Genomic DNA, 55,961 nt, shown 5'->3' with positions numbered 1-55,961 from the left:
CTCCGGCAGGCGCAGCGCCACCGACAGCGCGTGCGCGTCCAGCCCCTCGGCGCGGGCCAGCGTCACCGCGGCCGGGCCGATGGCTTTCAGGCTCTCCGCGTCGCAGCCCACGAAGGTCGTCCGCTTCATGAAGTCGAGCACGTTCAGGCCCGACGAGAAGCGCGCCGTGCGCGAGGTCGGCAGCACGTGGTTCGGCCCGGCGACGTAGTCGCCGATGGCCTCCGGCGTGTGGCGGCCGAGGAAGATGGCGCCGGCGTTGCGGATCGTCGCGGCCAGCGCGTCGGGGTCCTCCACCGCCAGTTCCAGGTGTTCCGGCGCCAGACGGTCGACCAGGGCTGGCGCGTCGGCCGTCAGGTCGCGTACCAGGATCACCGCGCCATGCTCGCGCCAGCTCTCGCCGGCGATGGCGGTGCGCGGCAGCGTCTCCAGGTGCCTGTCCACCGCCGCGCAGACGGCGTCGGCGAAGGCCGCGTCGTCGGTGATGAGGATCGACTGCGCCGAGGTGTCGTGCTCCGCCTGGGACAGCAGGTCCATGGCGACCCAGGCCGGGTCGTTGTGCCGGTCGGCGACCACCAGGATCTCCGACGGGCCGGCGATGGAGTCGATGCCGACCACGCCGTACACCTGCCGCTTGGCCGCCGCCACGAAGGCGTTGCCGGGGCCGACGATCTTGTCCACCGGGGCGATGGTCGCGGTGCCGTAGGCCAAGGCGCCCACCGCCTGGGCGCCGCCCACCCGATAGATCTCGGTCACGCCCGCGCGGCGCGCCGCGGCGAGCACCAGCGGGTTCAGTCGGCCGTCCGGCGTCGGCACCACCATGGCGATGCGCTCGACGCCCGCCACCTTGGCCGGCATGGCGTTCATCAGCACCGAGGACGGGTACGCCGCCGTGCCGCCCGGCACGTACAGCCCGACCGCGCCCACCGGCGTCCAGCGCGCGCCCAGGCGCACCCCGGCGGCATCCTTGTAGTCCAGCGCTTCGGGCTTCTGGTTGCGGTGGAAGGCCTCGATGCGCTCCGCTGCGGTGTCGAGGGCGGCCAGCGTGTCGGCGCCGCACTGCGCCAGCGCCGCCTCGATCTCGTGCGCGCGGACGCGCAGCGTGTCGGCGGTCAGGGTCTGGCGGTCGAAGCGGTTGGTGTACTCGATCAGCGCCGCGTCGCCGCGGGCGCGGACGTCCTCCAGAATGCCGTGCACGATGGCCTGCACGTCTTCCGCCGCCTCGCGCTTGGCGTGCAGCAGGCCCTTGAAGCCGTCCTCGAAGCGGGGATCCGTGGCATCAAGCCTTGCGGGCATCGACGGCCTCCCGGAACTTGTCCATCCACATGGTGATCTCTTCGGGCCGGGTCTTCACGGCGGCGCGGTTGACGATCAGGCGCGAGGTGACGTCGGCGATGTGCTCGACTTCCTTCAGCCCGTTCGCCTTCAGGGTCGAGCCGGTGGAGACCAGGTCGACGATGCGTCGGCACAGTCCCAGCGTCGGCGCCAGTTCCATAGCGCCGTTCAGCTTCACGCACTCCGCCTGCACGCCGCGGGCGGCGAAGTGGCGCTTGGTGACCTCCGGGTACTTGGTGGCGACGCGCACGTGGCTCCAGCGCGAGGGGTCGTCGGTCTCGCTCAGCGCCACCGGCTCGGCCACCGACAGCCGGCACGCGCCGATGCCAAGATCGAGCGGCGCGTAGATCTCCGGATAGTCGAACTCCATCAGCACGTCGTTGCCGGCCACGCCGAGATGCGCCGCGCCGAAGGCGACGAAGGTCGCCACGTCGAACGAGCGCACCCGGATGATGCTGAGATTCGGCACGTTGGTGGCGAAGCGCAGGAGACGGCTGTCCTCGTTGTCGAACTCCGGCTCGGGCACGATGCCGGCATGGGTCAACAGCGGGCGCAACTCCTTCAGGATGCGCCCCTTGGGCAGGGCCAGAACCAGTGCATCATCAGGCGCCGCGGCCTGCGGCGGGGTAACGGCGGACAACGGAACTCTCCTCGGCATATCCGATCGCCGATAGATAGCCACATTCCGCGCCGCCGTCACCTCTTTGCGTGTCCTGCGCGCAGGGGATACCGTTCGCCCAGGGCCGCCCGTCAGACCGGCGAAGCGTATTTACGCATCCGTATTGTTTATAGCGGAATTTCACACAACGCATTCCACAAATCGCTTGACCTATTCCCCGCAAAGGGAGTAGGAAAGTCTCCGGACGCCCACCGTGGGCGCCCCGCGGCAATTTGAAGTCAGCAGCTTGCGCCGCGTCACCAAACGCTAAAGCGCCACGATGCCGGTCGTGGATCCAAGAGGAGAGACCGGAATGACCATGGCCCGCACCGCCGTCCTCCCCGCCCTGCGAACCCTCTGTCGCCGAATGTGTCGCCGCGGCTGACGCCGCCCGCTTTCGCCCACAGACACGGGTCTACCGCGCGCCACGAGCGCGCCCCAGGGGAGTTCTGCACCATGTCCCAGCCGCACGCCTACGCCATCGAAGTCCACGGCCGTTCCGCCGGCATCGTCGTCGCCGAGAACCGCGGATTCACCTTCTTCGCCTCCGACTGGGCCTTCAAGGACCTCGACCGCCGCCGCTTCCGCCACGTCGGCCAGGCCGAACGCGCCGCCGAGCTGCTGCTGCGCGCCCGCCGCGCCTCCTGACTGTAAAATCCAAGGGAACCAAGCACAATGAAGACCCTGCTGACCGCGGCCGTGCTGGCCGCCGGCCTGATCTCGTCCTCCGCTCTCGCCGCCCCGCTGAAGCTCGGCGTTTCCGCCGGCCCGTACGGCGAGATCCTCGACTTCACCGCCAAGCTCGCCGCCAAGGAGGGCCTGGAGGCCAAGGTGATCGAGTTCACCGACTGGAACATGCCGAACGCCGCGCTCCAGGCCGGCGACATCGACGCCAACAACTTCCAGCACCAGCCCTTCCTGGACAACCAGATCAAGCAGCGCGGCTACGACATCGTCTCCGTCGCCAAGAGCGTCGTCGTGCCGATGGGCCTCTACTCCAAGAAGGCCAAGGCGGTCGCGGAGGTGAAGAACGGCGCCACCATCTCCATCCCCAACGACCCGACCAACGCGGCGCGCGCGCTGGTGCTGCTGTCCGACGTCGGGCTGATCACGCTGAAGAGCACCGGCCCGACCACCAGCCTCATCGACATCGCCACCAACCCGAAGAACCTCAAGTTCGCCGAGCTGGACGCCGCGCAGCTGCCGCGCTCGCTGGACGACGTGGACGCCTCGGTCATCACGCTGAACTACGCGGTGCTGGCCGGGCTCGACCCGAAGGCGGCGCTGAAGCTGGAGGACGACCAGTCCAAGTGGCATCTGGTGTGGGCCGTGCGCAAGGACCGGCAGGACGATCCGGCGATCAAGCGGTTTATCGAGCTGTACCGCTCGCCCGAGGTGCGCCAGTTCATCCTGACGCGCTTCAATGGCACAATCGTCCCGACCTGGTAAGCCAGACCGGCGCGGTGCTGGCACCAGATCCTCGCGCAAAGCACTGGTATCACCACCGCGCCGCCTCTAGAAAAGCCCACTCGTTCGCGGGCCAGAGAGCACCGGCATGATCACGCTAGAGCACATCGAGAAGACCTACCCGGCCCGCGGCGGCGGCGGCGCCGTCACCGCGCTGGCCGACACCAGCCTGACCATCGAGAAGGGCGAGATCTTCGGAGTCATCGGCCGCTCGGGCGCCGGCAAGAGCACGCTGCTGCGCACCATCAACCTGTTGGAGACGCCCACCCGGGGCAAGGTGTGGGTGGACGGCGTCGAGATGACGGCGCTGAAGCCGGCGCAGCTGCGCGAGGCGCGGCACTCCATCGGCATGATCTTCCAGCACTTCAACCTGCTGTCCTCGCGCACCGTGTACGACAACGTGGCGCTGCCGCTGGAGCTGGCCGGGGTGCCGAAGGCGCAGATCAGGGAGGCGGTGGAGCCGCTGCTCGACCTCGTCGGCCTGTCCGACAAGCGCGACCGCTACCCGGCGGAGCTGTCGGGCGGCCAGAAGCAGCGCGTCGGCATCGCCCGCGCGCTGGCCTCCAAGCCCAAGGTACTGCTGTCGGACGAGGCGACCTCGGCCCTGGATCCGGAGACCACCGAGCAGATCTTGCACCTGCTGGCCGACATCAACCGCCGCCTCGGCCTGACCATCGTGCTGATCACGCACGAGATCGGGGTGATCAAGGAAATCTGCCACAAGGTGGCGGTGCTGGACGACGGGCGGGTGATCGAGAGCGGGCCGGTGTTCGACATCTTCGCGCACCCGCAGAGCGAGGTGACGCGCAGCTTCGTCGATCCGGTCATCAACCGCGGCCTGCCGGACAGCCTGAAGGACCGCCTGATACCGCAACCGGCGGCGGAGAGCAACCCCGTCCTGCGCATCACCTTCACCGGCGAGCGCGCGACCTCCCCGGTCATCAGCCTGCTGAGCCGCAAGTTCAACATCGACCTGAACATCTGGCACGGCCAGATCGACGAGATCCAGGGCGCGCCGTTCGGCACGCTGGTGGTCGAGGTCGTCGGGCCGCCGAACGCCATCGAGGCGGCGGTCAGCCTGCTCAAAGTCAACAATCTCGGAGTCGAGGTGCTCGGCCATGCTGTCCCCGGAAATCATCGCGTTGCTGTTTAAGGCGACGCTCGACACGCTGCACATGGTGGCGGTGTCGGGGTTGCTGGGCACGCTGATCGGCCTGCCCATCGGCGTGGCCCTGGCCGTCACCGGCAAGGGCGAGCTGCTGCAGAGCCTGACCTTCAACCGCGTCTTCGGCGCGGTGGTGAACGTCACGCGTTCGACGCCCTTCATCATCCTGGTGGTGGCGATCATCCCGTTCACCCGGCTGATCGCCGGCACCTCCATCGGCACCTCAGCGGCCATCGTGCCGCTGACCGTCGCCGCCATCCCCTTCATCGCCCGCATCGTCGAGGGCTCGGTGCGCGAGGTCGACCGCGGCCTGATCGAGGCGGCCCAGGCCATGGGCGCCACGCCGTTCCAGATCATCCGCAAGGTCCTGCTGCCCGAGGCGCTGTCGTCGATCACGCTGGGCCTGACGCTGGCGGCGGTGAGCCTGATCGGCTATTCGGCCATGGTCGGCGCGGTGGGCGGCGGCGGGCTGGGCGATCTGGGCATCCGCTACGGCTACCAGCGCTTCCTGCCGGAGGTGATGCTGGCGGTGGTCGTGGTACTGGTGGTGCTGGTGCAGATCGTCCAGTCGGCCGGCGACCTGCTGGCCCGCCGCTTCAACAAGCGGAACCTGAAAGCCTGATTCCCACCCGTTCTTTCACCGTCATCCCCGCGAAGGCGGGGATCCATGCTCCGCAGCGCGTCCCCTCATCGGGAACATGGATCCCCGCCTTCGCGGGGATGACGGCCGAAGAAGGGGCGGGACCAACAAGAAACTGTAAACGCAAGGAGTGAGAGACATGTTGCGCACCCGCCTGCTCGCCGCCGTGTTCGGCGCCGCGGCCCTCGTGGCCGGTTCGGCGTCGGCCGAAACCATCAAGGTCGGCGTCTCCGCCGGCCCGCACGCCCAGATCCTGGAGCAGGTGAAGCCCATCGCCGCCAAGCAGGGGCTGGAGATCCAGATCATCGAGTTCACCGACTACGTGATCCCGAACCAGGCGCTGTCGCAGGGCGACCTGCAGGCCAACTCGTTCCAGCACGAGCCGTACCTGGACAACCAGGTGAAGGATCGCGGCTACGAGATCGTCAATGTCGGCAAGACGGTGGTCTTCCCGATGGGCATCTACTCGAAGAAGGTGAAGGCGCTGGGCGAGCTGAAGGACGGCGCCAAGATCGCCGTGCCGAACGACCCGACCAACGGCGGCCGCGCCCTGCTGTTGCTGCAGGCGCAGGGGCTGATCAAGCTGCGCGACGGCGCCGGGCTGAAGGCCTCTCCGGTGGACGTCAAGGAGAACCCGAAGAAGCTCCAGCTCCTCGAGTTGGACGCGGCGCAGCTGCCGCGCTCACTGGACGACGTGGACGCCGCGGCGGTGAACACCAACTACGCCATCGAGGCCGGCCTGGATCCCAACAAGGACACCATCGCCAAGGAAAGCGCCGAGAGCCCCTACACCAACATCATCGCCGTGCGGAAGGCAGACAAGGACAAGCCGTGGGTCGCCACGCTGGTCAACTCCTACCACACGCCCGAGGTGAAGCAGTTCGTCCTCGACAAGTTCAAGGGCGCCGTGGTCGCGGGGTGGTGAGAGCGTAATAGTCCCTCCCCCAGCCCCGCTGGGGGAGGTTAGGAGGGGGCAGCGGCCTTTTGGAACGGCCGCCCCTCCCTTCCCGCTTCGCGGGCCCCTTCCCTCCCCCGCCGGAGGCAGGGGAGGGTGTCATCACTCCGCCACCATCGCCGGCGGGCTCGGGGCGGCGTTGACCGGGGCGGCGAGCTGGGCGTCCACCACGGCGATCGCCGTCATGTTGAGCAGCCCGCGCACGGTGATCGACGGCGTCACGATGTGCACCGGGCGCGCGGCGCCCAGCAGCATCGGCCCGACGTTCTGCGCGTCGCCCAGGATCTTCAGCATGTTGAAGGCGATGTTGGCGGCGTCCAGCGTCGGCATCACCAGCAGGTTCGCCTCGCCCTTCAGCCGCGAGTCGGGCAACACACCCTTGCGGATCGCCTCCGACAGCGCAGCGTCGGCGTGCATCTCGCCGTCCACCTCCAGGTCCGGCATCTCGCGCTCGATCAGCTGGTAGGCCAGCCGCATCTTGCGCGCGCTCGGCGTGTCGGCGCTGCCGAAGTTGGAGTGCGAGAGCAGCGCCACCTTCGGCTCGATGCCGAAGCGCCGCACCTCCTCCGCCGCCAGCCGCGCGATCTCCGCCACCTGCTCGGCGCTGGGGTCGGGGTTCACGTAGGTGTCGCAGAGGAAGTAGGTGCCCTTGGTCAGGATCAGCAGGTTCATGGTCGCGCCGACGTTCACGCCCTTGCGCAGGCCGATCACGTCCATGATGTGCTGGTAGTACTCGTTGTAGCGCCCCGACGTGCCGCAGATCAGCGCGTCCGCCTCGCCGCGCTTGACCATCAGCGCGCCGAACACCGCCGGCTGGGTGCGCACCACGTTCATGGCGTGCGCCGGCGACACGCCGCGCCGGCCCATCATCTTCCGGTAGATCTCGGCGTAGTTGTGGTAGCGCAGGTCGCGGAGGACCTCGATGACCTCGACGTTCACGCCCGGCTTCAGGCGCAGGCCCAGTTCCTTGATGCTGCGCTCGATCGCCTCGAGCCGGCCGAGCAGGACCGGCTGCGCGATGCCCTCGTCCACCGCGCTCTGCGCGGCGCGCAGCACGCGCTGGTCCTCGCCTTCGGCGTAGACGACGCGCTTGGGCGCCTGCTTGGCGCGGTCCATCATCGGCTTCATGACGAGGCCGGAGCGGAACACGTACTGGCCCAGCTGGTCACGGTAGGCGCGGAAGTCGGCGATGGGGCGCGTCGCCACGCCGGTTTCCATGGCGGCCCTGGCGACCGCCGAGGAGATCTCGATGATCAGGCGCGGGTCGAACGGCTTGGGCAGGATGTAGTCGGGGCCGAAGCGCAGCTCCTCGCCGAGGTAGGCGGCGGCCACCACGTCCGACGGCTCGGCCTGCGCCAGCCCGGCCATGGCGTGGGTGGCGGCGATCTTCATCTCCTCGTTGATGGTCGTCGCGCCGACGTCGAGCGCGCCGCGGAAGATGAAGGGGAAGCAGAGGACGTTGTTGACCTGGTTCGGGAAGTCCGAGCGCCCGGTGGCGATGATGGCGTCCGGCCGCGCTTGGCGCGCGAGGTCCGGCATGATCTCCGGCTCGGGGTTGGCCAGCGCCATGATGACCGGCTTGTCGGCCATGCGCTTGAGCATATCCGGCGTCAGCACCCGCGGGCCGGACAGACCGAGGAACAGGTCGGCGCCGTCGATCACCTCGTCCAGCGTGCGCTTGTCGGTCTCCTGCGCGTAGGCGTCCTTGAAGGGGTTCATCTCCTCGTTGCGGCCCTTGTGCACCAGGCCGACCTTATCGACAAGCCAGACGTTCTCGCGCTTCAGGCCCAGGCTGACCATCAGGTCCAGGCATGCGATGCCGGCGGCGCCGCCGCCGGTGGAGACCACCTTGATCTTGGAGATGTCCTTGCCGACCAGCTTCAGGCCGTTCAGCACGGCCGCCCCCACCACGATGGCGGTGCCGTGCTGGTCGTCGTGGAAGACCGGGATCTTCATGCGCTCGCGGCAGCGGCGCTCCACCTCGAAGCAGGCGGGGGCGGCGATGTCCTCGAGGTTGATGGCGCCGAAGGTCGGCTCCATCCGGCAGATGGTGTCGACCAGCCCGTCGACGTCCAGCTCATTCAGCTCGATGTCGAAGCAGTCGATGCCCGCGAACTTCTTGAAGAGGACGGCCTTGCCCTCCATCACCGGCTTGGCCGCCATCGGGCCGATGTTGCCCAGGCCCAGCACCGCGGTGCCGTTGGTCACCACCGCCACGAGATTGGCGCGGGTGGTCAGCTCAGCCGACAGCGATGGGTCGCCGTGGATCGCCATGCACGCGGCGGCCACGCCCGGCGAATAGGCCAGCGCCAGGTCGCGCTGGTTCGCCATCGCCTTGGTGGCGACAATCTCCAGCTTACCCGGCTTCGGCTTGCGGTGGTATTCGAGCGCCAAGGAATCGAGGTCGCTGGACATTCTGGGCTCCCAGTTAACTTGTTTTCAGTTAATCTTTGCGTGCGTCTGACCGGACCCGGTTATACCGCATCCTCCCGGACGCACAAGGTAGCGTCTGCGGCGCGGGCGGTAAAGGAAACAGGGGCGGCTCTCGCCGCCCCTGTCCCGTTTCAACAACCCGATCCAGCGATGGTGCCGCCATCAGATCTTGGCGATGGCCGGCTCGCGGAAGAAGTGCTGGTACTCGGCCACGGCCTTGCTCTCGTCGAACTCGCCTTCCATCTTGGCGACCACGACGGTGGCGACGCCGTTGCCGATCAGGTTGGTGATGGCGCGGGCCTCGGACATGAAGCGGTCCACGCCCAGCAGCAGGGCCAGCCCCTCGATCGGCAGCACGCCGGTGGCCGACAGGGTGGCCGCCAGGGTGACGAAGCCGCCGCCGGTGACCGCGGCCGCACCCTTCGAGGTCAGCATCAGGACCAGCAGGATGTAGAGCTGCTGCCACACCGTCAGATCGACGTTGAACGCCTGGGCGATGAAGATCGCCGCCATCGACAGGTAGATCGAGGTGCCGTCCAGGTTGAACGAGTAGCCGGTCGGGATGACGAGGCCCACCACGTGCTTGGAGCAGCCGAACTTCTGCATCTTCTCCATCATGCGCGGCAGCACCGATTCCGACGACGAGGTGCCGAGCACGATCAGCAGCTCCTGCTTGATGAAGCGCAGGAAGCGCAACAGGCTGAAGCCGTACATGCGGGCGATGGAGCCCAGCACGACGAACACGAAGACCGCCATGGTGATGTAGACCGACGCCATCAGCTGGCCCAGCGCGAACAGCGAGCCGACGCCGTACTTGCCGATGGTGAAGGACATGGCGCCGAACGCACCCAGCGGGGCGACGCGCATCAGGATGCCGATGACGCCGAACAGCGCGTGGGCGACCTTGTCGAAGATGTCCTCGACCAGCTTGCCCTTCTGGCCCATGGCGGCCAGCGCCACGCCGAAGATCACCGCGAAGAACAGGATCTGCAGCATCTCGCCCTTGGCGAACGCCTCGACGACGTTCTCCGGCACGATGTTCAGGAAGAAGTCGACCGAGCTCTGCGACTTCGCCGCGGTGGCGTACTTGGCGACCGCGTCGACCTTCAGCTGGCCCGGCTGGATGTTCATGCCGCCGCCCGGACGCACCAGGTTGACGACGATCAGGCCGATGCCCAGCGCGAAGGTGGTGACGATCTCGAAGTACAGGATCGCCTTGCCGCCGACCTTGCCGACCTTCTTCATGTCGCCGATCGACGAGATGCCGGTCACCACGGTCAGGAACACGATCGGGCCGATGACCATCTTGATCATCTTGATGAAGACGTCGCCCAACGGCTTCATCTCCACCGCCACCGACGGGTAGAAGTGGCCGAGCAGGATGCCGATGGTGATGGCCGTCAGGACCTGGACGGTCAGGTTCGTGTAGAACGGCTTCTTCTGAGCCGGGTGGCCGGAGTGCGGCATGCGTGGTCTCCTTGGCGTTTCCCTAGGTCGCGTCGCGGCTGAGTGCGGCGCCTCTTGGTCTGCCCTCCTCTTAGGCAAGCCGCGTGCCAGACGCGTACCTGTTGACTCCCCTGGATTTCCCGGTTCCCGAGGGGCGGAAATCCGCACAAACCTGCACGGACGGGTGTGCGGATTTCCGCACACGCATGCCGGTCGTTTCTGCAACGCAGCAAAAGATGGAAGATGATGAACTTCGCAGCGCAACGACGCGACATTCCGTAAGCCGGGCCGCAAGACTCGGAAATCCCGTAGAGCGCCCGAAAAAGAGACCTTGCCGACACAGCCCGCCCGGCGCAGAACCCTTGGGATGACCACGCCCGTCAAAGTCCCATGAACCCGCCCGGCCGCATGCGCCTCCTGGCGCTGCTCGTCCTCATCCTCGGCGCGCCCCTGGCCGCGGCGGTGGCGGCGGCGTGGGGCGAGCAGGTCGCCCGCCAGAGCCTGCGCGAGGAGGGGCACGCCCAGCTCGCCCTGTTCAGCGCCAACCTGCGCACCGAGCTGGAAAAGCACCGCGCCGTGCCCTTCGTCATGGTGCACGACCGCGGCGTCGTCGAGTTGCTGGCCGACCCGCAGCCCGACGCGCGGATCGCCATGAACCGCAAGCTGGAGGCCATCGCCGACGCGCTGCCGGCCTCGGCGCTGTACCTGATGGACGCCCAGGGCAACACGCTGGCGTCGAGCAACTGGAACCGCCCCGACAGCTTCGTCGGCCAGAACTTCGCCTTCCGCCCCTATTTCCAGAACGCCATCGCCCGCGGCGAGGGGCACCATTTCGCGCTGGGCACCACCTCGCTGGTGCCGGGCTATTACACCGCCCACCGGGTGGTGGCGGAAAACCGCACACTGGGTGTGCTCGTCCTCAAGGTGGCCTTCAACGCCCTGGAGGCCGGCTGGCGCGAGGCGACGCCACGCGTCGCCGTCACCGACCGCGACGGGCTGGTCTTCATCACCAACGTCGATTCCTGGCGCTTCCACAGCCTGCCGGCCGAGCATCCCGACGCCCCCGGCACCATGCCCGGCATCGACCCCCTGCCCTGGCGGCTCGACCCGCACGGCGGCGAGGTGGTGACGGTGGAGGAGAACCGGCAGCGCCGCTCCTACCTGACGGCCTCCATGGCATTGCCCGACGGCGACTGGACGCTGCACCTGCTGACCAAGCTCGAGCCCGCCTACGCCCGCGCCCGGCAGGCGGCGCTGCTGGCGGCCGGCGCGGTGGCGCTGCTGGTGATGGGCGGCCTGCTGATCGCCCAGCGCCGCCACGCCATGCAGGAGCGCCTCGCCATCCAGGAGGAGGCGCGCGCCGAGCTGGAGCGCCGCGTCGCCGACGCCACCGCCGAGCTGCGCGCCCGCGAGAACGAGCTGGTGCAGGCGGCGAAGCTGGCGGCGCTCGGCCAGATGTCGGCGGGCATCGCGCACGAGATCAACCAGCCCCTGGCCGCCATCCGCACCTTCACCGACAACGCCACCGTGCTGCTGGAGCGCGGCAAGGCCGAGATGGTGCGCGACAACCTTTTGGAGATCGCCAGCCTGACCGACCGCATGGCCGCCATCACCCGCCACCTCAAGGGCTTCGCCCGCCGCGCGTCCGGCCGGCAGAGCGCGGTGGACGTGGTCTCCGCCGTGCACCAGGCGCTGGCGCTGCTGGAGGCGCGGCGGCGGCGCGACGACGTCACCGTGGCCCTCGACCTGCCCGGCGAGCCGGTGTGGGTGAACGGCGAGGACGTGCGCCTGCAGCAGGTGCTGGTCAACCTGTTCACCAACGCCGGCGATGCCATGCGCGGCCGGCCGGAGCGGACCCTCCACCTGAGCCTGCGGACGGACGACGGCTGCGCCGTGCTGACGGTGCGCGACACCGGCGCCGGCATCGCCCCCGACGACCTCGGCCGCATGTTCGTGCCGTTCTTCACCACCAAGGAGGCCGGCGAAGGGCTGGGCCTCGGCCTGTCGATCTCGCACGGCATCGTCCGCGACTTCGGCGGCACCATCACCGCGGCGAACCATCCCGACGGCGGCGCCTGTTTCACCCTGACCCTCAAGCGCACGGAGGCCCCCGCATGACCGAGAGCGGCGCGGTGCTGTTCATCGACGACGAGCGGCCGATCCGCATGGCCGGCTGCCAGGCGCTTGACCTCGCCGGCTTCGAGGTGACGCCGTGCGAGAGCGCCGAGCAGGGCCTGCGGCACGTCACCCGCGACTGGCCGGGCTGCGTCATCAGCGACGTGCGCATGCCGCGCATGGATGGCATGGAGCTGCTGCAGAAGATCCACGGCATCGACCCGGATATTCCGGTGATCCTGATCACCGGGCATGGCGACGTGCCGATGGCGGTGCAGGCGATGCGCGACGGCGCCTACGACTTCGTCGAGAAGCCCTTCGCCACCGACCGTCTGGTCGAGATCGCCCGGCGCGCCGCCGACCGCCGCCGCCTCGTGCTGGAGAACCGGCGGCTGCGCGCCGAGCTGTCGGAGAAGTCCGGCGAGGCCTATCCCATCATCGGCCGCACGCCGGGGATCGAGCGGCTGCGCACCACCATCACCGCGGTGGCCGGCACCAGCGCCGACGTGCTGGTGCTGGGCGAGACCGGCACCGGCAAGGAGCTGGTCGCCCGCAACCTGCACGCCCAGAGCCCGCGCGCGAAGAATCCGTTCGTGGCGCTGAACTGCGGCGCCATGCCGGAGTCCATCATCGAGAGCGAGCTGTTCGGCCACGAGCCCGGCGCCTTCACCGGCGCCCTCAAACGCCGGGTGGGGCGCATCGAGCACGCCAGCAAGGGCACGCTGTTCCTCGACGAGATCGAGAGCATGCCGATGTCGCTCCAGGTGCGGATGCTGCGCGTGCTGCAGGAGCGGGTGGTGGAGCCTCTGGGCGGCAACGACATCGTGCCGGTCGACCTGCGCGTGGTCGCCGCCACCAAGGTGGACCTGCGCAAGGCCGCCGACGAGCGGACCTTCCGCGAGGATCTGTATTACCGCCTGAACGTGGTGGTGATCACCATCCCGCCGCTGCGCGACCGCCGCGACGACATCCCGCTGCTGTTCCAGCACTTCGTCATGCAGGCCGCCCAGCGCTACGGCCGCGAGGCGCCGCACCTGACGGCGGCGCAGACGCACCGCCTGATGACGCACGACTGGCCCGGCAACGTCCGCGAGCTGCGCAACGCCGCCGACCGCTTCGTCCTGGGCATCGACGAGGCGCTGGCGGCCTCGGCCCCGGCGGCGGGCGGCGCCCTGTCGCTGGCCGAGCAGGTCGACCTGTTCGAGAAGAGCGTCATCGAAACCGAGCTGGCCCGCCACAAGGGCAGCATCAAGGCGACCGTGGAGGCGCTGGGGATTCCGCGGAAGACCTTCTACGACAAGCTGAAACGCTATGGGCTGAGCCGCGAGGACTTCGTGGAGTAGCGGGAAGGGTCTTTACCCCCCACTGTTCCGCGCGCTGGTTTGCCACACCTGTACCGCCGGGTGTATCCTGCCACCCGCTCGCCTGAGCCCCTGTGCCCCGTCGACACCATTCTGTTGCAAGCGGATATTCCCTGAGCGAGTTGGTCATGAATAACAAGGTGCACCTGATAGCCGCGGTCGCGGCGGCATTGCTCGTAGCCATTACGGTCCTGGATGTCGGCAAGGGCGCCTTGGAAGGCGGCATGGCTGTGGTGGAATTCCTGCGAGATAGCAGCATTATTGACCTGTCGGGAACACCAGGCGGAAACACCATCGTATTGGTGGCTATCGTTTTATTCATCGCCATCATGGCAATAATCCTCGTTCGCCTCGTGAAGGGCAGTGGGAAAGACAACGAACTGCCGTCCGGGCGTGCTGACGCGGCCGGCGACATGACCGACGTCCGCCGCCGCTACCTGCAACACATGAAGCGCGAGGTCGAGAACAGGCTCAACGCCTCGATTCATCACGCGCTTCTGCTCAGCCTCAACATGGACGAACGCTCCGACGTCACGAATCCCTGGCACTACCCGGAAAGCATGAGCGGGAGCGGCCACGCATTCTCAACTTTTCAGGAGGCCTACGAACATTTTGATCGCCGACTCCTTCTCTTCGGGGCGCCGGGATCCGGCAAAAGCACGACTCTGCTGATTTTTGCCCGCGACCTGATCGCGCGGGCGCTGGCCGACGATTCCGCCCCTGTGCCGATCTTGGAAAGCCTGTCGCGCTTTCAGAGCGTCCTCATCCAGGAAAAGGCCGGGCGATTCCACACCAACCGGGCTCCGAAAGAAAACAGGGGCAAGTTGCAACAGGACGAGACACCAAAGGAAGATCCGGCAACCGACCTCACGATCCAGAACCGAATCGCATTCCTGGTGGGATCCCTCCGGGTTCCGGCCCTCTCGCCCGCCGTAGTCGACAGTTGGATCGAAAGAGGCTCGGTGGTTCTCCTGCTCGACGGCTTGGACGAGATCAGCGACCGTTTCCTTCCGATGTTCGCTGAGTATCTAAACAATACGCTGCTGGCCCGGCACTCACAGCTTCCAACCGTCGTGGCGTCCCGGCTCATCGAGTACCAGCCGCTGGAGCACGGCAACGACACGAAGTTGCGGCTCACCGGCGCGGTGACCTTGCAGCCGTTGCGCGACGAACAGGTCACCGCGTATCTGGTCAAGGCGGGCGCCGACGCGTTGAGCGAAGGACTGGCCGACGACAAGGCGCTGACCGAACTGGCGCGAAACCCATTGACCCTGAGCATGATGGCGCTGGCCTACCGCGGCATGGAGCGCTCCGAGATCGGCAAGGAATTGCCACTGCATGAGCGGCGCCTCAGCCTGTTCGACAACTTCATCGACCGCATGATGCAGCGCGAGGCCTTCCGGAAGGCCAACCGCCATTGGAACCCGAACTCACGGGAGACACTGGCGACGCACTACTCCCGGGACGAGGTCAACCACTACCTTGCCAACCTCGCCATCGCGCTGAGCGAACGGGCTCAGGTTCGGTTCTCCGGACGCAAGATCGGGGGTTTCTTCCTCACCCCGAAACACACCTCGAGCAGCGCTCCAAACGAAATCTTCTTGCCGGCGGCTCTGCTGCTCGCCACCGCCCTGGGCGTGGCCGCGAGTGGAATCCAAGCCATTGCGGGAGGGCTGGACGGCAGCATCCTCTACCCCCCTCCAATTGCGGTGCTCTGTGCCCTCAGCATATATGCCGCAGACGAGGATAACCTCCCCTGGCTTCCACCTTGGGCTTCTCAAACTGCGCTCTACGCCATCCGCGGAGCGCTGATCATAGGCGCCCTTGCCGTGATCGGCACCGTTGGCAACGCTGCGGCCCGACTGTTCGGCAGCCCTTCCGATGTCGCAGCACTGTCTGCGCTAGCAACGGCATCGTTGCTGACGATGGCCTTCATGCCTAAAGACATGCCGAATGACGTGCCTCGGCGTCTACGGCGTATGTACGCCGTGGCCCGATGGATTCGCTGCGTCGCCCTACCAGTTGTTGGCGCCAGTGTGGCCGCGGCTCTTTTCCCCGACCACGGATGGCTGGCGGCGGCGGCGGCGGGGTGCCTCATTACCCTGGCTCAGGTGGCGCTCGAAGCTCCAGACGAGCGTCTCATTGCCGGCTTGGTGTGTAGCGCGGCGTTCGGCTTGGGCGCCTTCATCGGTTGGTTGATGGATTGGTACTTCGGACCGTTTCCGCCGCTCTACGATACCGCGATGCTCGCCATGCTGCTCGGAGCGCTGGCAATCATTGGCGACGTAGGACTGTTCGCCGCTGGCGCAGCTGTCGCTGTTGCCACCCTCACAGCCAGCGCCGCCGCAGCAATGGCGGCAGCATGGGTCGTTCTGCTTTTCGTATTATCCGTTCGACGGAACAGCACTCATAGCAAGCAAGCAAGCCTCAACACCGCAGCAAAGCTATGGCTTAAAATCCGTCGCACCATACCTTGGCAAACACAACTATTTTTTGATTATTCTTGCCACACACTTTTATTGCGAAAAATCGAGGATGACTATGAATTCATACATATTATTTTGAGAAATCATTTCGCCGTTCGAGAACTGACAGCAACCCTAAGCACAAGCCATGGTAGTGAACGTATAAATATTATGCAAAAATTGGCACTGCAGGGTGTTGCCTCCTTCGACACCATCGTGGAATTAACCCGTAACGAGGATCCGAAACTGCGCGCCCAAGCGGTTTCTCTTCTGGTGAAAATTCCATCACCAGACCGCCCCAAAATGCTGTTGCACGTCTTACGCTCGGAGCCGGATAGCAAGATCAGGATTCTCATAGCCGACGCATTTGATCGACTTGAATACAAAGAAAGACACAAACTTTCCATGGAATTCCTAAATGACAACGCAGCAAAAATTCGCGCAGCCGGCCTTATTCAACTTAATAAGATAGGAATGTATTGCGGAGATGAAATTATAATCAGACTTTTCGAAGACAGTGATGATTATTTATTTGATATTGCGTTAACTCACTTTGCGAACGCAAGATTTGGTAATACTTTATTTGCTCCACAAAAAGATATATCTACGCCAATTAAAGAAAAATTCGGGAGAAAAATATTTGCTGCAATAAATAGAATGATTAATTCTAAAGAAATTGATGACAAATTGTCCGCAATAAAAATTGCGAACGACCTTTTTCCGGAGAGATTGCCCGATTTGCTGGAGATATGTTTCCGGGATACCGCCGAAAAAGTCAGAAGAGCGACCACGTATGCTTACATAAACATTTCGCCTGACATAAGCGTCCCGGCCGTCATTCAGGCCTGCAACGACACGAACGCCCACGTTCGAATGGCGGCTGTCTCCACGATGCAGAGCATTATAAAGAAACTTATCTTAAAGACACACAATCATGATAGCGATCACCAGGCACTCACCCGCGCCTTACAAACATCGCTCACTGAGCGCCTAAAGGATCAAGACCCGATGGTGCGCGCTGATGCACTCAAAAGCTTGCAGCACCTTCCAGACATCGATCAGAACGCCGTCTTGTGCGACGCCTTGTCCGATGCGGATCAGCGTGTTCGCGCCTCGGCGCTTGAAGAGGTCGGCACACGCTCCCTGCACGTGTTCTTCCAGAAAGCCTATGAGTTGATGGGCGACAAGCACTGTTGGAAGCAAGCTGCCGACGCTGTGGCAGCGACAGTTACACCCGACAAGATCGATGGGTTGATCGAGGCTCTGAAGACAACGAGATCCCGTTGGCGGCAGTGCGCCCTTGCTCACGCGCTCGGCCAACTCAAAGCGGAGCAGGCCGTTCCCACACTGGAACGTTTGACAATGCGGCAGTGCCGTTGGCGGCGCCTCCTCCTGTTTCTGGCGCTCGGAGCCGATGCCGTCGGCAACAATGCAACCGATACGCGGCTGCAGCTGTACATGGAGGCGCTCTCTAAAATTGGCAAAGAATCGTCATTTGCAACTTTTGCAACATTGCTCAAACACCCATCGGCAAGTGTCCGGGGAACTGCCGTCAAAGCGCTGGAAAACTTCAAACACGAAAGAGCAGGCGAGCTGCTGGAGGACGCCACGCGGGACGAGGACGACGGCGTATCCCGCAGTGCCCGCCTTGCACTCCAAACATTCAACATGACGGCGAAACGGTAACCACGGACCGGACGCAGCAGATGTTGGAAAGGACCTTACCGCCCCCCGCTCACGTTCAGCACCGCCCCGGTCACGTACGACGCGGCGTCCGACAGCAGCCACAGGATCGCCTCCGCCGTCTCCTCCGCCGTGCCCGGCCGGCCGATGGGCGGCGAGGTGGCGAACTTGTCGAGCCGGCTGCCCACCCCCGGAATCATCTGGATGTCGGTGTCGATCAGCCCCGGCCGCACGGCGTTGACCCGGACGCCTTCCTTGGCCACCTCGCGCGCCAGGCCGATGGTCAGGCTGTCGATGGCCCCTTTGCTCGCCGCGTAGGTGACGAACTCGCCCGGCGAGCCCAGTTCGGCCGCCATGGAACCGAGGTTGACGATCGCCCCGCCCGTCCCTCCGTGCCGGGTGGACAGCCGTTTCACCGCTTCGCGGCAGCACAGGATGCTGCCCATCACGTTGATCTCCACCGTGCGCCGCAGCCCGTCCACGTCCGCCTCGTCCAGCCGGCCGTACGGCCCGACGATGCCGGCGCTGTTGACCAGCGCTGCCAGCGGCCCCAGCCGTTCCGCCGCCTCGAACAGGGCGCACACGTCCGCCTCGGCGGCCACGTCGCCCTGGAATGCTTCGGCCACGCCGCCGGCGTCGTGGATGGCGCGGACGGTGGCCTCGGCCGCCGCAGCGTTGGACGCGTAGTTCACCGCCACCGCGTACCCGCGCTGCGCCCCCAACCGCGCCACCGCGGCGCCGATGCCGCGGCTGCCGCCCGTCACGATCAGCGTCGCCATGCCCCGTCCCTCCCTTGGCCTTGCTTATGCGTCCTCCAGAGCATAGGCGAAGATGGCGATCCCCTGAACCCCGCCTTCCGACACATGGTAGGTGCTGCGCTCGACCCGCTCGAACCAGCCGTAGACGTCCTGCTGGAGGATCTTCGCCACGTCGGCCGGCGCGCCCGCCGCGCGCAGCGCCTTCAGCGTCATCGGCCCCCCGGCGTGCAGCAGCCGGGCGCAGCGCAACGCGTCCTGCCGGTACGCCGTCACGATGGGCACGCGGGTCGAGCCGCCGCGGTTCGGGTCGCCGGCCCGCCGCGCGTGCTCGCCGAGCAGCCGGGTGGCGCGCTTCCTGTCCTTGCGCGGGGTGTAGGGCACGGGGTCGAGCAGCACCTCCACCCGGTGCCGCTCGCTGCGCGCCGGATCGACGATCAGCAGCCCGAGGCCGAGGCGGCGGCACAGCTTCTTCACGTTGGAATCATACGGCGACGGGCCGGAGGCGCGGCGGCCCGGCTGCGGCACGGCGAGATAGACGGCGTCCGTTACCGCCAGCCGGTCCACGCCCTGCAACAGCAGTTCCAGCGTGAAGCGCTTCTTCAGTTCGACGATCACCGGCGGCTCCTCGCCGCGCACGGCCACGAGGTCGCAGCTGTGGATCTCCGCCTTCACCACATAGCCCTGGCCCTCCAGGAAGGCCTTCACCGGGGCGTACAACTCGGTTTCCGCGGCGATCGGCACGTCAGAGCGCCTTGCGCAGCCAGATCAGGCGATGGCCCGGCGGGTAGTCCTCGATCTCGCCACATGGTTCGTAGCCGTGCCCGGCGTAGAAGCCCGGCGCCTGGAAGCTGTAGGTGTTGAGCCGCGACCAGCGGCAGCCGCGGCGCCGCGCTTCGTCCTCCGCCGCGCGCAGCAGGCGCGAGCCGAGGCCGGAGCGGCGCTGTTCCTCGGCCACCCAAAGGTAATCGACGTACAGCCACTGCCACTGGGTGAAGCCGGTGATGCCGCCGGCCAGCGCGCCGTCCGGCGCGTGCGCGGCGACCATCAGGGACTGCCGGTCGAAGGCGCCGGCGTGCACCTCGTTGTACGCACGCAGGCCATCGAACAGCTGGTCGGCCACGGCGGGATCGATCTGGTCGGCGACGGTGAGGGGCAGGCTGTCGGAAGGCATTCGGACTGGAGGCCTTGTCACGTCTGGAAAGCGGCAGAAGTCTAGAGGGAGGAAGCAGGAGCCACAACGGCAGACCGCCGGGCAAACCCAAAAGGAAGGCCCCACTTTCAGCAAGGCTGTCCGAGCAACATATTGATCATGCGGGCGCTTCAAGACGGTCCGCCCTGCGCATCCGGGCGTGGACGCGAAGCTCCACGCCCGCCGTCACGGCGAGGTGGGTGATGCACGCGTTCTTCCTGCTTACGGGCAGCGGCCCTCTGGTCATCCTGTCCTCCTACGAGTCGGTCGAGGACCGCCAACTCCTCAGGAAACTGGCGACCAAGGGGATCGACAAGTTCCTTGCCTACGAGTTGCCGCTGTCCCTGGTGAAGCAGCGGTACGCCCGGCATTTCGACGCCGTGTGCCAGGACCTGCAGCAGACGGACGACCTGCGGGTGCTGGACTACAACGGCCAGCGGGCCATGCATCTGTTCCACTTCCGCGAAATGGGAACGCCGATCGCCCACGAACCCGAAACGACCCATTGAGCTTAAAAAGAAAGGCGCCTCGCGGCGCCTTCCAGGGGTCCAGGGGGCTCTCGCCCCCTGGCGCAGAGTGCTGAGGGCGCGCAGCCCTCAGCCCTTATCTCACGCGGCCAGCTTCTGCTTGCGCAGGATGCCGATGATCTCGGCCGCCGCCTTCGGGATGTTGGTGCCCGGCCCGTAGATGGCCGACACGCCGGACTTGTAGAGGTAATCGTAGTCCTGCGGCGGGATGACGCCGCCGCACACCACCAGGATGTCGCCGGCGCCCTGCTTGCGCAGCTCCTCGATCAGCTGCGGCACCAGCGTCTTGTGGCCGGCGGCCTGCGACGACACGCCGATGACGTGCACGTCGTTCTCGATGGCCTGACGGGCGGCCTCCTCCGGGGTCTGGAACAGCGGTCCGATGTCCACGTCGAAGCCGATGTCGGCGAAGGAGGTGGCGATCACCTTGGCGCCGCGGTCGTGGCCGTCCTGGCCCATCTTGACGACCAGGATGCGCGGACGGCGGCCCTCCTCGGCGGCGAAGGCGTCGATGTCGTCCTGGATCGCCTTGAAGGCGGCGTCGCCCTCGTAGGCGGCGCCATAGACGCCGGACACCGAGCGGATGTGGGCGACGTGGCGGGTAAACACCGTTTCCAGCGCGTCGGAGATCTCGCCCACCGTGGCGCGGGCGCGGGTCGCCTTGACGGCAAGGTCGAGCAGGTTGCCGGACTTCTCCGCGGCGGCCTTGGTCAGGGCCTCCAGCGCGGCGCGGCAGGCGGCCTCGTCGCGGGTGGAGCGCACCGTCTGGAGGCGGGCGATCTGCGCCTCGCGCACCGCGGTGTTGTCGATGTCGAGGACGTCCACGCCCTCCGGGTTCTCCGGACGGTACTTGTTGACGCCGACGATCACCTCCTCGCCGCGGTCGATGCGGGCCTGACGGCGGGCGGCGGCCTCCTCGATCAGCAGCTTGGGCATGCCGGACTCGACGGCCTTGGTCATGCCGCCCATTTCCTCAACCTTGTTGATGAGGTCGAGCGCCGCGTCGGCGAGGCTGTGCGTCAGGTTCTCGATGTAGTAGGAGCCGCCCAGCGGATCGACGACGTTGGTGACGCCGGTCTCCTCGGCGATGATCAGCTGCGTGTTGCGGGCGATGCGGGCGGAGAACTTGGTCGGCAGGCCCAGCGCCTCGTCGAAGGCGTTGGTGTGCAGCGACTGCGTGCCGCCCAGCACCGCCGCCAACGCCTCGATGGCGGTGCGGATGACGTTGTTGTAGGGGTCCTGCTCGGTCAGCGAGACGCCCGAGGTCTGGCAGTGCGTGCGCAGCGCCAGCGAGCGGGCGTCCTTGGGCTGGAACTTCTCCTGCATCAGGCGCGCCCACAGCAGGCGGGCGGCGCGCAGCTTGGCGATCTCCATGAAGAAGTTCATGCCGATCGAGAAGAAGAACGACAGGCGCGGCGCGAACTTGTCCACGGGCAGGCCCTTGGACATGGCGGCGCGCACGTACTCCAGGCCGTCGGCGATGGTGAAGGCCAGCTCCTGCACCGCGGTCGCCCCGGCCTCCTGCATGTGGTAGCCGGAGATCGAGATCGAGTTGAACTTCGGCATGTTGAGCGCCGTGTACTCGATGATGTCCGCGATGATCCGCATCGAAGGCTCGGGCGGATAGATGTAGGTGTTGCGGACCATGAACTCCTTGAGGATGTCGTTCTGGATGGTGCCGGACAGCTTGTCCTGGCTCACCCCCTGCTCCTCGGCAGCGACGATGTAGCCGGCCAGGATCGGCAGGACGGCGCCGTTCATGGTCATGGAGACGGACATCTTGTCGAGCGGGATGCCGTCGAACAGGATCTTCATGTCCTCGACGCTGTCGATCGCCACGCCGGCCTTGCCGACGTCGCCGACCACGCGCGGGTGGTCGCTGTCGTAGCCGCGGTGGGTGGCGAGGTCGAAGGCCACCGACAGGCCCATCTGACCGGCCTTCAGGTTGGCGCGGTAGAAGGCGTTGGACTCCTCGGCGGTCGAGAAGCCGGCGTACTGGCGGATGGTCCAGGGCCGGTGCGCGTACATGGTGGCGCGCGGGCCGCGGGTGAACGGCGCAAAGCCCGGCAGGCTGTCGGTCTCCAGCCCGTCCAGGTCGGAGGCCGTGTAGAGCGGCTTGACGTCCAGGCCTTCCGGCGTGTGCCAGGTCAGGTCCGACAGCTTGCCGCCGGCGCCGATGTCCTTGGCGGCGAGGGCCTCCCAGTCGGCCATGGTCTTCTTCGGAAAGTCGGACATGCAATGCCTCCAAGAATTCCTTGCGGGGACCTTGCCCCCACCCTCCCGCTCTGCAAGCGGGTCCCTCCCTCCCCCGCCAGGGGGCGAGGGAGGGGAGATTAGCAGATCACGCGAACTCGATGATCTTCTGGTCCACGGCCAGGCTGCTGCCCGGCGTGGCGTGCAGCTTGGACACCGTGCCGTCCTGCGCGGCGCGCAGGATGTTCTCCATCTTCATCGCCTCGACGACGGCCAGCACCTCGCCGGCCTTCACGTCCTGGCCCTCGCTCACCGCCAGCGAGACCAGTAGGCCCGGCATCGGCGACAGCAGGAACTTCGACATGTCCGGCGGCAGCTTCTCCGGCATCAGCGCGTCCAGCGCCGCGGCCTTCGGGGTCAGCACCTTGACGTTGGCCTGGGCGCCGGAGTGGAACAGCCGGTAGCCGACGCCGACGCGGTCAACCTGCACGCAGACGTGTGCGCCGTTCACAGTGCCGCGGAACAGCGGCTGGCCGATCTTCCAGTCGCTGCGCACCGCGTGGTGCGCGCCCGCGATGTCCACGCCGTAGGAGACGGCCGCGTCGCCGGCCTCCGGATCGACGTGCACCGGGTGCTGTGTGCCGTCCAGCACCACCACCCAGTCGCTGCGGACGTGGGTCTTGTTGCCGGGCATCTTGCCGCTGATCAGGATGTCGCGGTCGTTGAGGCAGCGGTGGATCACCGCGGCGACCGAGATCAGGATCGCCGGGTCCTCCGGCGGCAGGTCGGCGGCGTGGAAGCCGTTCGGGTATTCCTCGGCGATGAAGTTGGTGGTCAGCCGGCCGTCCACGAAGCGCTGGCTCGCCATCAGCGAGGCCAGGAACGGGATGTTGTGGCTGACGCCGCGGATGTAATACTGGTCGAGTGCCTCGCGCATGCGGGCGATGGCCTCGTCGCGCGTCGGAGCCCACGTGCACAGCTTGGCGATCATCGGATCGTAGAACATCGAGATCTCGCCGCCCTCGTACACGCCGGTATCGACGCGCACGCTGGAGTCCTCGGCCGGCGGCTGGTAGTGGGTCAGGCGGCCGGTCGAGGGCAGGAAGTTGCGGAACGGATCCTCGGCGTAGACACGGGCCTCGAGAGCCCAGCCGTTGAGCTTCACGTCGTCCTGCTTGATTGCCAGCTTCTCGCCCGCCGCGACGCGGATCATCTGCTCGACGAGGTCGAGGCCGGTGATCAGCTCGGTGACCGGGTGCTCCACCTGGAGGCGGGTGTTCATCTCCAGGAAGTAGAAGTTGCGCTCGGCGTCGACGATGAACTCGACGGTGCCGGCCGACTTGTACTGCACGGCGTTGGCCAGGGCGACGGCCTGCTCGCCCATCGCCTTGCGGGTGGCGGCGTCGAGGAACGGCGACGGCGCCTCCTCGATGACCTTCTGGTGGCGGCGCTGGATCGAGCACTCGCGCTCGCCGAGATACAGCGCGGTGCCCTGGCCGTCGGCCAGCACCTGGATCTCGATGTGGCGCGGCTGCTGGATGTACTTCTCGACGAAGACGCGGTCGTCGGCGAAGGAGGAGCGCGCCTCGTTCTTGGCCGACTGGTAGCCCTCGCGGGCCTCCTCGTCGTTCCAGGCCACGCGCATGCCCTTGCCGCCGCCGCCGGCCGAGGCCTTGATCATCACTGGGTAGCCGATGTCGCGGGCGATGGCGACCGCGTCGGTGTCGGTCTCGATGACGCCGAGGTAGCCGGGCACGGTCGACACGCCGGCCTCCTTGGCCAGCTTCTTCGACTCGATCTTGTCGCCCATCGCCTGGATGGCGTGCGCGTCCGGGCCGATGAAGGCGATACCGGCCTTGGCCAGCGCCTCCTGGAACTCGCGCTTCTCCGACAGGAAGCCGTAGCCAGGGTGCACGGCCTGGGCGCCGGTCTTCTTGCAGGCATCGACGATGCGGTCGATCAGCAGGTAGCTCTGCGCCGACGGCGGCGGGCCGATGTGCACGGCCTCGTCGGCCATCTCGACGTGCAGCGCGTTCTTGTCCGCATCCGAATAGACCGCGACCGTCTTGATCCCTAAGCGGCGGCAGGTCTTGATGACGCGGCAGGCGATCTCGCCACGGTTGGCGATGAGAATCTTGGAGAACATGGGACGCCTACCTCACGTCAGAGCGGGATGTTGTCATGCTTGCGCCACGGGTTCTCCAGCTGCTTGTTGCGCAGCATGGCGAGCGCGTGGCACAGCCGCCGGCGGGTGCCGTGCGGGCGGATGACGTCGTCGATGTAGCCGCGCGAGGCCGCGACGAACGGGTTGGCGAACTTCTGCCGGTATTCCTCGGTGCGCGCCTCGATCTTGGCCGGGTCGCCCAGGTCGGAGCGGAAGATGATCTCCACCGCGCCCTTCGGGCCCATCACCGCGATCTCCGCCGACGGCCAGGCGTAGTTGACGTCGCCGCGCAGGTGCTTGGACGACATCACGTCGTAGGCACCGCCGTACGCCTTGCGGGTGATCACGGTGACCTTGGGAACCGTGCACTCGGCGTAGGCGAACAGCAGCTTAGCGCCGTGCTTGATGATGCCGCCGTACTCCTGCGCGGTGCCCGGCATGAAGCCGGGGACGTCCACGAAGGTGACGATCGGGATGTTGAAGGCGTCGCAGAAGCGCACGAAGCGCGCGGCCTTCTTCGAGCTGTCGATGTCCAGGCAGCCGGCCAGCACCATCGGCTGGTTGGCGACGAAGCCGACGGTCGAGCCGTTCATGCGGCCGAAGCCGATGATGATGTTCTTGGCGAAGTCGGGCTGGATCTCGAAGAAGTCGCCCTCGTCCACGACCTTCAGGATCAGCTCCTTCATGTCGTAGGGTTTGTTGGGGTTCTCCGGGATCAGCGTGTCGAGCGAGAACTCCTCGCGCTCGATGGCGTCGGTGCAGGGGCGCTCCGGCGCCTTCTCGCGGTTGTTGGCCGGCAGGAAGTCGATGAAGCGGCGCAGCTGCAGGATCGCCTCGACGTCGTTCTCGAAGGCGTGGTCGGACACGCCCGACTTGGACGAGTGGGTGACGGCGCCGCCCAGCTCCTCGGCGGTGACGACCTCGTGGGTGACGGTCTTCACCACGTCCGGACCGGTCACGAACATGTAGGACGAGTCCTTCACCATGAAGATGAAGTCCGTCATGGCCGGCGAGTACACCGCGCCGCCGGCGCACGGGCCCATGATCATGGAGATCTGCGGGATGACGCCCGAGGCCAGCACGTTGCGCTGGAACACCTCGGCGTAGCCGCCGAGCGAGGCCACACCCTCCTGGATGCGGGCACCGCCGGAATCGTTCAGGCCGATCACCGGAGCCCCGGCCTTCATGGCCATGTCCATGATCTTGCAGATCTTCTCGGCGTGCGCCTCGGACAGCGAGCCGCCGAACACCGTGAAGTCCTGGCTGAAGATGAAGATCAGCCGGCCGTTGACGGTGCCGTGGCCGATGACCACGCCGTCGCCCGGCACCTTCTGGCCTTCCATGCCGAAGTCGGTGCAGCGGTGTTCGACGAACATGTCGAACTCCTCGAACGAGCCCTCATCGACCAGCAACTCGATGCGCTCGCGGGCGGTGAGCTTGCCCTTGGCGTGCTGCGACGCGATGCGCTTCTCGCCACCGCCCTGGCGCGCACCGGCGCGCATGGCTTCCAACCTGGCCAGGATTTCCTGCATTCCGCGTTTCCCACTTGAACGAAGCCGGACACCTTGGGTGCCCCAGTCTGAATTGGGGCGATTATTCACAAAGTTCGCAACGCTGCAATCCGCCTGAAACTTAGGCACGGTCGAAATAGTGCGAACTTGCAAAAAACTTCGCGAACGCAGAGAATGGTTTGCGAAGGTTGCGAACCCGCTAAGATCCGTTCCTATGCAAAAGAAGCTCTACCTCGGATACAAGCTGCGCCGTCTGCGCGAGCAGCGCGGCATGACCCAGGCCGCCCTGGCGAAGGCCTTGGACCTGTCGCCCAGCTACCTGAATCAGCTGGAGAACAACCAGCGCCCCCTGACGCTTCCGGTGCTGCTGAAGGTCAGCGCCGTGTTCGAGGTGGAACTGAGCAGCTTCATCGAGGACGAGGAGGCGCGCCTCGTCGCCGACCTGCGCGAAGCCCTGGCCGACCCGCTGTTCGGCGGCGAGCCGCTGGCCGCAGCCGAGCTGCGCGGCGTGGTCGGCGCCTCGCCGGAGCTGGCGCGGCGGGTGCTCGGTCTGCACCAAGCCTACCAGAAGCTGACCGAGCGGGTGCAGGGCCTCGCCGATAACCTGGACGCCCAGGAGGGCGGCAGCGACCTGACGCGCGCACAGTTCCCGTACGAGGAGGTGCGCGACTACTTCCACTACTGCAACAACTATGTCGGCCCGCTGGACGAGGCGGCGGAGCGGCTGTGGGACAGCGAGAAGATCCACGCCGGCGCGCTGCTCAACGAACTGGCCGCGGTCCTGAAGCGCCGGCACGACGTGCGGGTGAAGATCGTCGCCGACGAGGGCGGCGAGACCGCCATGCGCTCCTACGACGAGGCGACCGGCACGCTGCGCCTGTCGGCGCTGCTGAACGGGCCGAGCCGCGCCTTCCACATGGCGCACCAGATCGCCCTGCTGGGCTTCCGCGACATCATCGAGGAGATCATCGGGCAGGCGAACTTCTCCAGCGAGGACGCGCGCTCGATCTGCCGGGTGGGCTTGGCCAACTACTTCGCCGGCGCATTGGTGATGCCCTACCGCGCCTTCCTGCACCAGGCGCGCGCCCTCAAGCACGACGTGGAGCAGCTGCAGAGCCGCTTCGGCGCCAGCTTCGAGCAGGTCTGCCACCGGCTGTCCACCTTGCAGCGGCCGGGGGCGCGCGGGGTGCCGTTCTACTTCGTGCGGGTCGACATGGCCGGCAACATCACCAAGCGGCATTCGGCGACGCGCTTCCACTTCGCCCGGTTCGGCGGCGCCTGCCCGCTGTGGAACGTGCACGAGGCGTTCGGCCAGCCCGGCAAGATCCTGGTGCAGTTCGCCGAGATGCCCGACCGCACCACCTACATCGGCATCGCCCGCACGGTGACCAAGCGCGGCGGCGCCTACCTGCGCCCCTCGCGGCAGTTCGCCGTCGGCCTCGGCTGCGAGGCGAGCTACGCCAACGAGTTGGTCTACGCCGCCGGCATCGACATCACCGACGTGAAGGCGGCGGTTCCCATCGGCGTCAACTGCCGCATCTGCGAGCGCATCGACTGCCAGCAGCGCGCCTTCCCGCCGATTGGGCGGGGCCTGTCGGTGGACGAGCACCACCGCAGCTTCGTGCCGTACCTGTTCACGCGCAAAGGTGCGCCGGAGGGCGTGGTCTGACGGCATTTGGATTGGAGAAAGCGGCTCGATCTGCTAAAGGTTGCACACAACCGTAAGTGCAGCCTGCCGGCAGCCGGACCATCTCCATGAGCCCCCACGATCCCACGAACGCCCCGGAAGGCCTCAGGGACTCCGCCATCACCTGCATCCGCCTTGCGGTCGGCCGGCTTGAGGAGCGGCGCCCGGCCGAGGCGCACGCGCTGATGGACATGGCGGCGCGCCGGGACCTCGACGTCGTCCTCTTCGCCGCCCTCCACGGCCCCGCCGAGATCAGGCCCATGGCGGCGGCCACCTTCGCCCTGCACCGACCGCGCGGCGGCGAGATCGGTCGCCCCTGCGCCATCTTCGGCGCCGCCGGCCTGACGCTCGATCCGGGCAAGGCCGCGCTGATCCGCACGGTCTTCGACCATGCCCAGGCCGCCTTCGAGTCCGGTGCCACGCCACCGCCGCTGCTCAGCGGCCTGTACGGCGACGCAGCGGCGGAGCCGGACCTCCCGCCCCTGCGCGTCCTGTTCGTCATGGCGCGCCACGTCGCCGCCAACCCGCTCTGCATCGAAAGCGACCTCCTGTTCCATTTCATGCGCAGCGCCGCCCGGGCCGGGCTGGAGGCGCGCGCGTTCGCCGCCGATGCGCTGATCTACGACTCACCGACGAAGCACCCATTCACCGACGGGGAGATCGCCGAGGCCCGGTGCGCCCTGGACGAGACGCTCGCGGCGTTCCGCCCCGATCTGCTGGTGTTCGAGGGCAATTTCCTGCCCACCCCGCGCACGCTCGATCCCGCGTGGCTGAGCGACGCGCGGCGGCGGCACGGCTGCCGGGTCGTCACCGTCATTCCCGATTGCTACGACCTCGCCCAGAACTGCTTCGCCGTTTGGGCGGACGCGTCCGACGCTGTCCTGGTGTTCAACGCAGAGGCGGCAAAGCCGTACCTCACCGGCCAGGACGACAAGGTGGTCCTGGCGTGCGGCCTGCCCTTCGACGAGGCGCTGTTCGCCGCCGATGGGAGCGGCAAGACCGAGGCCATGACCCTTGTGGGCACCAACGCCCGCAACCGCGGCGATCTGGTGGTGCTGCTGACCGCGTACGGCGTTCCGATCTCCGCCCGGCTGCACAACCGCCGCGCGGGGGAGGCGCCGGACATGGACGAATACGCCGCCCTCATGCGCGCCGCGAAGCTGACCTGCAACACCGGACGGGTGGAGAACAGCCGCACCCTCAGTCTCGTCACCGGCCGCTGCTTCGAGGCGATCCTGGCAAAGACCGTTCTGCTGGAGGAGATCGGCAGCCGCCTGGACGACTACTTCGTGCCGTTCGTCCACTACGTACCCTATGCGAGCGCCCACCAACTGGTGATGTTCTCGCAGTTCCTGCTGGCGCACGACGACGTCCGCGCCCGCATCGCCGAACAGGCGCACGCGTGGCACCGGGCGCACTACACCTCCGGCCGGTTCTGGCGCGCGCTTCTGGCGCGCCTCGGCCTCACCCGCGCAACAGTGCCAGATCCGGTGCCAGCATGAGCGCCGCGAGGCCGATGGCCAGTCCGTAGGGCACCGGCTCCCCGGCGCGCAGCAGGCGCGGTGCGACAATGCCGATGCCGGAAGCGGCCACCCGCGCCAGCAGCAGCAGCACGACCGCCACGCCGCCCAGCACGCCCATCAGGACCGCCAGTTCCAGCAGGTGCTCCCACCCCGCCCACAGCGCCACGGTGGTCAGCAGCTTGACGTCGCCGCCACCGGCGAGGCGCAACGCGAACAGCCCCAGTCCCACCGCGAAGACGAGCGCCGCCGCGGCGAGGTGCCACAGCCAAGGAACGCCGCCCGGCGCCAGCAGCCCCGCCACCGGGAACCCGGCGAGCAGCAGCAGCACCGTCCAGTTGGGGATCCGGTAGGACACCGCGTCCCACCCCATCGCCAGCGCCACCGGCACCACGTACCAGCCGAGCAGCAGCGCGTGCACCGACGCCATCCCCTTCTTCCCCCAGGTTCCGCCGCCCGCATCATGCCGGCCGCCCCGCCGCCCGTCCAGCATCACCCGGCGGCCGTATACGACCTTCCTCCTCGCCGATAAGGAGGGAATGTCGAAAGTCCGCGCGGAACCTCCACCGCGACCGCTGCATGGAACGGCGGGGATGGAGGGTTTCTGCGATCCTGGAACCCGGAGATCCCGACCGACCCGCGGGATGGAATGGAGAGGGGGCGAAACCTCAGTCACGCCCCGTGCTTGTGCCCATCCTTCACGTCCAGTTCCCCCTCCCTTGCCTTCCGCAACGCCTCCACCCTCTCGGCCGCCGCATCGCGCGAGTACGGCCCCTCCACGTCCATGCCGAAACGGATGTAATGCCCATCCGGGCGGTCGATGTGGGTGCCGACCGGGAGGTAGGTGTCGTCGGCGTCGTCGTTGGCGACCACCGATTTGCCGTGGATCTCGATGATGTGGGACATCAGTGGCCTCGCGTGGGCTGCTGGGATTGCGGGTCCCACTGGGCGACGCCGGTCATGTCCGGCAGGCGGTGGGCGATACCCTTGTGACAGTCTATGCACGTCATCTGCCCGGTGAACAGGTACTGCTCGTGCGCCCGCGCCGCCCGCGCCCCCTGCTTGGTGATGTCCATCGATTCCGCGCTGTGGCAGTTGCGGCATTCCAGCGAGTTGTTGGCCTTCAGCCGGTGCCATTCATGCTCCGCCAGGGTGCGGCGCAGGCTGACGAACTTCTCGCGCGTCTCGATGGAGCCGAACAGGTGGCCCCAGACCTCCTTGGAGGCCTGCATCTTGCGGGCGATCTTGTCGGTCCAGTTGTGCGGCACGTGGCAGTCCGGGCAGGTCGCCCGCACGCCGGAGCGGTTGGTGAAGTGGATGGTCTGCTTCAGCTCCTCGTAGGGGTTCGTCTGCATCTCGTGGCAGGAGATGCAGAAGGCCTCGCGGTTGGTGGCCTCCAGCGCGGTGTTGAAGCCACCCCAGAAGGCCACGCCGGCGATGAAGCCGCCCAGCGTCAGGAAGCCCAGGCTGAAGAAGGTCGCCGGCCGCGTCAGCGTGCGCCAGACGGCCAGCACCGAATCCCGCAGCGCCATGGCTCACCGCCCCCCGCCGGGTGGCGATGCGAGGGCGTCCAGGTCGCGGAACTGGTTGTCCACCAGCGGCGGCGCGTTGGTCTGCTGCACGTGGCAGGAGGTGCAGACGTAGCGACGCGGCGCCAGCGCGCCCAGCATGTTGCCCTCGCGGTCCTGGTAGTGGCTGATCGACACCATCGGCGCCTGCGACTGCTCGGTGTAGCGCCGGCTGTGGCAGCTCAGGCACTTGTTGAAGTTCAGGTCGATCTGGTAGTCGCGGATCGAGTGCGGGATCACCGGCGGCTGTTCCGGGTAGTTGCGCATCTTGCGCACGTCGTCGGTGACCTCGGCCGGCAGGGCCGGCGCCGCCGGCACCTCGGTGAACGGCTTCGGCCCGACGAGGCGCGGCGAATCCGCCGCCATCGCGGCCCCCACAAGGACAGGCAGCACGGCCAAGGCCGCCATCAGCAGACGCAGTCTCATTGCTTCCCCTCCCCCGCCGAAGCCATCTGCGACGGCACCACCTTCACCGCGCATTTCTTGAAGTCCGTCTGCTTGGAGATCGGGTCGGTGGCGTCCAGCGTGACCTTGTTGATCGGCTGGCTGGCGTCGAAGAACGGCACGAACACCACGCCGCGCGGCATGCGGTTGCGCCCGCGGGTCTCGACGCGGCTCCGGATCTCGCCGCGCCGCGACACCACCCGCACTTCCGACCCGCGCCGCAGGTTGCGCGCCGCTGCGTCGTCGGGGTGCATGAACAGCACAGCGCCGGGGAACGCCCGGTACAACTCCGGCACCCGCATGGTCATGGAGCCGGAGTGCCAGTGCTCCAGCACGCGGCCCGTCACCAGCCACAGGTCGAACTCCTGGTCCGGGCTCTCGGCCGGCGGCTCGTAGGGGGCGAAGACCAGGTTCGCCTTGCCGTCCGGGTTGCCGTAGAAGTGGAAGCCGGTGCCGGCCTTCACGTACGGGTCCAGGCCTTCGCGGTAGCGCCACTTGGTCTCCTTGTTGTCGACCACCGGCCATTGCAGGCCGCGCGTGCGGTGGTACTCGTCGAAGTGCGCCAGATCGTGGCCGTGCCCGCGGCCGAACTCCGCGTACTCCTCGAACAGCCCCTTCTGCGCGTAGAAACCGAAGGCCTCGGACTCCGCGCTCCTGTACCCGGCCTCAAGGTCGGTCACCGGGTACTTGTTGACCTGTTTGTTGGCGTAGAGCACGTCGAACAGGGTCTTCCCCTTGTACTCCGGGTTCTTGTCGAGGATCTCGGCCGGCCAGACCTCGTCGGTGGTGAAGCGCTTGGAGAACTCCATCAGCTGCCACAGGTCGGAGCGCGCCTGCCCCGGCGCCTCCACCAGCTGGTGCCAGAAATGGGTGCGCCGCTCGGCGTTGCCGTAGGCGCCCTCCTTCTCCACCCACATGGCGGCGGGCAAAATGACGTCGGCGGCCATGGCGGTGATGGTGGGATAGGCGTCGGAGACCACCACGAAGTTCGACGGGTTGCGGTAGCCGGGATAGGTCTCCTGCGCGGTGTTGGGCGCCGTCTGCAGGTTGTTGTTCACCTGGATCCAATAGGCGTTCAGCTTGCCGTCCTTCAGCATGCGGTCCTGCTGCACGGCGTGGAAGCCGATCTTGTCGGGCAGCAGCCCATCCGGCAGCTTCCAGATGCGCTCGGCCGCCTTGCGGTGCTCGGCGTTGGTGACCTGCATGTCGGCCGGCAGGCGGTGGGCGAAGGTGCCGACCTCGCGCGCGGTGCCGCAGGCGGACGGCTGCCCGGTCAGCGAGAACGGGCTGTTGCCCGGCTCGGAGATCTTCCCCGTGAGGAAATGGATGTTGTAGACGAGGTGGTTGGCCCACACGCCGCGGACGTGCTGGTTGAAGCCCATGGTCCAGAACGACACGACCTTCAGCTTCGGGTCGGCATAGGCCTTGGCCAGCGCCTCCAGCCGCTCCTTCGGCACGCCGGTCAGCTCGGCCGTGTAGTCGAGGGTGTATTTCTTGAGAAACTCGACGTACTCGTCCCAGTTCGACGGGTTGGAGACCTGGGCGTCGTTGGCGTGCTGGGCGCGCTGCTCCAGCGTGTTCTCGGGGCGCAGGCCGTAGCCGATGTCGGTGTTGGCGCGGCGGATGTTGACGAACTTGTCGACGAACTCCTTCTTCGCCAGCCCGTTCGAGACGATGTAGTTGGCGATGTAGTTGAGGATCGCCAGATCGGTGCCCGGCTTGAACACCAGCGACACGTCGGCGAGGTCGGACGAGCGGTGCTCGTAAGTGGACAGCACGAAGATCTTCGAATTGGGGTTGGTCAGCCGGCGGTCGGTGACGCGGGTCCACAGCACGGGGTGCATCTCTGCCATGTTGGAGCCCCAGAGGACGAAGATGTCCGTGTGCTCCATGTCGTCGTAGCAGCCCATCGGCTCGTCCGAGCCGAAGGCGCGGATGAAGGTCACCGCGGCCGACGCCATGCAGTGCCGGGCGTTCGGGTCCAGGTTGTTGGAGCGGAAGCCGGCGCGCATCAGCTTCGACGCCGCGTAGCCCTCCCAGATCGTCCACTGGCCGGAACCGAACATGCCGACCGCCGTCGGCCCCTTCTCCTTCAGCGTCTTCTTCCACTGCCGGGCCATCTCGTCGAACGCCTGGTCCCAGGTGACCGGCTGGAACTCGCCGTTCTTGTCGAACCTGCCGTCCTTCATGCGCATCAGCGGCGTGGTCAGCCGGTCGGCGCCGTACATGATCTTGGACAGGAAGTAGCCCTTGACGCAGTTGAGGCCGCGGTTGGTCTCGTGCTGCATGTCGCCGTGGGTGGCGACGACGCGGTTGTCCTTGACGCCGACCATGACGCCGCAGCCCGTCCCGCAGAAGCGGCATGGGGCCTTCGACCATTTGATGCCGGGGTCTCCCCCCACGCCCGGCGGGGCGGCCTGCACCGGCAGGGTGATGTTGGCGGCCGCGGCCGCGGTGGCGGCGGCCTGCGCCTTCAGATAGTTGCGTCGGGTCAGCGTCATGGGAGCCTCACTCCGCCTCGGTCAATTCTTCGACGTGATGGAAGACCAGCGTGGCGGCGAGGACGCCGTCCAGCAGGCTGATGGTGTTGAGGTGATCGACGATGGTCTGCTCGCTCTCGGTCTCGAGCGTCAGGACGAACTTGCCGTTGGCCTCGCCGTGGATCTCGATGCCGGGCAGGCGGGCCATGGCGGGGCGGATCGCGTCCGCCGCCTCCGGCCGGGCGTGCACGACGAGGCTGGAGATGTGCAGTTCACGCGCCATGGCGCACCTCCATGGTGATGGCCTCGCCCGGACACGCCGAGACGCAGGCGCCGCAGCCCGTGCAGCGCGTGGCGTCGAGCACCGGCCGGGGCGCCGCGTGCGGCACCAGCACGAAGGAGAAGGCGTTCTCCGGGCAGATGTCCCGGCAGGTCTGGCAGATCACACCGGCCCGCGTCAGGCAGCCGCGCCCCACCGCCGGTGCCGCGGTCCAGGCGCGCGTGGTCCGGTCGAAGATCGGCTGCGGACAGGCGTCGGCGCAGGCGCCGCAGAACGTGCACTCGCCGCGCCGGAAGTCCACGGTGGGAAAACCCCCGTCGCCCTTGACGATGATCGTCTCCGCGCAGGCCGCCTCGCAAGCGCCGCAGCGGGTGCACAGGTCGGTGAAGTCATGCGCGCGAGCCCAGGGGGGCCGCAGGGCCGGACGTTCCGCCCGCCTGCGCCCGAACAGGACGCGCCGCCGTCCGGGATCGAACCCGCCGCCGTCGGCCATGGCCGCCTCACGCGCCAGGAGGGCCGGCGACGAGCTGGTACAGCCAGACGGCCAAGCCGTAGCCGCCGACCACCGCGATGGCCAGCAGCGGCCAGAACACCACGGTCAGGAACAGGAACGCCCACAACTCGCGCGATCTCCGGCGTTCCACCGGCTGCACGTCCGCCATCCGTCATTCCTCCGGGTCAGCCGCGGCTCTTACGGCCGCTGGCAGAGAAACCAGTTGGCGCTGCCTTGGTTCCGGTCAACGGTCGTAGGCGTTTAGTCGATCCAGGCGCAACCGGTCACGCCCATCGGTCAGGCGGTGCACCGCCCCGAAAGTGGCGAGCAGCACCCCCAGCCCGGTCGCCCCGGCAATCAGGAACATGATGAGGATCTGGTACTTGACCGCCTCGCTGGGATCGACGCCGCCGAGGATCTGGCCGGTCATCATCCCCGGCAGCGACACCACCCCGGTCGCCGCCATGCCGTTGACGATCGGCATCATGCCGGTGCGCAAGGCCTGGCGCTGCTGCGTGCGCAGCGCCTCCCACCGGCTGCTCCCCAGCGCCAGGCGCGCCTCGATGGCGGCGCGCTCGCGCACCGCGGCGTTGGACAGGGTGTTGAGCGCGAGGCTGACCCCGCTCATCGTGTTGCCCAGCACCATGCCCAGCATGGGGATGGCGTAGCGCGGGTCGTACCAGGGGTCCGGCCGCACTGCGGTGGTCAGCGCCACCACCATCACCAGCGACGCCGCGAAGGCCATGGAGCCGGCACCCAGCCCGTAGGTCCAGCCGCCGGTCAGCGTGCGGTCCTGCCGGCCGAGGATCTCGTGCCCGGCAAACCCCACCATGACCGCCGCCATCCCCAGCGTCAGCCACGGCGAGCGCAGCGCGAACAGCTGGTTCAGCACCAGCCCGACCAGCGAGAGCTGCACCACCATGCGCAGCGCCGCAAGGAACAGCGGGCGCTCCAGCCGCAGCGCCATGGCCACCGACAGGCCGCCGTTGATCAGCAGCAGCAGGCCGGCGATGGCGAGGTCCCAGTAACTCAGCGGGATGAGAGGCATCCGCCCTCCATGCACAGCCGCCGGCCGGCCAGCCGTTCCGCCTGCGCCGCGGCGTGGGTGACCAGCAGAATGGCGACGCCCCGCGCCAGTTCGGCCCGCAGCAGCGCCTCAACCCGGTTCACCGACGCCTCGTCCAGCGCCGCCGTCGGCTCGTCGAGCAACAGCACCGCCGGCCGCTGCACCAGCGTGCGGGCGAAGGCGAGGCGCTGCCTCTCGCCCGTGGACAGCCGCATCATCGGCCACTCCAGCGCGCCGGCGGGCAGGCCCAGCGCCTCGACCAGCGGCAGCGCCGCCCGGGGATCGGCGAAGTGGTCGCCGACACGCTCCAGCCACCAGCCCGACTCCGCCGCCACGTAGGCGACCAGCCGCCGCCACGCCGGGGCCGGCATCGCCTCGCGCCGCCGGTCGCCCAGGCTCACCGCGCCGGTGTTAGGGTCGAGGTCGGCGATGGCGCGCAGCAGCACCGACTTGCCGGCACCGGACGGCCCCTGCACGGCGACGCACTCGCCCTCCGCCACCGACAGGCTGGCGGGCTTCAGCACGGGGGTGGCGAGGTTATGGACGGACAGCATGACCGTCAGCTTAGCCCAACACCCTCCGCACCGCGAATGGCGGATGGGCTTGCACCGCGCGGATCGGTCGCTATGGTCTGGTGCGTCGCCGCCACCCAAGACCCGACCGATGCCCGATTTCACCACCGACCGCGTCGCCTTCACCCACCGCGAGATCCTGCGCGTGTTCAGCGGCGTGGCGCTCGCCATGCTGATGGCCGCCATGGACCAGACCGTGGTGGCGACCGCGCTGCCCACCATGGGCGCCGACCTCGGCAGCCTGGAGAACCTGCCCTGGGTGGTCACCGCCTACATGCTGGCCTCCACCGCGACCACGCCGATCTACGGCAAGCTGAGCGACCTGTACGGCCGCAAGCGGATCCTGCAGATCGCCATCTGGCTGTTCCTGGCCGGATCGCTGCTGTGCGCGCTCGCCCAGAGCATGGTTCAGCTGATCGTCTTCCGCGGCCTGCAGGGGCTGGGCGGCGGCGGGCTGATGGCGCTGGCCTTCACCATCATCGGCGACGTGGTCGCCCCGCGCGAGCGTGGGCGCTACCAGGGCTACATCGGCGGCGTCTTCGCGCTGGCCAGCGTCGCCGGGCCGCTGCTCGGCGGCCTGTTCACCGAGAAGCTGTCCTGGCACTGGATCTTCCTCATCAACCTGCCCATCGGCGCGGCGGCGCTGGTGATGACCAACCGGGCGCTCGGCCGCCTGCCAACCGGCATCGCCCGGCCGCGGATCGACTACCTGGGCGCCGCGCTGCTGATGGGCGCGGTCACCAGCCTGCTGTTCGTCGTCTCGCGCGGCGGCACCATGGTATCGTGGACCTCGCCCACAGTGCTCGGCCTGGGGGCGTTCGGCGTGGCCCTGCTGGTGGCCTTCGTCTGGCACGAGCGCCGGGTGGCGGAACCGATCCTGCCCTTGCCGCTGTTCCGCATCCCGGTGTTCACGGTGGCGACGCCGGTGGTCGCGGTCTCGGCGATGACGCTGTTCGCCGGCATCGTCTTCCTGCCGCTGCATCTGCAACTGGTGCTGGGCACCGGCGCCACGGCGTCGGGCCTGCTGCTGCTGCCGCTGGTGTTCGGCATGACCTTCGGCGCCGTCGGCGGCGGCCGGCTGATCGCGCGCAGCGGGCGCTACAAGATCTTCCCCATCGTCGGGCTGGGGCTGGCGGTGGCTATGTACCTGGTGCTGGGCCTGGCCGGCTCGGTGGCCGGCAACCCGCTTTGGTCGACGCTGGTGCTGGTGCCACTGGGCGTCGGGCTGGGGCTGGTGATGCCGGTGATGACGGTGGCCGTGCAGAACGCGGTGGACCGCCGCGACCTGGGTGCGGCGACGGCGTCGGTGGGCTTCTTCCGCTCGCTGGGCGGCTCGGCCGGCGTGGCGCTGTTCGGCGCGGTGCTGACCTGGGACGTGTCCCGGCGCCTGAGCGCCGCCGGTCTGCCCGACCTGAACCCGCGCGACGTGCTGGAACACGGCACCTCGGTGCTCGCCACGCTGCCCCCGGTGGCGCGGGGCGCGGCGCTGAACGCCTTCGCCGGTGCCTTCGAGACGCTGTTCGTGCTGGCCGCGGCGCTGGGGCTGGTGTCGCTGGTGATGACGCTGTTCCTGGAGGAGCTGCCGCTGCGCTCCGCCAAGCCGGCGGAGGAGTGATACGGCCGGCGCATGAATGCTTCATTGTCCTGCCGACCGTATCACCCTCCCGCTCAATGCGTTGCGTTGAGCTGCCGGGTTTGAAGCAAAGGCGCTTGACGGAAGCCATCAAGCGCCTTTGGTATGACCTATCCCCGCGACGTGCGCGACCCGATGCTCGTCGGTGCCGTCCCGGCGCGGATCAGCGCGGCCGGTTCGCCGATGGTCTGGGCGAGGAACTGCGCCAGATCATCGTCCGACCAGCCCTTCGCCTGCGCGCTCTTCTGCACGAGGTACGGCGCCCGCGCCCGCGCCATCCACAGCGCGACGCGGCGGCTGAGCGGGCCGCGCAGCTCGATGCCCGACCAGGGCGCGGTCACCCGGTGGTCCTCGGTAACGCGCAGGCGCAGCTGCGCCAGCCCGAGGTCGGGGCGCAGCGCCTCGCCCTCCTCGGCGTCCCAGGCGTGTGCGGTCTCCGGATAGACCCGGACGTTGACCGGCGAGCCACCGCGCCGCAGGTCGGCGGCGATGTCGCGCGAGCGGCGGAGCGACACCGCCTCGTCCACTTCGCCCAGCAGCATCAGCACCGGCGCGCCGGTGGTCTCGCCGCGGTCGAAGCGCGACGCCGGGCAGCCATAGTAGGAAACGTGCGCGGCGAATTGCAGCCCGTCCAGCACGTATAGATCGCGGAGCTGCCGGTACGCCGCCATCACCGCCACCATGCCGCCATAGCCGAAACCCAGCGCCGCCACCCGCGCAGGATCGACCCGCGGGTGCGCGGCCAGCAGCCGCAGCGCGGCGAAAGCGTCGGCGAGCACCGCAGCCTCGCTGACCCGCGCCAGCCGCCGCGCCGGGGCCGGCGTACGGCAGCCGCGCCGCACGAAGGGGTCGAGCACCAGCGCCACGTAGCCGCGCCGGGTCAGCTGTTCGGCGTAGGTGAACTCATGTCCCGGCTTCGGCCCGTCGAGGTCGGGCAGCAGCAGCACCGCCGGCAGGATGCGGGTGGCACTGGGTCCGAACGGCTCGAACAGGTAGCCCAGCCCCTCCACCTCCCGGCGCCGGGCGCGCGGGCGCAGCACATCGGTCAGGACGCAGGGCGAGAAGCTGGGAAAGGTCACCGGGCGCATGGCAGGAACCCTCCGTCTGGGCCATGTGGGGAACCCCGGAAAGGCGATCTGGTTCCGCCCCGCGGCGATGCTCGCCCTCTCCCCGTCGTGGTAGTCTGATCCGCCATGCGGAACCGCGCCGGCCTATAGTCTGTTGGGCAGGTCACCCTGTCCGATTTCAGGAGTGTCCGGCGATGCGGTGGGCCCTGGGCGCGCTGCTGCTGGTGTCCGCGCTGTGTTCGGCGTCGCCCCTCCCGGCGGCCGAACCGCAGAGCGCAGCGCTGCCTTCCGCGGCCCCGCCGCCGCTGGCGCTGGCCGGCTGCGCGGCACGGCGGTTCCTGCTGTTCCCGGTCTACGACCTGCACCTCTACCTGCCGCAGCGGCCGGCCAGCGAGGCGGTCGCCTTCGATCCCGGGACGCCCAAGGCGATGGAACTGACCGTCACCTATCCCGGCAACATCCCCGGCCGCATGCCAGGCTCCTGGCGCACGCGGTTCGAGGAGCGGCGGCTGCCCCCGGCGCTGATCGCCGACCTCGACCGGCTGTACCAGAACCTCAAGGGCGGCGACGTGCTGGCCATCGAGTACCGGCCCGGCCGCGGCTCGGTGGTGCGGCTGAACACGGTGACGCAGACGGTGAACCCCGGCCCGGCGCTGATCGAGGCATTGCTCGACATCTGGATGGGGCCGCGCGCGCTGAACCCGGAGATCCGCGCACAGCTGCTGAGCGGCCACTGCTGAGGACCCTTTGCAGGACTCCGGACGTTTCCCCTTCCGTTTCAACGCACCGGAGGGAGCGGTCCCGTGAAAGAGTTCTTCAACAAGGCCGCGCTGTGGACCTCGCGCCAAGCCGGCCGCGTGTCGACCTTCGTGGTCGCCGTGCTGGTGATCGTCGTGTGGGCGGTCAGCGGACCGATGTTCGGCTTTTCCGACACGTGGCAGTTGGTGATCAACACCGGCACGACCATCGTCACCTTCCTGATGGTGTTCCTCATCCAGAACACCCAGAACCGCGACACCCAGGCCATCCAGATCAAGCTGGACGAGCTGATCCGCGTCACCAACGAGGCGCGCAACGGCCTCATCAACCTGGAGGACGCCCCCGAGGACACGCTCCAGGAGGTGAAGGAGGAGTTCGCCAAGGTGAAGGAGAGCGCCATCGGCGAGCGCCTGGAGGACGTCGAGGAGGAGCTGGATCAGTCCCAGGAGGAGATCGCCCACGTCAAGCGCCACCTGGAGGAGATGCGGCGCAGGACGGGGTGAGGCTCACGCCTTGTCGGGGAAGTGCCGCCCCTGCCCCAGCTTGTCCTCGATGTACAGCATGTTGACCATCACCATGGCGACCACGGCCAGCGGCGTCGCCAGGAACATGCCGAGCAGCCCGCCGAGCAACCCGCCGCAAGCGATGGCGCCGATGGTGACGACCGGCGGCAGATCGACCACCCGCTTCTGCATCAGCGGCTGGATGATGTGCCCCTCCAGTTGCTGCACCAGCAGGTACAGCCCGGCCACCCACAGCGCGAAATCCGGCGACTGGGCGAAGGCGATCAGCACCGCCGGCACGGCGGCGAGGATGGGGCCGAGGAACGGGATGAACTCCAGGATCGCCGCCAGCACGCCCAGCGCCGCCACCGCCGGCACGCCCAGCGCCCACAGCCCCGCCGCGGTCAGCACGCCGACGATGGCCATGGAGAGGAACTGGCCGATCAGCCACTTCCACAGCGCCTCGCTGATGACGTCGAGCACCTGGAGCGCGCGTGCGTGCCCGGCCGGCGGCACCAGCAGCACCAGCCCGCGGCGGTAGAGGTCCGGCGCCGCGGCCATGTAGACCGCGGCGAACACCACCACGATCAGGTCGCCGACGGCGAACGCCACGTTGGTCGCCACCGGCCGCAGCCGGGCCAGCCAGCTCGCCGGATCGCCCTGGCGCACCACCTCCTCGCGCAGCTGCGGCGGCAGCCGCTCGATGGCCGTGCCGATCTGGCCGGAGAACTGCTCGTACTGCGTCACCACCTCGGCGCCGATGAACCAGCCGCCGGCCGCCAGCGCCGCCGCCAGCCCGCCCAGCACCAGCGCGAACGCCGCGCCATGGCGCACCCCGGTCCACCCGCTCACGGCGCGGGTCATGCGGGTCAGCAGGATGGCGAACAGCACCGCCGCGAAGATCAGCAGCAACGCCTCCGCCACCTGCATCGTCAGGTAGGCGAGCGCCGCCACCCCGGCGACGATCAGCACCTTCCACGAGAACAGCTTGAGATCCGCCTGCACGACGCGGCGGCGGGACTCCGCGTCCGCCGCGTCCGCACCGCGCTCCACCCGCGCCATCGCCTCGGCCGCGCGCCGATTGCCGTCCATGCCCCCTCCGGAGTCCGCCTGTCGCGGCGGAAACGGCGGAAGCGGGCACCGGGGTCCACTGCGGCGCCCTCAAACCTTCGGCCTAGCCCGAATTTCGGTTTTGCAGGCGGGGTGCGCCACGCCCATATCCACGGGTGACGCCAAGGAGTCATTCTCGCTGATGTCGAACTGAAGCCCGCCGTGACGGCGGGCTTTTCTTTTGCGGCCGCATAGGCACCGGGGCCGGCCCGGCCTACGCCCTAGGCCCTCCGCCCGCCCTGCCCTTCGGCGCGCTTGCCCGCGCCGCGTGTGCTGCGCACATCCCTTTAACGGAGTCCAGGGAGGCGGCGGGAATGCATTACGAAGTCGTCTGCAGCGTGATCCGCACCGCGGGAGACCGCGACGACGACACGCGGCGCGCGCTGATGGAGGCGGTGGCCGCCTTCGAGCGGATGGTGCGCCAGCGCGGGCTGGCGGCGGTCGTCCAGGTGCGCGACGTGTACGGCGGCCACACCCTGCACGAGGCCGTTCATCCCGGCGGCTTCTCGGCCCCCCCTCCCATACCGGGAGGGGGGGCCGGCGTAGCGGGCGGTTACGCCCAGTTGTCGTCGCCGCCGCCGACGTCAGCATCGGCGTCGTCGACGGTGTAGTCGGCGTTGTCCGGCTCGTAGGCCGTCTCCTGGTAGCCGGTTTGGTGGGCCGCCGGAGGCAGGAAGCCGGTGTCGTTGTTGATCACCGGGTCACCGGTGTCGGCCGGGGTGTGGCTGACCGGCGCATGATGGGCGGCGTCGGCCGCGCCGAACGGGCTGCCGCTGCCGTGCAGCAGCGACGAGATGGCACTGGCCGCCAGCATGCCGCCGGCCACGCCGGCCGCCGTCTGCAGCGCGCCGCCCATGAAGCTGCCGCGCCCCGGCTGCGGCGGGTACGGGTAGCCGCCGGCACCCGGGTAGCCGGGCTGCGGATAGCCGGCCTGCTGTGGATAGCCGGCGGGCGCGCCGCCCCATGGGCTCGGCCGCGGGCCGCCCGGCGGCGGATAGGAAGGCTGCGCGGGGGCAGCGCCCCACGGACCGGACGGGGCGGGCTGCGGCGCCGGGCGCGGCTCCTCGCGGCGGCCGAGGCCGAGCGCGTTGCCCAGGAAGCTGCCGACGCCGCCGCTGGAGGGCTTGGCGCGCTCCTGCGCGTCCTTGAGCTGGCGCTCCAGATCCTCGATGCGCTGCTGCGCCGCGCTCAGCGCGTGCTGCTGCACCAGCAGCGACTGCGCCATGTAGTAGGGGGCGGCAGGCTGCGCCTGGACGGCCTCGCGAATGTGGCGCTCCGCGTCCGGGTCACGCGGCTGGCCGTCGGCCTGCCGCAGGCGCTGGAACAGGTCGTCGAGCAGATTGCGTTCCTCTGGCGTCATCGTTCCATTCTCCTTGGTGCGGGGTGGGGAACCTCCGCGCGCCCCACATGTGGCCCCGCCGGCCCCCTCCGTTCAAGAGGGATCCACGCCTCCGCCGAACAGTGCCGCCAGCGCTTCATCCACGCCCTCCACCCAGACGAAGCGCAGCGAATCGCGCACCCCCGCCGGGATCGCCTCGAGGTCCTTGCGGTTGCGCCCCGGCAGCACGACGGTGCGGATCCCCGCCCGGTGCGCCGCGACCACCTTGTCCTTCACCCCGCCGACCGGCAGCACGAGGCCGCGCAGGCTGATCTCGCCGGTCATCGCGGTGTCCGGCGCGACGGCCCGCCCGGTCAGAAGCGACACCAGCGCCGCCGCCATCGCCAGCCCGGCCGAGGGGCCGTCCTTCGGGATGGCGCCGGCCGGCACGTGCAGGTGCAGATCGGTCGCGGCGAAGGTGTCCGCGTCCAGCCCCAGTTCCCGCCAACGCGTCTTGACGAGGCTGAGCGCCGCCTGCGCGCTCTCCTTCATCACCTCGCCGAGCTGCCCGGTGAGGATCAGCCGGCCGGATCCCGGAAAGCGCGCTGCCTCGATGAACAGGATGTCGCCGCCGGCCGGCGTCCAGGCCAACGCGGTGACCACCCCCGGCACGCCGGCCCGCAACGCCACCTCGTTCTCGACCGTAGGCGGCCCGAGGATGCCCGGCACCTCCGCCGCCCCGATGCGCAGTGGTCCCGCCTCCCCCTCGGCGATGCGCACGGCGGCGTGCCGGCAGATGGCGGCGATGCGGCGTTCCAACTCGCGGTTGCCGGCCTCGCGGGTGTGGTCGCGGATCAGCACGCGCAGCGCGTCGTCGCCGATCTCCAGCCGCTCCGCCGTCAGCCCGTGCGCGGCGAGCTGGCGCGGCAGCAGATGGCCGCGGGCAATCTCCAGCTTCTCGTCCCCGGTGTAGCCGGACAGCTCGATCACCTCCAGCCGGTCGCGCAGCGCCGCCGGGATGGCGTCCACCACGTTGGCGGTGGCGATGAACAGCACCCGCGACAGGTCCACCGGCACGTCCAGATAGGCGTCGCGGAACGCCGCGTTCTGCTCGGGGTCCAGCACCTCCAGCAGCGCCGCCGCCGGGTCGCCGCGCCCGCCCCGGCCCAGCTTGTCCACCTCGTCCAGCATCATCACGCAGTCGCGCGTGCCGGCCCGGCGCAGTCCCTGCACGACGCTGCCCGGCAGCGCGCCGATGTAGGTGCGGCGATGGCCGCGGACCTCCGCCTCGTCGTGCACGCCGCCCAGCGCGACGCGCGCGAAGGCGCGCCCGGTCGCCCGCGCGATCGACTGCCCCAGCGAGGTCTTTCCCACCCCCGGCGGCCCGGCGAGGCAGAGGATCGGCCTGCGCCCGCACGGGTTCAGCGCGCACACCGCCAGGAACTCCAGGATACGGCGCTTCACCGCCTCCACCCCGAAATGCTCGGCGTCGAGGACGCGGCGCGCCGCCGCCAGGTCGATGGCCGGCTCCGCCCCGCCGCCCCACGGCAGCTCGACCAGCCAGTCCAGGTAGCCGCGCACCATGGAGTGCTCGGCCGCCAGCTCCGGCATGCGCTCCAGCCGCTTGAGCTCGCGCCGGGCCTGGGCGTGCACCTCCGGCGGCATGCCGGCGGCCTCGATGGCGGCCGCGAGTTCGACGGTCTCCGCCGGCGGCGACTCGTCCTCATCGTCCTGCTCCTCGAGCATGCGCAGGCCGCGCGACAGGCGCAGCACCGCGACGCGGTCGGCCAGCCCCTCCGCCACCCGCTGCAGACGCGCCGCCAGGCCTTCGGTCTCCAGGATCGCCTGCTTCTCGGCCGGGCGCAGGTCCATGAAGCCGGCGGTGAAGTCGGCCAGCTCGCCCGGCGACCCCAGCGTGCGCACCACCGCCAGCAGCTCCTGCGGTGCCTGTGGCAGCAGGTGCAGCGCCTCCAGCGCGCGCTCGCGCAGGTGCGCGGTCAGCAGGCGCAACTCCGGCGTGTCGGCGTCGGCGTCGGCCAGCGGGGCGACACGCGCCGCCAGGAACGGCCCGCCCTCCACCCAGCCGGCGACGCGGAAACGGTGCAGCCCCTGGCAGACGATGTGGTGCTGCCCGTCCTCGGTGGTGACGTAACGCAGCACCGTCGCCGCGGTGCCCATTCCGTGCATGTCGGCGGCGCCCGGCTCCTCGGCCGCCGAGTTGCGCTGGAGCACGATGCCGAGCGGTCGGCCGGCGCGCATCGCCGCCTGCGCCGCCGCGACCGAGAGCGCGCGCGTCACCGTCACCGGCGCCACCACGCCCGGGAACAGCACGAGCGTGCGCACCGCAACGATGGGAAGCGGCTCGTCCATTCAAGCGGTCCGCGTCAGCGACAGCACGAGGCAGCCGGCCACCAGCTCCTGCCGCGCCACCGCGTAGGCGCCGGGCGGCAGCGCGACGCACCGCTCGAACCGGCCGTGCGGCACCTCCAGCCGGTGGATGGTGCCGGCGCGCGCGCCGGGCGGCGTGCGCTCCCCCGCCACGCGCAGCACGCCGTCGGCGATGTCGACCTCCAGCGCGCCGAGCTCGACGCCGGGCAGCGCTGCGACGATGGTAAGCGCCTCGCCGTCCTCGAACACGTCCACCGGCGGCGTCCAGGACGGCCGCGCCCCGCGGCCCCGCGCCGGGCGGAAGAACTGCCGGTGCAGGCGCTCGGCGCGGTCGAGCATCTCGACCGCCTCCGCCCACATCCAGATGTCGGGATCGATGCTCTGCCCCACCGCGCGCCCTCCGCTCAGATGCCGCCGCTGTTGCGGCCGGACGGGTGCAGGAGGTCGTCCGGGCCGAAGTCCCCGGCATCGGCGAGGGCACGGACGCGGTGTTCCCTGGCCCGGCGCTCCTCGTCCAGCAGCTCCCGGCGCGCCTGCTCCCAATGCGCTTCGTGGCGCCCGTCCGGGCAGCCCTCGCGTTCCCAGATCGCGTAGGCGCGGTCGCGGATGCGGTCTTCGTCCATGGCGCTCTCCCCGCGGCGAGACGGCACACACCCGCCGGCCGCAGTGACAACAACCGAAGGTGGCTCTCGGAGCCATGGTTCCGTCAGGCTACCGCGACCGCGCCGAATCGCCGCCTCCGCGGCCCGGCGTCAGAACTGGCTCCCGCGCTTCACGGCTGTGGACGGCGGAGGAGGCCCCCCCCGCCCCGACGCCGCGCCCCTCCCGGCGCCCGGCGGACGCCCCGACGGCGGTCCTCCATGCGCCGCCGGAGGGGAGGCGACCCGACCGGGCGGCGGCCTGCTCGCCCGCGCCCCAGGCGCCCAGGCGCCGGACGGCGGCCTTGAGGTCGTCACCGGCCGTTCCCCGGTCGCGGAAAGCGTGCTTACCACCGGCGACGGCGCAGCCCGGCCTTTCGGCTCCGGGGAAAACGGCGGACGCGCCAGCGCTTTCGCGGGAACAGCCGATGCCACGCTGGGCACTTTCGGTGCCGAGGGAGCCTGTAGAGGCACCGGCGCTTTCGCGGCCGCTGCCGGTGGCGGGCTGGATGCAGCGGCGGGCGACGGCGCCTGTGGCACCGCCGTCGGCCGGAAACGAGAGGGCGCCGGAACGGGAAGATTCGGCGCGGCGTTCATCCCCGACACCCCCGCCCCCGCACCGGAGGCCAGCACGAACGCCTCCCGATGCAGGTCTTTATAGGTCTTCAGCCGCGAACCCGCCGCGGCACCGGCTGGCCGAGCAGCCGAAGGCGAGGAGCCGGCCGCGGCTGCATTTTTGCCCACCCTGCCACCGCTCGTCTTTGCAACATCGTATTCGTATTTCGCCCGCTTCTCGGGAGACCGCCCATCGAAACTCTCGCATGGGGGCCTTCGGTCCGACCGGCCGTCCTTCCGTTCGACAAGTTTTTCCGTGATGGTCTTAAGCCTGCCATCCGAACCCCTGGCCGGAACGAACCCGTGCCTGCGGGCGATTTCTTCGACGCCGACGGTCTCATTCCCATGTCGCATGCGAAGGTATGGCCACCCGCCGTGCATGAGCTTGACCTCGATCTCCGGGCCGGCCACTCCGGTTTTCCGCGCGGCGGCGACCGCTCCGAAGAAGCGGTCCATCAAATCGCGTTCAAGCTTGATGCTGTCGTTTCCGTACTTATCGCCGTGCGGTCCGTTCCATTGGATCTTGGAGAAGGGAACGGGAGGGCCACCCCGCGCCTCGTGCAACGCGTCCCACGCACGCTTGATGTCCTTCGGCTTGGTGGCGTCAACGCCGAACAGCGCGATACCGCCCTGCGACCGGAAACTCTCAACGGTCTTGGAGAACCGCTCCCGTTCCTCGTTGCTGAAGAGCCCGGCGGCGACCTGCTCCTGCGACCGGTACTCCGTTGCCACGACGTTGTAGTGTCGATGCCGCGCGATGTACTGCGCGGCGAAATCAAAGGTTCCTTCGCCGACCAGCATGACCCATTTTCCCCCGCCCGGCGGAAGCGCGGAGGCTCCGCCCGTCGGTGCAGGCGGGGGACCGGAACCCGGCGGACCACCCGCCGAACTGGAGGAACTCGAAGAGCTGGAGGAACTCGAAGAGCTGGAGGAACTCGAAGAGCTGGAGGAACTCGAAGAGCTGGAATAGATGCGGGGAGCGTTCAGGATCGAGTGTCCCGCCCCAGAAGCCGCGTCTATGTTGGCTTGCCAGCCCGCCACGACGGCCGGGTTGGCGGGTGCCGCCGCGGGCTGGAGGACGGCGCGTCCGCTTGCGGGCGGCCGTCCTCCAGGGAACTGGATGAACGGTTTCGCATGTTTGACGGACATCGTCGCCCCCATTGCCGCCCCGCCGGAGCCCACAGACCAACCAAACGCAACCTGGACAATAGCACAGGATTGGACACACCGAACAGAGCGCGCATATCAGAAGCCACCCCAATCCGGACGCGACCGGAACGCCACCCCCCGGCGTCTGTTGGGAAGGGACGACCGCCCCACCCGTCCACGGAGAATCCGCCGCCCGCCCACCTGAAGCCATCGACGGGCAGGCCATCGTCATCACCGGTGCGTCGAGCGGCATCGGCCCGGCACCGCCCGCACGGCACGTGCGGTTCCGCGGCAGCACTTCGAAGCCCGTTCCCTTGACGGGGGCGGGGTTTCACGCTTCCTGCCCAAATACATATTAGTTTACGGTTTTGCGGTCTTCGCCTCGGCGCGATCCCGTGGCATCATGGCGCGCACAACAGGCACGCTCGCCGGGCGACGGTCCCGGCCAAGACGTCCGGGCCGAACCCGAGGGAGGCAAACGCAACCATGTCGCTCAAGCACATCCTGGTCCATCTGGACTCCAGCCCGCACACCGAGGCGCGCATCGAGGCGGGCATCACCCTCGCCAAGGCGCACGGCGCCTTCCTGCGGGGGCTGTTCGCCCAGCCGGACCGGCAGGCCACCAGCGTGATCGCGCGCCGCACCAGCGATCATCTGGCCCAGGCGGCGACGCGCAGCGAGGCGCTGTTCCGCGCCAAGACGCAGGAGGCCGGCGTTACCGCCGACTGGCACGCGCTGGCGCACGGCGAGTACAACCACGTCATCCGCGAAACCATCATCTGGTCGCGCTTCGCCGACCTGACGATCTTCGGCCAGTACGACCGCGACAATTCCGAAGGCACCGCGCCGGAGGAGCTGGCGGAGCAGGTGGTGCTGAACGCCGGCCGTCCGGTTCTGGTGATCCCCTTCGCCGGCCATTTCCCGGTGATCGGCAAGCGCGCCGTGATCGCCTGGAACGCCGAGCGCGAGGCCGCCCGCGCGGTGGCCGATTCCATGCCGCTGCTGCAGGCCGCCAGCGAGGTGACGGTGATCACCGTGCTGACCCAGGCGACCGCCGGCCACCCGGCCGACACGCCGCGCATCGGCCTGCTGGAGCACCTGCGCCTGCACGGCATCAAGGCGGAGGCGTCGAACTTCGCGGTGAACGACATCGGCGCCATGGACGCGCTGCTGGCCCAGGCCATCGACCGCGGCGCCGATCTGCTGGTGATGGGGGCGCACGGGCATTACGGCTTCCCATACCTGCACCGCGGCAGCGGCACCCGCCACGTGCTGCGCACCGCGCCCATGCCGGTGCTGCTGTCGCATTGACCGCGTTCCCTCCCCCAGCCCCGCTGGGGGAGGGTCAGGGTGGGGGCTACTCCGCGGCCGAGGATCAGCGCCTGCCACACAGGCCGCTGCCCCCTCCTAACCTCCCCCTGCGGAGCAGGGGGAGGGACTGCAAAGCTATTTCCGCCCCCGCCACAGCTCCGCCGCCAGCGCCTCGGCCTGTTCCTGCGTCTCCGCCCGGCCCAGCAGCTTCAGCGCCACCGCCGCGGTGGCGATCACCACGCCCCGACCTTCCTCATCGTCCGACGCGCCGTCCCACAGGGCCTTCAGCCGCGCCACGTCCAGTTCCTCGTCGTGGCGGACCGTCGTGCTGGCGGCCATCGGCGCCCAGAGCTCGGTGCCGAGTTCGCCGTCGCGGATGGTCCGCACCTCGGTCGGCTTCTCCGGCCGGCGTTCCGCCTCGCCGCCCTCGCCCTTGAACACCGCCAGGCGCGGCTGGCCGAGGATGGCCGCCGCCTTCTGGTGGGCGTCGCGGTAGGGCGGGTGCGCCACGCCGACCATCTGGCAGGGCGCACCCAGCGGATTCAGCATGCGCGACACCGTGTGCACCGGGTTGCGCAGGCCGAGCAGCGGCTTCAGCCCCATGATCGCGTGCAGCTTCGGCGCCATCGCCGCCAGCGGCAGGTAGGCGAAGCGGCCGGCGCGCAGCTGCGCCGCCGCCTCGTCCATCGAGCCGGCGACCGGCACCCCCAGCGCCTCCAGGGCGCCGCCGCTGAACAGCCGGCCCGCGGTGTGCCCGTCGGTGCCGTGCATGAACACCGTCACCCCGCCGCGCGCCAGCAACAGCGCCGACAGCAGGAACCACGGCAGCCGCCGCGACTTGCCGGCGTAGGACGGCCAGTCGAGATCCACCGCCGGCGCGTCGGCGGGCGTCGCCACCGCCGTGCGGGCGGCGCGGGCGAAGCCGGCCAACTCCTCCGGCGTCTCGGTCTTGACGCGGATCAGGCAGAGGAAGGCGCCGAGCTGGATCGGCTCCACCTCGCCGCGCAGGATCATCGAGACGGCCTCGAACGTCTCCTGCTCGGTCAGGGAGCGCGACAGCGTCGGCCCCTTGCCGAGGATGCGGACGTACTGGGCGAAGGGATGCTCGGCCGCCATCGCTTCAGCGCGCCCCGGCGAGGCGCGCCCGCGCCATCTGGTAGATGTTGGTTGAGCGCGCGCCCGAGCGGCAATGCGCGACCAGCGGCCCCTGCGCGTCCTTCAGCACCGCGGCCATCTGGTCCACCGCCTGCTCGGTCGGGCCCTCGCGGCCCACGGGGATGTAGTGGTAGGCCATGCCGTGCTTCGCCGCCACTTCGGCCGCGTGGCCGGCGGTGGGCTGGCCGGGCTCCTCGCCGTCCGGGCGGTTGTTGACGATCACCTTGACCCCCTGGCGCGCCAGCTCGGCGAGATCCTCGTCGTGAAGCTGGCCGGCGGCGTACACCCCGTCGGCGATCTGGCTCAGAGTCGGCATGGTCACTCCCTCTTCTCGTTGGGCGCCGCCCGGGCGGCACCCGATTGCAATAGCACACCCGACGCGCCGCGACGCAGTCCGAATGCGGTTATTTAGACTATTCTTATATACAGTCCGTGGACCCGCTCGCCAAGGGCGGTGGCGGGCGCTACCTTGCACAGATAGGTTCCTCTCGGGAAAAGCCATGCCCTCCGCCGCCCCTCCACCCACCGGCCCCGACGCCGCGCTCCTGCTGTTCGGGCACGGCACTTCGGATGGCAGCGGCTCGGCCATCGCCGACGCGCTGGCGGCGGAGATCCGCGCGGCCGGCGTGTTCGGCGCGGTGGCGACCTCCTTCGCGCTGCAGGCCCCCTCCCCCGCCGCGGCGCTTGCCGCGCTGCCGCAAACGCGGGTGGTGGTGGTGCCGCTATTGGCGACCGAGGGCGGCGTGGCGACCCTGGTGCTGCCGCGCCTGCTGAAGGAGTCCGGCGACACCGCGCGCCTCACCGTGCTGCCGCCCATCGGCATGGACGACGAGATCCGGAACATCGCCATCGACATCGCCAACCGCGCCATCACCGACGCCGGGCTGGCCCCGCAACGGACGGCCGTCCTGGTCGCCGGCCACGGCAGCACGCGGCGCAACGCCTCCGAACGCGCCACCGGCGCGCTGGCGGCGGCGCTGGCGGCCACGGGCCGCTACGGCAAGGTCGGCGCCATCTACCTGGAGCAGCCGCCGCTCGCCTGCGACTGGCGCACGGTGACGGACGCCCGCGACGTGGTGGTGGTGCCGCTGTTCGTCTCCGGCGGCCGGCACGAGGAATCCGACCTGCCGGAGCTGCTGCGCCGCAAGGCCACGCCGGTGGACGGCACGCCGATGCCGGACGGCCGGCGGCTGTGGCTCACCCCGGCCATCGGCCGGCACCCGGCGATGGCCGGCCTGATCCTGCGCCGCGCGGTGGCGGCGCTCGGCATCCGAAGCACGGAAGAACGGAGGGAAACCGGACCATGATCGACCTGCACTACTGGCCGACGCCGAACGGGCACAAGATCACCATGTTCCTGGAGGAGGCCGGGCTGGAGTACCGGATCTTCCCGGTGGACATCACCAAGGGCGAGCAGTTCCGGCCGGAGTTCCTGGCCATCGCCCCCAACAACCGCATGCCCGCCATCGTCGACCACGCCCCGGCCGATGGCGGCGCGCCGGTGTCGGTGTTCGAATCCGGCGCCATCCTGCTGTATCTGGCCGAGAAGGCCGGCCGCTTCCTGCCCGCCGACCTGCGCGGCCGCGCGGCGACGCTGGAGTGGCTGTTCTGGCAGGTCGGCGGGCTGGGGCCGATGGCCGGGCAGAACCATCACTTCGCCCTCTACGCGCCGGAGAAGATCCCCTACGCCATCGACCGCTACGTCAAGGAGACCAACCGGCTGTACGGCGTGCTCGACCGCCGTCTGGAGGGCCGCGCCTTCGTGGCGGGGCACGAGTATACCATCGCCGACATGGCGTCGTATCCCTGGATCGTGCCGCACAAGCGCCAGGGCCAGGATCTTGACGACTTCCCCAACCTGAAGCGCTGGTTCGAGGCGATCAAGGAGCGCCCGGCCACCGTGCGCGCCTATGAGAAGGGCAAACCCTGGGAGCGCACCCTGCCGATCCCCGAGGAAAGCCGCGGCATCCTGTTCGGCCAGACGGCGGCGAACACGAAGCCGGCGTGAGGCCCGTCCCTCCCCCAGCCCCGCTGGGGGAGGTTAGGTGGGGGCAGCGATCTGAATGGCAGGCGTTGATTCTTGGATTGGCCGCAGCCCCCACCCTCCCCATGCTGCGCATGGGTCCCCTCCCTCCCCCGCCGGGGGCGGGGGAGGGAATTCAGGAATTCGTCACCATCCCCAGATTCATCATGCGCTCGTACAGCGAGGCGCGGGAGATGCCGAGCAGCTTGGCCGCCTTCGCCTTGACGCCGCCGGCCTCGGCCAGCGCGCGGGCGATGGCGACGCGCTCGGTCTGCATCATCACCTCGGACAGCGGGCGCACGCCGACGAAGGGCGCCACCGGCTCGGCCGCCTCATCCGCGCCCGGCGGCAGCACGGCGGCGACGTGCTCGGCGGTCACGGTGGAATCGTCGGTCATAGCGACCACGCGCTCCAGCACGTTGTACAGCTCGCGCACGTTGCCCGGCCAGTCGTAGGCGCGCAGCGCGTTCACCGCCGACGGCGCCAGCTCGCGCGGCGGCAGGCCCTGCTGCAAGGAGAGCCGGTCGAGGATGCTGTCGGCGATGCTCTCGATGTCCTCGGTGCGGGCGCGCAGCGGCGGCAGGGTGATCGGCACGACGTTGAGGCGGTAGTAGAGGTCGGCACGGAACTGCTTCTCGCGCACCATGGCGGCGAGGTCACGGCTGGTCGCCGCGATGATCCGCACGTCCACCCGCACCACCTTGTTGGAGCCGATGGGCTCCACCTCGCGCTCCTGCAGCACGCGCAGCAGCTTGGCCTGCAAGGGGAGCGGCATGTCGCCGATCTCGTCCAGGAACAGCGTGCCGCCGTTGGCCAGCTGGAACTTGCCCTCGCGCAGCCGGCGGTCGGCGCCGGTGTAGGCGCCGGGCGCCACGCCGAAGAACTCCGCCTCCAGCAGGTTCTCCGGGATCGCCGCGACGTTCAGGCCGACGAAGGGCCTGTCGGCGCGTGGGGACGCGGCGTGGACGGCCTGGGCCAGCAGCTCCTTGCCGGTACCGGTCTCGCCCAGCAGCAGCACCGTCGAATCCAGCTGGGCGGCGCGGCGGCCCATGCGCTTGATCTCGCGCACCGATTCCGAAACACCCAGCAGCTGCGAGAACGAATACTTGGCCCGGCGCTCCTGCGCCAGCTCGTGCTGGGTGCGGACCAGCTCCTCCTGGAGCTTCTGGTACTTGGAGAACAGCGGCTTCAGGTGCTCGGCGCGGTCGTACAGCGCGAAGCCGATGGCGCCGATCACCTCGCCGGATTCCGAGCGCAACGGCAGCCGCGTGACCACCAGGTTGCGGTCCCTGGTCTCCATGATGTCGAGCAGGATCGGCTTGCCGCTCTCGACGACGCGGCGCATCAGGCTCTTGGGGATGGCCTCCTCGACCGGCTTGCCGACCACGTCGCCGGTCAGGCCGAGCAGCGCCTTGTACTTGTCGTCGATCCAGGCGACGCGCGCGTTGCGATCGACGGTGATGCAGCCGACGCACATGTCGGCCAGCTGCTCGAACAGCGTCTGGTACGCCCGCTCGCGGAGCGCCTCGTAATCGAGGGTGTCGCTCACCCCATCCTCCCCGCCTATACGCGTTATGCGGCCGGCGGTCTTGCGCGCCGTCCGGCCATCATTAGCACAGGAAACTCTGGGCATGCACCCGACGGACGAGCCGACCGGCCGCGCAACCAGTATAGGCGGGGAGGATGGGGATACGCGACCTATGCTTTCGGGAGGGTTGACGGGACTCCTCACGCCCTCCCCTCCCTGGCGTACCGCGCCGCCACGGTACGCCAGTCGCGCGGCTGGCCGGACACCGGCGTCTCCACGCGCAGGTCGTCCTTCGCGAAGGCCAGCGCCTCGCCGCGCGTCTCGAACACGCCCGGGCTGACCCCGCGGCCGCGCAGCGCGTCGCCGATCTTCATGCGCATGAAGGCGCTGGTGGTGTAGCGGCTGACCCGGTCGTAGCAGACCTGCACCAGCACCTGGACCATGCCGGCGTACTCGTCCAGCAGGTCCTCCTCGATGCGGAAGCCGTCGTAGTTGACGACCACGTCCAGCCGCTTGCCCGCCGCCTCGCAGCGGCGCACCGCCACCTCGAAGATCTCGGCGATCTCGCGGGCCTCGCGGACGTGCAGGTTCTCGAAGTTGACGAACATCAGGTCGCGCTCGCGGTCGTGGACGAAGCGCTCCTCCAGCGTCAGCTCGACCAGCCGGTCCTTCAGGCCCATGATCTCCGGGCGGAAGATCTCCAGCCGCATCGGGCGCGGGGCACGGACGATGGGGCGGAAGTCCATGTGGGCGAGGATGTCGCGCTCCACGTCGATGCCCGGCGCCACCTCCACCAGTTCCAGCCCTTCTCGGCACAGCGCGAAGACGCAGCGCTCGGTGACGTAGGTGACCGGCCGCTCCAGCTCCGCCGCGTAGGGGCCGGAGAAGGTGACCTGCTCCACCGCCTGGATGAACTTGCGGCTCTCGCCCTCGCGGACGATGCGCAGGCGGCCGAACTCCACCGCCACCTCCAGCCCGCCGGCGGTGAAGGTGCCGGCGAACACCAGCCGCCGCGCGTTCTGCGAGATGTTGATGAAGCCACCCGCCCCCGCCAGCTTGCGGCCGAAGCGGCTGACGTTGACGTTCCCCTGTGCGTCCACCTGCGCGAGCCCCAGGCACGCGAGGTCGAGCCCGCCGCCGTCGTAGAAGTCGAACTGCTGGTTCTGCTCGATGATCGCCTCGGCGTTGACGGCGGAGCCGAAGTTCAGCCCGCTGGCCGGCACGCCGCCGATGATTCCGGGCTCGGCCGTCAGGGTGATGCGGTCGAGGATGCGCTCCTCCGCCGCCACCGCGGCGACGCCCTCCGGCATGCCGATGCCGAGGTTGACGACGCCGCCCGGCGGCAGGTCGCAGGCGACGCGCCGGGCGATCAGCTTGCGCTCGTCCATCGCCATGGAGGCGAGGCTGTCGACGGGCACGCGGATCTCGCCGGAATAGGCGGGGCTGTAGGCGGTGCCGTAGGTCTGCATGTGGTTCTCCGGCCGGGAGACCACCACGCAGTCCACCAGGATGCCGGGGACCTTGACCAGCTTGGGGTTGAGGGTGCCGGCCTCGGCGACGCGCTCGACCTGGGCGATGACGATGCCGCCGGAGTTGCGCGCCGCCATCGCCATGGCCAGCGCGTCGAGCGACAGCGATTCCCGCTCCATGGTAACGTTTCCGTGGGTGTCCGCGGTGGTGCCGCGGATGAACGCCACGTCGATCGGCATCGCCTTGTAGAACAGCCACTCCTCGCCGCCGAGGGTCACCAGCTCGACGATATCCTCGGGTGAGGCCTTGTTGATCTTGCCACCCTCCAGGCGCGGATCGACAAAGGTCTTCAGCCCGACCTTGGACAGCACGCCCGGCCGCCCCGCCGCGATATCGCGGTACAGGTGCGAGATGCAGCCCTGCGGCAGGTTGTACGCCTCGATCTTCCCGTCCAGCGCCAGCCGGCCCATCTTGGGGATCAGCCCCCAGTGGCCGCCGACCACGCGCTTGACCAACCCCTCGTGGGCGAGGCGGTTCAGCCCCTTCTCCTTGCCGTCGCCCTGCCCGGCGGCGAACAGAATGGTGAGGTTGCGCGGGGACCCGGTCTCCAGGAAGCGCGTCTCCAGCGCCGCCAGCAGTTCGTCCGGCACGCCGCAACCGACGAAGCCCGAGTTGCACAGCACGTCGCCGTCGCCGATGATGGCGACCGCCTCGGCCGCCGAGACCACCTTGTTCTTGCCGCCGCGCGGCACGGGGCGCGCTGAACCGTTCGCCATGGCGCTGTCTCCTCCCGAGGTTTTTTCTTGGCGTGGTTTTGAGCAATCGGCGTGCCAGGAGGGCCGGACGGCCGATTTGCTGGGGCAGCGGATGGTTCGGGTAGGTAAAGGTGTCTGCGGAGCCGACAGGGGTGTCGGGGATTCCGGCGCCCGGGCAAAAAAACGGGGGCCAAACGGCCCCCGTCGGAGTTTTGCGCGTGGGGACGCTCCTGAACCCAGCGCAATGAAAAGCGGTCAGGGCCTGCGCGTGGCGAGGTAGGCCTGCACCTCGCCGACGATGCCGCGGCGGAAGAGCAGGACGCAGACCACGAAGATGGCGCCGATCACCACGGTGACCGGGAACTGC

Annotated in this window: 50 protein-coding genes (1 of these 50 running past the window's edge); 19 read left to right on the top strand and 31 right to left on the bottom strand. The window is 68.8% G+C overall.

The annotated features are described in order from the left end of the window. Positions 1–1,293 carry the 5' portion of a histidinol dehydrogenase gene (gene hisD, locus TSO221_RS20650; RefSeq protein WP_109120407.1) on the bottom strand. The gene continues 12 nt to the left of window position 1, outside the view, so only the first 1,293 of its 1,305 coding nucleotides appear in the window; the start codon lies at positions 1,291–1,293; its stop codon lies beyond the left edge, outside the window. After that, positions 1,277–1,972, bottom strand: a complete 696-nt coding sequence (gene hisG, locus TSO221_RS20645; RefSeq protein WP_247878155.1) for an ATP phosphoribosyltransferase — start codon at positions 1,970–1,972, stop codon at positions 1,277–1,279. Before hisG ends, hisD begins: the two co-directional genes overlap by 17 nt. A 474-nt stretch (positions 1,973–2,446) precedes the next feature. On the opposite strand from hisG, the gene TSO221_RS20640 reads away from it, so the two are divergent. From TSO221_RS20640 to TSO221_RS20620, 5 genes are all read left to right on the top strand, one after another. Next, entirely contained in the window at positions 2,447–2,638 is a 192-nt protein-coding gene (locus tag TSO221_RS20640; protein ID WP_109120405.1) for a hypothetical protein, read from the top strand. Between the two features lie 27 nt (positions 2,639–2,665). Beyond that, on the top strand, positions 2,666–3,439 hold the full coding sequence (locus TSO221_RS20635; protein ID WP_109120404.1) for a MetQ/NlpA family ABC transporter substrate-binding protein: 774 nt from the start codon (positions 2,666–2,668) through the stop codon (positions 3,437–3,439). Between the two features lie 106 nt (positions 3,440–3,545). Next, entirely contained in the window at positions 3,546–4,610 is a 1,065-nt protein-coding gene (locus tag TSO221_RS20630; RefSeq protein ID WP_109120403.1) for a methionine ABC transporter ATP-binding protein, read from the top strand. After that, positions 4,576–5,244 carry a methionine ABC transporter permease gene (locus tag TSO221_RS20625; protein ID WP_199229552.1) on the top strand — a complete coding sequence of 223 codons (669 nt, stop codon included), beginning with the start codon at positions 4,576–4,578 and terminating at the stop codon, positions 5,242–5,244. The genes TSO221_RS20630 and TSO221_RS20625 overlap by 35 nt, the downstream gene beginning before the upstream one ends. Positions 5,245–5,401: 157 nt before the next feature. Next, positions 5,402–6,187, top strand: coding sequence for a MetQ/NlpA family ABC transporter substrate-binding protein (locus tag TSO221_RS20620; RefSeq protein WP_109120402.1), 786 nt, complete (start codon positions 5,402–5,404; stop codon positions 6,185–6,187). A gap of 132 nt (positions 6,188–6,319) precedes the next feature. Here the strand turns inward: TSO221_RS20620 and TSO221_RS20615 are convergent, their stop codons facing one another. Beyond that, positions 6,320–8,632 (bottom strand): NADP-dependent malic enzyme, encoded by a 2,313-nt coding sequence (locus TSO221_RS20615; protein WP_109120401.1) that lies wholly within the window; start codon positions 8,630–8,632, stop codon positions 6,320–6,322. Between the two features lie 180 nt (positions 8,633–8,812). Next, positions 8,813–10,117, bottom strand: coding sequence for a dicarboxylate/amino acid:cation symporter (locus tag TSO221_RS20610; protein ID WP_109120400.1), 1,305 nt, complete (start codon positions 10,115–10,117; stop codon positions 8,813–8,815). A 369-nt stretch (positions 10,118–10,486) separates the two neighbouring features. On the opposite strand from TSO221_RS20610, the gene TSO221_RS20605 reads away from it, so the two are divergent. The 3 genes from TSO221_RS20605 (at position 10,487) to TSO221_RS20595 (ending at position 17,723) form a co-directional block, all read left to right on the top strand. After that, on the top strand, positions 10,487–12,214 hold the full coding sequence (locus tag TSO221_RS20605) for an ATP-binding protein (RefSeq protein ID WP_109120399.1): 1,728 nt from the start codon (positions 10,487–10,489) through the stop codon (positions 12,212–12,214). Next, positions 12,211–13,554, top strand: coding sequence for a sigma-54 dependent transcriptional regulator (locus tag TSO221_RS20600; RefSeq protein ID WP_109120398.1), 1,344 nt, complete (start codon positions 12,211–12,213; stop codon positions 13,552–13,554). Before TSO221_RS20605 ends, TSO221_RS20600 begins: the two co-directional genes overlap by 4 nt. A 146-nt stretch (positions 13,555–13,700) precedes the next feature. Next, positions 13,701–17,723, top strand: coding sequence for a HEAT repeat domain-containing protein (locus tag TSO221_RS20595; protein ID WP_109120397.1), 4,023 nt, complete (start codon positions 13,701–13,703; stop codon positions 17,721–17,723). 35 nt (positions 17,724–17,758) lie between these two features. Here TSO221_RS20595 and TSO221_RS20590 read toward each other — a convergent pair whose 3' ends face one another. The 3 genes from TSO221_RS20590 to TSO221_RS20580 are packed head-to-tail and all read right to left on the bottom strand — an operon-like array spanning position 17,759 to position 19,649. Continuing rightward, on the bottom strand, positions 17,759–18,499 hold the full coding sequence (locus TSO221_RS20590; protein ID WP_109120396.1) for an SDR family oxidoreductase: 741 nt from the start codon (positions 18,497–18,499) through the stop codon (positions 17,759–17,761). A gap of 24 nt (positions 18,500–18,523) precedes the next feature. After that, entirely contained in the window at positions 18,524–19,219 is a 696-nt protein-coding gene (locus TSO221_RS20585; RefSeq protein ID WP_109120395.1) for a DUF2161 family putative PD-(D/E)XK-type phosphodiesterase, read from the bottom strand. 1 nt (position 19,220) lies between these two features. Next, a complete protein-coding gene (locus TSO221_RS20580; protein ID WP_109120394.1) occupies positions 19,221–19,649 on the bottom strand; it encodes a GNAT family N-acetyltransferase in 429 nt (142 codons plus the stop codon). A gap of 221 nt (positions 19,650–19,870) precedes the next feature. Between TSO221_RS20580 and TSO221_RS20575 the strand changes: the two genes are divergently transcribed. Then, positions 19,871–20,176 (top strand): cytosolic protein, encoded by a 306-nt coding sequence (locus TSO221_RS20575; protein ID WP_109120393.1) that lies wholly within the window; start codon positions 19,871–19,873, stop codon positions 20,174–20,176. A gap of 99 nt (positions 20,177–20,275) precedes the next feature. Here the strand turns inward: TSO221_RS20575 and scpA are convergent, their stop codons facing one another. The 3 genes from scpA to TSO221_RS20560 form a co-directional block, all read right to left on the bottom strand. Next, on the bottom strand, positions 20,276–22,429 hold the full coding sequence (gene scpA, locus TSO221_RS20570) for a methylmalonyl-CoA mutase (RefSeq protein ID WP_109120392.1): 2,154 nt from the start codon (positions 22,427–22,429) through the stop codon (positions 20,276–20,278). A gap of 106 nt (positions 22,430–22,535) precedes the next feature. After that, positions 22,536–24,533, bottom strand: a complete 1,998-nt coding sequence (accC, locus tag TSO221_RS20565; protein ID WP_109120391.1) for an acetyl-CoA carboxylase biotin carboxylase subunit — start codon at positions 24,531–24,533, stop codon at positions 22,536–22,538. A 17-nt stretch (positions 24,534–24,550) separates the two neighbouring features. Next, positions 24,551–26,083, bottom strand: coding sequence for an acyl-CoA carboxylase subunit beta (locus TSO221_RS20560; RefSeq protein WP_109120390.1), 1,533 nt, complete (start codon positions 26,081–26,083; stop codon positions 24,551–24,553). Positions 26,084–26,276: 193 nt separating this feature from the next. On the opposite strand from TSO221_RS20560, the gene TSO221_RS20555 reads away from it, so the two are divergent. Then, positions 26,277–27,731 carry a short-chain fatty acyl-CoA regulator family protein gene (locus TSO221_RS20555; protein WP_109120389.1) on the top strand — a complete coding sequence of 485 codons (1,455 nt, stop codon included), beginning with the start codon at positions 26,277–26,279 and terminating at the stop codon, positions 27,729–27,731. A gap of 86 nt (positions 27,732–27,817) precedes the next feature. Next, a complete protein-coding gene (locus tag TSO221_RS20550) occupies positions 27,818–29,251 on the top strand; it encodes a glycosyltransferase (RefSeq protein ID WP_109120388.1) in 1,434 nt (477 codons plus the stop codon). Here the strand turns inward: TSO221_RS20550 and TSO221_RS20545 are convergent. The 10 genes from TSO221_RS20545 to TSO221_RS20500 all read right to left on the bottom strand — a co-directional run bounded on the left by TSO221_RS20545 (position 29,214) and on the right by TSO221_RS20500 (position 36,154). Next, positions 29,214–29,699: a prepilin peptidase gene (locus TSO221_RS20545; RefSeq protein ID WP_158284159.1), complete on the bottom strand. Its 486-nt coding sequence runs from the start codon at positions 29,697–29,699 to the stop codon at positions 29,214–29,216. The two genes, TSO221_RS20550 and TSO221_RS20545, sit on opposite strands and share 38 nt — an antisense overlap. A gap of 242 nt (positions 29,700–29,941) precedes the next feature. Further along, positions 29,942–30,175 (bottom strand): hypothetical protein, encoded by a 234-nt coding sequence (locus tag TSO221_RS20540; protein WP_109120386.1) that lies wholly within the window; start codon positions 30,173–30,175, stop codon positions 29,942–29,944. Next, positions 30,175–30,801 (bottom strand): NapC/NirT family cytochrome c, encoded by a 627-nt coding sequence (locus TSO221_RS20535; RefSeq protein ID WP_109120385.1) that lies wholly within the window; start codon positions 30,799–30,801, stop codon positions 30,175–30,177. Before TSO221_RS20535 ends, TSO221_RS20540 begins: the two co-directional genes overlap by 1 nt. 3 nt (positions 30,802–30,804) lie before the next feature. Beyond that, positions 30,805–31,263 (bottom strand): nitrate reductase cytochrome c-type subunit, encoded by a 459-nt coding sequence (locus TSO221_RS20530; protein ID WP_109120384.1) that lies wholly within the window; start codon positions 31,261–31,263, stop codon positions 30,805–30,807. After that, positions 31,260–33,782, bottom strand: a complete 2,523-nt coding sequence (napA, locus tag TSO221_RS20525) for a nitrate reductase catalytic subunit NapA (RefSeq protein WP_109120383.1) — start codon at positions 33,780–33,782, stop codon at positions 31,260–31,262. Before napA ends, TSO221_RS20530 begins: the two co-directional genes overlap by 4 nt. Before the next feature lie 7 nt (positions 33,783–33,789). Then, positions 33,790–34,044 (bottom strand): chaperone NapD, encoded by a 255-nt coding sequence (locus tag TSO221_RS20520; protein ID WP_109120382.1) that lies wholly within the window; start codon positions 34,042–34,044, stop codon positions 33,790–33,792. Continuing rightward, positions 34,034–34,534 (bottom strand): ferredoxin-type protein NapF, encoded by a 501-nt coding sequence (gene napF, locus TSO221_RS20515; protein WP_109120381.1) that lies wholly within the window; start codon positions 34,532–34,534, stop codon positions 34,034–34,036. The genes TSO221_RS20520 and napF overlap by 11 nt, the downstream gene beginning before the upstream one ends. Before the next feature lie 7 nt (positions 34,535–34,541). Next, the gene (gene napE / locus TSO221_RS20510; RefSeq protein ID WP_109120380.1) at positions 34,542–34,703 is read right to left on the bottom strand and encodes a periplasmic nitrate reductase, NapE protein; all 162 of its coding nucleotides are present in this window, start codon (positions 34,701–34,703) and stop codon (positions 34,542–34,544) included. A gap of 75 nt (positions 34,704–34,778) precedes the next feature. After that, the gene (locus TSO221_RS20505) at positions 34,779–35,582 is read right to left on the bottom strand and encodes an ABC transporter permease (RefSeq protein WP_109120379.1); all 804 of its coding nucleotides are present in this window, start codon (positions 35,580–35,582) and stop codon (positions 34,779–34,781) included. After that, complete coding sequence (locus TSO221_RS20500; protein WP_109120378.1) at positions 35,564–36,154, bottom strand: ATP-binding cassette domain-containing protein; 591 nt, start codon at positions 36,152–36,154, stop codon at positions 35,564–35,566. Before TSO221_RS20500 ends, TSO221_RS20505 begins: the two co-directional genes overlap by 19 nt. A 109-nt stretch (positions 36,155–36,263) precedes the next feature. Here TSO221_RS20500 and TSO221_RS20495 point away from each other — a divergent pair, with 109 nt between their 5' ends. Continuing rightward, positions 36,264–37,787 (top strand): MDR family MFS transporter, encoded by a 1,524-nt coding sequence (locus TSO221_RS20495; RefSeq protein WP_109120377.1) that lies wholly within the window; start codon positions 36,264–36,266, stop codon positions 37,785–37,787. 128 nt (positions 37,788–37,915) lie between these two features. Here TSO221_RS20495 and TSO221_RS20490 read toward each other — a convergent pair whose 3' ends face one another. Next, on the bottom strand, positions 37,916–38,893 hold the full coding sequence (locus TSO221_RS20490; protein WP_109120376.1) for a dienelactone hydrolase family protein: 978 nt from the start codon (positions 38,891–38,893) through the stop codon (positions 37,916–37,918). Positions 38,894–39,066: 173 nt separating this feature from the next. Between TSO221_RS20490 and TSO221_RS20485 the strand changes: the two genes are divergently transcribed. Continuing rightward, positions 39,067–39,612, top strand: coding sequence for a chalcone isomerase family protein (locus TSO221_RS20485; RefSeq protein ID WP_158284158.1), 546 nt, complete (start codon positions 39,067–39,069; stop codon positions 39,610–39,612). A gap of 63 nt (positions 39,613–39,675) precedes the next feature. Then, on the top strand, positions 39,676–40,134 hold the full coding sequence (locus tag TSO221_RS20480) for a low affinity iron permease family protein (protein WP_109120374.1): 459 nt from the start codon (positions 39,676–39,678) through the stop codon (positions 40,132–40,134). Positions 40,135–40,137: 3 nt separating this feature from the next. Here the strand turns inward: TSO221_RS20480 and TSO221_RS20475 are convergent, their stop codons facing one another. Further along, complete coding sequence (locus tag TSO221_RS20475; RefSeq protein ID WP_247878154.1) at positions 40,138–41,226, bottom strand: AI-2E family transporter; 1,089 nt, start codon at positions 41,224–41,226, stop codon at positions 40,138–40,140. Positions 41,227–41,558: 332 nt separating this feature from the next. On the opposite strand from TSO221_RS20475, the gene TSO221_RS35075 reads away from it, so the two are divergent. Continuing rightward, complete coding sequence (locus tag TSO221_RS35075; RefSeq protein ID WP_146208857.1) at positions 41,559–41,855, top strand: hypothetical protein; 297 nt, start codon at positions 41,559–41,561, stop codon at positions 41,853–41,855. Here TSO221_RS35075 and TSO221_RS20470 read toward each other — a convergent pair. The 5 genes from TSO221_RS20470 to TSO221_RS20450 form a co-directional block, all read right to left on the bottom strand. Beyond that, complete coding sequence (locus TSO221_RS20470; protein ID WP_109120373.1) at positions 41,798–42,604, bottom strand: DUF2076 domain-containing protein; 807 nt, start codon at positions 42,602–42,604, stop codon at positions 41,798–41,800. The genes TSO221_RS35075 and TSO221_RS20470 overlap by 58 nt on opposite strands. Before the next feature lie 72 nt (positions 42,605–42,676). Then, positions 42,677–44,932 (bottom strand): endopeptidase La, encoded by a 2,256-nt coding sequence (lon, locus tag TSO221_RS20465; protein ID WP_109120372.1) that lies wholly within the window; start codon positions 44,930–44,932, stop codon positions 42,677–42,679. Continuing rightward, positions 44,933–45,340 (bottom strand): Hsp20/alpha crystallin family protein, encoded by a 408-nt coding sequence (locus TSO221_RS20460; protein ID WP_247878153.1) that lies wholly within the window; start codon positions 45,338–45,340, stop codon positions 44,933–44,935. A 14-nt stretch (positions 45,341–45,354) separates the two neighbouring features. Next, the gene (locus TSO221_RS20455; RefSeq protein ID WP_109120371.1) at positions 45,355–45,573 is read right to left on the bottom strand and encodes a DUF2934 domain-containing protein; all 219 of its coding nucleotides are present in this window, start codon (positions 45,571–45,573) and stop codon (positions 45,355–45,357) included. 129 nt (positions 45,574–45,702) lie between these two features. Further along, entirely contained in the window at positions 45,703–47,004 is a 1,302-nt protein-coding gene (locus TSO221_RS20450) for a Rossmann-like fold-containing protein (protein WP_109120370.1), read from the bottom strand. Between TSO221_RS20450 and TSO221_RS35560 the strand changes: the two genes are divergently transcribed. Beyond that, positions 47,003–47,173 carry a hypothetical protein gene (locus tag TSO221_RS35560; RefSeq protein WP_158284157.1) on the top strand — a complete coding sequence of 57 codons (171 nt, stop codon included), beginning with the start codon at positions 47,003–47,005 and terminating at the stop codon, positions 47,171–47,173. The two genes, TSO221_RS20450 and TSO221_RS35560, sit on opposite strands and share 2 nt — an antisense overlap. Before the next feature lie 665 nt (positions 47,174–47,838). Continuing rightward, positions 47,839–48,663 carry a universal stress protein gene (locus TSO221_RS20445; RefSeq protein ID WP_109120369.1) on the top strand — a complete coding sequence of 275 codons (825 nt, stop codon included), beginning with the start codon at positions 47,839–47,841 and terminating at the stop codon, positions 48,661–48,663. A gap of 135 nt (positions 48,664–48,798) precedes the next feature. On the opposite strand, the gene TSO221_RS20440 is transcribed toward TSO221_RS20445, so the two are convergent. After that, complete coding sequence (locus TSO221_RS20440) at positions 48,799–49,779, bottom strand: glycosyl transferase family protein (protein ID WP_109120368.1); 981 nt, start codon at positions 49,777–49,779, stop codon at positions 48,799–48,801. A 4-nt stretch (positions 49,780–49,783) separates the two neighbouring features. Then, positions 49,784–50,134: a TIGR01244 family sulfur transferase gene (locus TSO221_RS35555; protein ID WP_158284156.1), complete on the bottom strand. Its 351-nt coding sequence runs from the start codon at positions 50,132–50,134 to the stop codon at positions 49,784–49,786. 184 nt (positions 50,135–50,318) lie between these two features. Between TSO221_RS35555 and TSO221_RS20430 the strand changes: the two genes are divergently transcribed. After that, a complete protein-coding gene (locus tag TSO221_RS20430; protein ID WP_158284155.1) occupies positions 50,319–51,125 on the top strand; it encodes a CbiX/SirB N-terminal domain-containing protein in 807 nt (268 codons plus the stop codon). Then, positions 51,122–51,826, top strand: a complete 705-nt coding sequence (locus TSO221_RS20425) for a glutathione binding-like protein (RefSeq protein ID WP_109120366.1) — start codon at positions 51,122–51,124, stop codon at positions 51,824–51,826. The genes TSO221_RS20430 and TSO221_RS20425 overlap by 4 nt, the downstream gene beginning before the upstream one ends. 151 nt (positions 51,827–51,977) lie before the next feature. On the opposite strand, the gene TSO221_RS20420 is transcribed toward TSO221_RS20425, so the two are convergent. Then, positions 51,978–53,390, bottom strand: coding sequence for a sigma 54-interacting transcriptional regulator (locus TSO221_RS20420; RefSeq protein WP_109120365.1), 1,413 nt, complete (start codon positions 53,388–53,390; stop codon positions 51,978–51,980). Between the two features lie 179 nt (positions 53,391–53,569). Next, on the bottom strand, positions 53,570–55,615 hold the full coding sequence (locus TSO221_RS20415) for an acyl CoA:acetate/3-ketoacid CoA transferase (RefSeq protein WP_109120364.1): 2,046 nt from the start codon (positions 55,613–55,615) through the stop codon (positions 53,570–53,572). Between the last annotated feature and the right edge of the window lie 346 nt (positions 55,616–55,961).

Origin of the sequence: Azospirillum sp. TSO22-1 (genome assembly GCF_003116015.1) — a bacterium.
Classification (GTDB): Bacteria; Pseudomonadota; Alphaproteobacteria; order Azospirillales; family Azospirillaceae; genus Azospirillum.
This window is presented reverse-complemented; position numbering and strand designations above follow the sequence as displayed.

What these genes read in the sequence shown, in the direction of transcription:
- accC (WP_109120391.1), bottom strand. Translation starts at nt 24,533, where the DNA reads ATGTTCTCCAAGATTCTCATCGCCAACCGTGGCGAGATCGCCTGCCGC.
- TSO221_RS20445 (WP_109120369.1), top strand. Translation starts at nt 47,839, where the DNA reads ATGTCGCTCAAGCACATCCTGGTCCATCTGGACTCCAGCCCGCACACC.
- TSO221_RS20590 (WP_109120396.1), bottom strand. Translation starts at nt 18,499, where the DNA reads ATGGCGACGCTGATCGTGACGGGCGGCAGCCGCGGCATCGGCGCCGCG.
- TSO221_RS35075 (WP_146208857.1), top strand. Translation starts at nt 41,559, where the DNA reads ATGCATTACGAAGTCGTCTGCAGCGTGATCCGCACCGCGGGAGACCGC.
- napE (WP_109120380.1), bottom strand. Translation starts at nt 34,703, where the DNA reads ATGGCGGACGTGCAGCCGGTGGAACGCCGGAGATCGCGCGAGTTGTGG.
- TSO221_RS20625 (WP_199229552.1), top strand. Translation starts at nt 4,576, where the DNA reads ATGCTGTCCCCGGAAATCATCGCGTTGCTGTTTAAGGCGACGCTCGAC.
- TSO221_RS20600 (WP_109120398.1), top strand. Translation starts at nt 12,211, where the DNA reads ATGACCGAGAGCGGCGCGGTGCTGTTCATCGACGACGAGCGGCCGATC.
- TSO221_RS20505 (WP_109120379.1), bottom strand. Translation starts at nt 35,582, where the DNA reads ATGCCTCTCATCCCGCTGAGTTACTGGGACCTCGCCATCGCCGGCCTG.
- scpA (WP_109120392.1), bottom strand. Translation starts at nt 22,429, where the DNA reads ATGTCCGACTTTCCGAAGAAGACCATGGCCGACTGGGAGGCCCTCGCC.
- napF (WP_109120381.1), bottom strand. Translation starts at nt 34,534, where the DNA reads ATGGCCGACGGCGGCGGGTTCGATCCCGGACGGCGGCGCGTCCTGTTC.
- TSO221_RS20620 (WP_109120402.1), top strand. Translation starts at nt 5,402, where the DNA reads ATGTTGCGCACCCGCCTGCTCGCCGCCGTGTTCGGCGCCGCGGCCCTC.
- TSO221_RS20430 (WP_158284155.1), top strand. Translation starts at nt 50,319, where the DNA reads ATGCCCTCCGCCGCCCCTCCACCCACCGGCCCCGACGCCGCGCTCCTG.
- TSO221_RS20640 (WP_109120405.1), top strand. Translation starts at nt 2,447, where the DNA reads ATGTCCCAGCCGCACGCCTACGCCATCGAAGTCCACGGCCGTTCCGCC.
- TSO221_RS20490 (WP_109120376.1), bottom strand. Translation starts at nt 38,893, where the DNA reads ATGCGCCCGGTGACCTTTCCCAGCTTCTCGCCCTGCGTCCTGACCGAT.
- TSO221_RS20615 (WP_109120401.1), bottom strand. Translation starts at nt 8,632, where the DNA reads ATGTCCAGCGACCTCGATTCCTTGGCGCTCGAATACCACCGCAAGCCG.
- TSO221_RS20530 (WP_109120384.1), bottom strand. Translation starts at nt 31,263, where the DNA reads ATGAGACTGCGTCTGCTGATGGCGGCCTTGGCCGTGCTGCCTGTCCTT.
- TSO221_RS35555 (WP_158284156.1), bottom strand. Translation starts at nt 50,134, where the DNA reads ATGCCGACTCTGAGCCAGATCGCCGACGGGGTGTACGCCGCCGGCCAG.
- TSO221_RS20580 (WP_109120394.1), bottom strand. Translation starts at nt 19,649, where the DNA reads ATGCCTTCCGACAGCCTGCCCCTCACCGTCGCCGACCAGATCGATCCC.
- TSO221_RS20450 (WP_109120370.1), bottom strand. Translation starts at nt 47,004, where the DNA reads ATGCTGGTCGGCGAAGGAACCTTTGATTTCGCCGCGCAGTACATCGCG.
- napA (WP_109120383.1), bottom strand. Translation starts at nt 33,782, where the DNA reads ATGACGCTGACCCGACGCAACTATCTGAAGGCGCAGGCCGCCGCCACC.
- TSO221_RS20540 (WP_109120386.1), bottom strand. Translation starts at nt 30,175, where the DNA reads ATGTCCCACATCATCGAGATCCACGGCAAATCGGTGGTCGCCAACGAC.
- TSO221_RS20475 (WP_247878154.1), bottom strand. Translation starts at nt 41,226, where the DNA reads ATGGACGGCAATCGGCGCGCGGCCGAGGCGATGGCGCGGGTGGAGCGC.
- TSO221_RS20535 (WP_109120385.1), bottom strand. Translation starts at nt 30,801, where the DNA reads ATGGCGCTGCGGGATTCGGTGCTGGCCGTCTGGCGCACGCTGACGCGG.
- TSO221_RS20425 (WP_109120366.1), top strand. Translation starts at nt 51,122, where the DNA reads ATGATCGACCTGCACTACTGGCCGACGCCGAACGGGCACAAGATCACC.
- TSO221_RS20440 (WP_109120368.1), bottom strand. Translation starts at nt 49,779, where the DNA reads ATGGCGGCCGAGCATCCCTTCGCCCAGTACGTCCGCATCCTCGGCAAG.
- TSO221_RS20555 (WP_109120389.1), top strand. Translation starts at nt 26,277, where the DNA reads ATGCAAAAGAAGCTCTACCTCGGATACAAGCTGCGCCGTCTGCGCGAG.
- TSO221_RS20470 (WP_109120373.1), bottom strand. Translation starts at nt 42,604, where the DNA reads ATGACGCCAGAGGAACGCAATCTGCTCGACGACCTGTTCCAGCGCCTG.
- TSO221_RS20575 (WP_109120393.1), top strand. Translation starts at nt 19,871, where the DNA reads ATGCACGCGTTCTTCCTGCTTACGGGCAGCGGCCCTCTGGTCATCCTG.
- TSO221_RS20635 (WP_109120404.1), top strand. Translation starts at nt 2,666, where the DNA reads ATGAAGACCCTGCTGACCGCGGCCGTGCTGGCCGCCGGCCTGATCTCG.
- TSO221_RS20610 (WP_109120400.1), bottom strand. Translation starts at nt 10,117, where the DNA reads ATGCCGCACTCCGGCCACCCGGCTCAGAAGAAGCCGTTCTACACGAAC.
- lon (WP_109120372.1), bottom strand. Translation starts at nt 44,932, where the DNA reads ATGGACGAGCCGCTTCCCATCGTTGCGGTGCGCACGCTCGTGCTGTTC.
- TSO221_RS20500 (WP_109120378.1), bottom strand. Translation starts at nt 36,154, where the DNA reads ATGCTGTCCGTCCATAACCTCGCCACCCCCGTGCTGAAGCCCGCCAGC.
- TSO221_RS20415 (WP_109120364.1), bottom strand. Translation starts at nt 55,615, where the DNA reads ATGGCGAACGGTTCAGCGCGCCCCGTGCCGCGCGGCGGCAAGAACAAG.
- TSO221_RS20630 (WP_109120403.1), top strand. Translation starts at nt 3,546, where the DNA reads ATGATCACGCTAGAGCACATCGAGAAGACCTACCCGGCCCGCGGCGGC.
- TSO221_RS20495 (WP_109120377.1), top strand. Translation starts at nt 36,264, where the DNA reads ATGCCCGATTTCACCACCGACCGCGTCGCCTTCACCCACCGCGAGATC.
- TSO221_RS20520 (WP_109120382.1), bottom strand. Translation starts at nt 34,044, where the DNA reads ATGGCGCGTGAACTGCACATCTCCAGCCTCGTCGTGCACGCCCGGCCG.
- TSO221_RS20485 (WP_158284158.1), top strand. Translation starts at nt 39,067, where the DNA reads ATGCGGTGGGCCCTGGGCGCGCTGCTGCTGGTGTCCGCGCTGTGTTCG.
- TSO221_RS20605 (WP_109120399.1), top strand. Translation starts at nt 10,487, where the DNA reads ATGAACCCGCCCGGCCGCATGCGCCTCCTGGCGCTGCTCGTCCTCATC.
- TSO221_RS20595 (WP_109120397.1), top strand. Translation starts at nt 13,701, where the DNA reads ATGAATAACAAGGTGCACCTGATAGCCGCGGTCGCGGCGGCATTGCTC.
- TSO221_RS20455 (WP_109120371.1), bottom strand. Translation starts at nt 45,573, where the DNA reads ATGGACGAAGACCGCATCCGCGACCGCGCCTACGCGATCTGGGAACGC.
- TSO221_RS20560 (WP_109120390.1), bottom strand. Translation starts at nt 26,083, where the DNA reads ATGCAGGAAATCCTGGCCAGGTTGGAAGCCATGCGCGCCGGTGCGCGC.
- TSO221_RS20545 (WP_158284159.1), bottom strand. Translation starts at nt 29,699, where the DNA reads ATGGCGTCGGTGCACGCGCTGCTGCTCGGCTGGTACGTGGTGCCGGTG.
- TSO221_RS35560 (WP_158284157.1), top strand. Translation starts at nt 47,003, where the DNA reads ATGACCCATTTTCCCCCGCCCGGCGGAAGCGCGGAGGCTCCGCCCGTC.
- TSO221_RS20550 (WP_109120388.1), top strand. Translation starts at nt 27,818, where the DNA reads ATGAGCCCCCACGATCCCACGAACGCCCCGGAAGGCCTCAGGGACTCC.